The 42,514-nt window shown below is 71.3% G+C and carries 41 protein-coding genes and 4 pseudogenes (1 of these 45 running past the window's edge); 22 read left to right on the plus strand and 23 right to left on the minus strand.

Annotated elements, in window-relative coordinates:
• From CFP66_RS41425 to CFP66_RS47620, 3 genes are all read left to right on the plus strand, one after another.
• A protein-coding gene (locus CFP66_RS41425) for a DUF3105 domain-containing protein (protein ID WP_094930838.1) crosses the window boundary here: on the plus strand, positions 1 to 492 show its 3' portion. The gene continues 315 nt to the left of window position 1, outside the view; 492 of the gene's 807 nt are visible here — the last part of the coding sequence; its start codon lies off the left edge, out of view; it ends in the stop codon at positions 490 to 492.
• Positions 489 to 1,250 carry a DUF305 domain-containing protein gene (locus tag CFP66_RS41430; RefSeq protein ID WP_094930839.1) on the plus strand — a complete coding sequence of 254 codons (762 nt, stop codon included), beginning with the start codon at positions 489 to 491 and terminating at the stop codon, positions 1,248 to 1,250. The genes CFP66_RS41425 and CFP66_RS41430 overlap by 4 nt, the downstream gene beginning before the upstream one ends.
• A 365-nt stretch (positions 1,251 to 1,615) precedes the next feature.
• Positions 1,616 to 1,993, plus strand: a complete 378-nt coding sequence (locus CFP66_RS47620) for a hypothetical protein (protein WP_143517570.1) — start codon at positions 1,616 to 1,618, stop codon at positions 1,991 to 1,993.
• Positions 1,994 to 2,247: 254 nt separating this feature from the next.
• On the opposite strand, the gene CFP66_RS41435 is transcribed toward CFP66_RS47620, so the two are convergent.
• From CFP66_RS41435 to CFP66_RS41455, 5 genes are all read right to left on the minus strand, one after another.
• Positions 2,248 to 3,234 carry a cytochrome c oxidase assembly protein gene (locus CFP66_RS41435; protein ID WP_094930840.1) on the minus strand — a complete coding sequence of 329 codons (987 nt, stop codon included), beginning with the start codon at positions 3,232 to 3,234 and terminating at the stop codon, positions 2,248 to 2,250.
• Positions 3,221 to 5,548: a cation-translocating P-type ATPase gene (locus tag CFP66_RS41440; RefSeq protein WP_094930841.1), complete on the minus strand. Its 2,328-nt coding sequence runs from the start codon at positions 5,546 to 5,548 to the stop codon at positions 3,221 to 3,223. Before CFP66_RS41440 ends, CFP66_RS41435 begins: the two co-directional genes overlap by 14 nt.
• Positions 5,549 to 5,624: 76 nt before the next feature.
• Positions 5,625 to 6,923 (minus strand): MFS transporter, encoded by a 1,299-nt coding sequence (locus tag CFP66_RS41445; protein WP_094930882.1) that lies wholly within the window; start codon positions 6,921 to 6,923, stop codon positions 5,625 to 5,627.
• Complete coding sequence (locus tag CFP66_RS41450; protein WP_094930842.1) at positions 6,920 to 8,023, minus strand: PLP-dependent cysteine synthase family protein; 1,104 nt, start codon at positions 8,021 to 8,023, stop codon at positions 6,920 to 6,922. Before CFP66_RS41450 ends, CFP66_RS41445 begins: the two co-directional genes overlap by 4 nt.
• A 96-nt stretch (positions 8,024 to 8,119) precedes the next feature.
• Positions 8,120 to 8,500: a hypothetical protein gene (locus CFP66_RS41455; protein ID WP_094930843.1), complete on the minus strand. Its 381-nt coding sequence runs from the start codon at positions 8,498 to 8,500 to the stop codon at positions 8,120 to 8,122.
• Between the two features lie 400 nt (positions 8,501 to 8,900).
• Between CFP66_RS41455 and CFP66_RS49640 the strand changes: the two genes are divergently transcribed.
• Entirely contained in the window at positions 8,901 to 9,512 is a 612-nt protein-coding gene (locus tag CFP66_RS49640; RefSeq protein WP_233160143.1) for a hypothetical protein, read from the plus strand.
• 38 nt (positions 9,513 to 9,550) lie between these two features.
• On the opposite strand, the gene CFP66_RS41465 is transcribed toward CFP66_RS49640, so the two are convergent.
• Positions 9,551 to 10,453, minus strand: a complete 903-nt coding sequence (locus tag CFP66_RS41465) for a LysR family transcriptional regulator (protein WP_094930844.1) — start codon at positions 10,451 to 10,453, stop codon at positions 9,551 to 9,553.
• A 102-nt stretch (positions 10,454 to 10,555) separates the two neighbouring features.
• On the opposite strand from CFP66_RS41465, the gene CFP66_RS41470 reads away from it, so the two are divergent.
• The 4 genes and pseudogenes from CFP66_RS41470 (at position 10,556) to CFP66_RS41485 (ending at position 14,084) form a co-directional block, all read left to right on the plus strand.
• On the plus strand, positions 10,556 to 11,734 hold the full coding sequence (locus CFP66_RS41470) for an aminotransferase class I/II-fold pyridoxal phosphate-dependent enzyme (protein ID WP_094930845.1): 1,179 nt from the start codon (positions 10,556 to 10,558) through the stop codon (positions 11,732 to 11,734).
• Between the two features lie 13 nt (positions 11,735 to 11,747).
• Positions 11,748 to 12,581 (plus strand): transporter substrate-binding domain-containing protein, encoded by an 834-nt coding sequence (locus tag CFP66_RS41475; RefSeq protein ID WP_233160145.1) that lies wholly within the window; start codon positions 11,748 to 11,750, stop codon positions 12,579 to 12,581.
• Between the two features lie 30 nt (positions 12,582 to 12,611).
• Entirely contained in the window at positions 12,612 to 13,256 is a 645-nt protein-coding gene (locus CFP66_RS41480) for an amino acid ABC transporter permease (protein WP_094930846.1), read from the plus strand.
• Positions 13,256 to 14,084: pseudogene (locus CFP66_RS41485) on the plus strand (amino acid ABC transporter ATP-binding protein). The gene CFP66_RS41480 and the pseudogene CFP66_RS41485 overlap by 1 nt, the downstream one beginning before the upstream one ends.
• Before the next feature lie 18 nt (positions 14,085 to 14,102).
• Here the strand turns inward: CFP66_RS41485 and CFP66_RS41490 are convergent.
• Positions 14,103 to 14,745 (minus strand): annotated as a pseudogene (locus CFP66_RS41490) (CPBP family intramembrane glutamic endopeptidase); the annotation flags it as partial.
• 115 nt (positions 14,746 to 14,860) lie between these two features.
• Between CFP66_RS41490 and CFP66_RS41495 the strand changes: the two are divergent.
• Complete coding sequence (locus CFP66_RS41495) at positions 14,861 to 15,379, plus strand: L,D-transpeptidase (RefSeq protein WP_094930847.1); 519 nt, start codon at positions 14,861 to 14,863, stop codon at positions 15,377 to 15,379.
• Positions 15,380 to 15,514: 135 nt separating this feature from the next.
• Here the strand turns inward: CFP66_RS41495 and CFP66_RS47625 are convergent, their stop codons facing one another.
• A complete protein-coding gene (locus CFP66_RS47625) occupies positions 15,515 to 15,931 on the minus strand; it encodes a hypothetical protein (RefSeq protein ID WP_143517571.1) in 417 nt (138 codons plus the stop codon).
• On the opposite strand from CFP66_RS47625, the gene CFP66_RS41505 reads away from it, so the two are divergent.
• Positions 15,930 to 16,706, plus strand: a complete 777-nt coding sequence (locus CFP66_RS41505) for a L,D-transpeptidase (RefSeq protein WP_143517572.1) — start codon at positions 15,930 to 15,932, stop codon at positions 16,704 to 16,706. The genes CFP66_RS47625 and CFP66_RS41505 overlap by 2 nt on opposite strands.
• Positions 16,707 to 16,728: 22 nt before the next feature.
• Here the strand turns inward: CFP66_RS41505 and CFP66_RS41510 are convergent, their stop codons facing one another.
• The 7 genes from CFP66_RS41510 to CFP66_RS41540 all read right to left on the minus strand — a co-directional run bounded on the left by CFP66_RS41510 (position 16,729) and on the right by CFP66_RS41540 (position 22,735).
• Entirely contained in the window at positions 16,729 to 18,030 is a 1,302-nt protein-coding gene (locus CFP66_RS41510; RefSeq protein ID WP_094930850.1) for an Nramp family divalent metal transporter, read from the minus strand.
• Positions 18,031 to 18,097: 67 nt separating this feature from the next.
• Complete coding sequence (locus tag CFP66_RS41515; RefSeq protein WP_233160147.1) at positions 18,098 to 18,607, minus strand: M23 family metallopeptidase; 510 nt, start codon at positions 18,605 to 18,607, stop codon at positions 18,098 to 18,100.
• A 605-nt stretch (positions 18,608 to 19,212) separates the two neighbouring features.
• Complete coding sequence (locus tag CFP66_RS41520) at positions 19,213 to 19,911, minus strand: vitamin K epoxide reductase family protein (protein ID WP_233160149.1); 699 nt, start codon at positions 19,909 to 19,911, stop codon at positions 19,213 to 19,215.
• Positions 19,912 to 19,928: 17 nt separating this feature from the next.
• Positions 19,929 to 20,609, minus strand: coding sequence for a thioredoxin domain-containing protein (locus CFP66_RS41525; RefSeq protein WP_094930852.1), 681 nt, complete (start codon positions 20,607 to 20,609; stop codon positions 19,929 to 19,931).
• Between the two features lie 110 nt (positions 20,610 to 20,719).
• Positions 20,720 to 21,142 (minus strand): hypothetical protein, encoded by a 423-nt coding sequence (locus CFP66_RS41530; protein WP_143517573.1) that lies wholly within the window; start codon positions 21,140 to 21,142, stop codon positions 20,720 to 20,722.
• Positions 21,143 to 21,224: 82 nt separating this feature from the next.
• The gene (locus tag CFP66_RS41535) at positions 21,225 to 22,091 is read right to left on the minus strand and encodes an alpha/beta fold hydrolase (protein ID WP_094930854.1); all 867 of its coding nucleotides are present in this window, start codon (positions 22,089 to 22,091) and stop codon (positions 21,225 to 21,227) included.
• Positions 22,091 to 22,735 (minus strand): TetR/AcrR family transcriptional regulator, encoded by a 645-nt coding sequence (locus CFP66_RS41540; protein ID WP_094930855.1) that lies wholly within the window; start codon positions 22,733 to 22,735, stop codon positions 22,091 to 22,093. Before CFP66_RS41540 ends, CFP66_RS41535 begins: the two co-directional genes overlap by 1 nt.
• Before the next feature lie 754 nt (positions 22,736 to 23,489).
• Between CFP66_RS41540 and CFP66_RS50545 the strand changes: the two are divergent.
• Positions 23,490 to 23,807, plus strand: a pseudogene (locus CFP66_RS50545) (molybdopterin-dependent oxidoreductase); the annotation flags it as partial.
• Positions 23,808 to 24,057: 250 nt separating this feature from the next.
• Here CFP66_RS50545 and CFP66_RS49645 read toward each other — a convergent pair.
• On the minus strand, positions 24,058 to 24,288 hold the full coding sequence (locus CFP66_RS49645; RefSeq protein ID WP_233160150.1) for a hypothetical protein: 231 nt from the start codon (positions 24,286 to 24,288) through the stop codon (positions 24,058 to 24,060).
• A 173-nt stretch (positions 24,289 to 24,461) separates the two neighbouring features.
• Between CFP66_RS49645 and CFP66_RS41555 the strand changes: the two genes are divergently transcribed.
• Both CFP66_RS41555 and CFP66_RS41560 read left to right on the plus strand, forming a co-directional pair.
• Positions 24,462 to 25,319 carry a cation diffusion facilitator family transporter gene (locus tag CFP66_RS41555; protein WP_233160151.1) on the plus strand — a complete coding sequence of 286 codons (858 nt, stop codon included), beginning with the start codon at positions 24,462 to 24,464 and terminating at the stop codon, positions 25,317 to 25,319.
• Between the two features lie 163 nt (positions 25,320 to 25,482).
• Positions 25,483 to 26,211: a ZIP family metal transporter gene (locus CFP66_RS41560; RefSeq protein WP_094930858.1), complete on the plus strand. Its 729-nt coding sequence runs from the start codon at positions 25,483 to 25,485 to the stop codon at positions 26,209 to 26,211.
• Between the two features lie 49 nt (positions 26,212 to 26,260).
• Here the strand turns inward: CFP66_RS41560 and CFP66_RS41565 are convergent, their stop codons facing one another.
• Positions 26,261 to 28,255 (minus strand): cytochrome c oxidase assembly protein, encoded by a 1,995-nt coding sequence (locus CFP66_RS41565; RefSeq protein ID WP_233160152.1) that lies wholly within the window; start codon positions 28,253 to 28,255, stop codon positions 26,261 to 26,263.
• 254 nt (positions 28,256 to 28,509) lie between these two features.
• Here CFP66_RS41565 and CFP66_RS41570 point away from each other — a divergent pair, with 254 nt between their 5' ends.
• The 3 genes from CFP66_RS41570 (at position 28,510) to CFP66_RS41585 (ending at position 31,190) form a co-directional block, all read left to right on the plus strand.
• A complete protein-coding gene (locus tag CFP66_RS41570) occupies positions 28,510 to 29,130 on the plus strand; it encodes a DUF5134 domain-containing protein (protein WP_094930859.1) in 621 nt (206 codons plus the stop codon).
• A gap of 259 nt (positions 29,131 to 29,389) precedes the next feature.
• A complete protein-coding gene (locus CFP66_RS41575; protein WP_143517574.1) occupies positions 29,390 to 29,977 on the plus strand; it encodes a hypothetical protein in 588 nt (195 codons plus the stop codon).
• Between the two features lie 409 nt (positions 29,978 to 30,386).
• Entirely contained in the window at positions 30,387 to 31,190 is an 804-nt protein-coding gene (locus CFP66_RS41585; RefSeq protein WP_143517575.1) for a cyclopropane-fatty-acyl-phospholipid synthase family protein, read from the plus strand.
• Positions 31,191 to 31,378: 188 nt separating this feature from the next.
• Here the strand turns inward: CFP66_RS41585 and CFP66_RS41590 are convergent, their stop codons facing one another.
• The 3 genes from CFP66_RS41590 to CFP66_RS41600 form a co-directional block, all read right to left on the minus strand.
• Positions 31,379 to 32,347 carry a hypothetical protein gene (locus CFP66_RS41590; protein WP_094930863.1) on the minus strand — a complete coding sequence of 323 codons (969 nt, stop codon included), beginning with the start codon at positions 32,345 to 32,347 and terminating at the stop codon, positions 31,379 to 31,381.
• A 195-nt stretch (positions 32,348 to 32,542) separates the two neighbouring features.
• A complete protein-coding gene (locus tag CFP66_RS41595) occupies positions 32,543 to 32,731 on the minus strand; it encodes a hypothetical protein (RefSeq protein ID WP_094930864.1) in 189 nt (62 codons plus the stop codon).
• Positions 32,728 to 33,375, minus strand: a complete 648-nt coding sequence (locus tag CFP66_RS41600) for an alpha/beta fold hydrolase (protein ID WP_158228427.1) — start codon at positions 33,373 to 33,375, stop codon at positions 32,728 to 32,730. Before CFP66_RS41600 ends, CFP66_RS41595 begins: the two co-directional genes overlap by 4 nt.
• 399 nt (positions 33,376 to 33,774) lie before the next feature.
• Between CFP66_RS41600 and CFP66_RS41605 the strand changes: the two genes are divergently transcribed.
• Positions 33,775 to 34,413 carry a cadmium resistance transporter gene (locus CFP66_RS41605; protein ID WP_369805274.1) on the plus strand — a complete coding sequence of 213 codons (639 nt, stop codon included), beginning with the start codon at positions 33,775 to 33,777 and terminating at the stop codon, positions 34,411 to 34,413.
• 219 nt (positions 34,414 to 34,632) lie between these two features.
• Here the strand turns inward: CFP66_RS41605 and CFP66_RS41610 are convergent, their stop codons facing one another.
• Positions 34,633 to 35,922 (minus strand): phenylacetate--CoA ligase family protein, encoded by a 1,290-nt coding sequence (locus CFP66_RS41610; protein WP_233160153.1) that lies wholly within the window; start codon positions 35,920 to 35,922, stop codon positions 34,633 to 34,635.
• A gap of 151 nt (positions 35,923 to 36,073) precedes the next feature.
• On the minus strand, positions 36,074 to 36,709 hold the full coding sequence (locus tag CFP66_RS41615; protein ID WP_094930866.1) for a class I SAM-dependent methyltransferase: 636 nt from the start codon (positions 36,707 to 36,709) through the stop codon (positions 36,074 to 36,076).
• A 219-nt stretch (positions 36,710 to 36,928) separates the two neighbouring features.
• On the opposite strand from CFP66_RS41615, the gene CFP66_RS41620 reads away from it, so the two are divergent.
• The 5 genes from CFP66_RS41620 to CFP66_RS41640 all read left to right on the plus strand — a co-directional run bounded on the left by CFP66_RS41620 (position 36,929) and on the right by CFP66_RS41640 (position 41,931).
• A complete protein-coding gene (locus tag CFP66_RS41620) occupies positions 36,929 to 37,321 on the plus strand; it encodes a metalloregulator ArsR/SmtB family transcription factor (RefSeq protein ID WP_094930867.1) in 393 nt (130 codons plus the stop codon).
• Entirely contained in the window at positions 37,318 to 39,300 is a 1,983-nt protein-coding gene (locus tag CFP66_RS41625; protein WP_094930868.1) for a cation-translocating P-type ATPase, read from the plus strand. The genes CFP66_RS41620 and CFP66_RS41625 overlap by 4 nt, the downstream gene beginning before the upstream one ends.
• Positions 39,297 to 39,824, plus strand: a complete 528-nt coding sequence (gene lspA, locus CFP66_RS41630; RefSeq protein ID WP_198962027.1) for a signal peptidase II — start codon at positions 39,297 to 39,299, stop codon at positions 39,822 to 39,824. Before CFP66_RS41625 ends, lspA begins: the two co-directional genes overlap by 4 nt.
• 560 nt (positions 39,825 to 40,384) lie before the next feature.
• Positions 40,385 to 40,903, plus strand: coding sequence for a hypothetical protein (locus CFP66_RS41635; protein WP_094930869.1), 519 nt, complete (start codon positions 40,385 to 40,387; stop codon positions 40,901 to 40,903).
• 242 nt (positions 40,904 to 41,145) lie between these two features.
• Complete coding sequence (locus tag CFP66_RS41640) at positions 41,146 to 41,931, plus strand: bifunctional 2-polyprenyl-6-hydroxyphenol methylase/3-demethylubiquinol 3-O-methyltransferase UbiG (protein ID WP_094930870.1); 786 nt, start codon at positions 41,146 to 41,148, stop codon at positions 41,929 to 41,931.
• 362 nt (positions 41,932 to 42,293) lie between these two features.
• Here CFP66_RS41640 and CFP66_RS49650 read toward each other — a convergent pair.
• Positions 42,294 to 42,514: pseudogene (locus CFP66_RS49650) on the minus strand (hypothetical protein); the annotation flags it as partial.

Here is a 42,514-nt window from a genome sequence, read left to right on the forward strand (position 1 = left end):
ACGCACGACCAGTACTGGGCGGCTTGCTCCGGCGTGGTCTACGAACAGCCGGTCCGCAGCGAGAACCTCGTGCACTCGATGGAACACGGCGCCGTCTGGATCGCCTACAACCCCGACCAGGTCGACGGTGATGCACTCGCTCAACTCGCCGCCCGTGTGCAGGATCGGCCGTACTCGGTGCTGTCTCCGTACCCGGGGCTCGACCAGCCCATCGCGCTGCAGTCCTGGGGCCACCAACTCAAGCTCGCCGACGCCGGCGACCCCCGCATCGACCAGTTCCTGACCGCGTTGCGCGCCAACCAGTACACACACCCCGAGGTGGGGGCGAGTTGCCAGGCGCTGGGGCCCGGCCAGTTCGACCAGGACGACCCGCCGCCGTACCGACCTGCACCTCCGCCCTCCTCGGTCGGGCAGCCCGGTGTCCGTGGAGAGACCGAGGCGTCGCCGGCTGCTCCCGGCATGGACGGCTCGTCCCCCGGAGGAGGGTCATGACCGATCGGCCGACCAGCAGCTATGCCGCGCTGACCGGCGGCGCCGACGGTTCCCACCCGGATGAGCGTCCGGTTGGCGCGGCGACGCCCGACGAAAGTGCGACCGGCGCGACCGGGCAGCCACGGTGGCCGCGGGTCGTGATCGTGACCGGCACGCTGCTGGCGCTGCTGCTGTTGGCCGCCGCCGGCGGCGTGGTGCTCGGGCGCTCCGGCTCCGACGGCCTAGCGGTGCCGCCTGCCGACTCGGTCGACGTCGGGTTCCTCCAGGACATGAGCGTGCACCACGAGAACGCCGTGCAGATGGCGGCCTGGGCGCGCGACAACAGCGCCGACCCCGCCGTTCGTCAGCTCGCTTACGACATCGAGTCCGGGCAGACCGCCCAGGTCGGGCAGATGCGGGGTTGGCTGGTCCTGTGGGGAGCGCCCGCACAGTCCCTGAGTGGCTACATGCGCTGGATGACCGACGCGGAGATGGGCATGGGGCATACGGCGGACGGTGTGGCCAGAATGCCCGGTATGGCTTCGTCGGACGACCTCGCCCGGCTCCGGGGCAGCGTCGGGCCCGCCGCCGACGTGATGTTCCTGCAGCTGATGCTGCGCCACCACGAAGGAGGCGTTCCGATGCTGGGCTACGCCATGGAGCGAGCCGCTCGGGCCGAGGTGCGCAACCTCGCCCGCCAGATGCTGACCGCTCAGACGGCCGAGAGCCAGGTGATGCGTCAGATGCTCACCGAACGCGGGGCAGCGCCGCTCTCGTGATGCCGTCACCGCTGTCGGCCACTGAGCCATCCGCCCGGGAACCGCACTGGCGCAACGACGGCGTCCTTGACCTTCGAACTCATGCCCAAGCTCCATCGCGCCGGCTGTAGTCAGCCTGAGCGCCCGCTTCTCGAGGCAGTCGGTGACCACATGACTCCACCGACACGCCGGTCCGGTCCTGGATCCGGCGCAGCGCGGAGGGCATTCGGCGTCGCGCTCGCGATCGTCGTCGTCGTCGCTGCGATCCTCCTGCTGCAGAGCGGGTTCCGCACGCCCGTCCCCGAGTTCCCCGAAGTATCCGGTGATCGACTGCAGTCGGACCGTCACATGTGTGAAGTGCAGAACGGCGTCGGCAGGTGCACGTCGTGAGCACGGGTGTGGGGCTGCTGGTGTTCCTCGGCGGCCCGGTCCTGATCACGGGGCTGATCACCGCGGTGGTCTTCGCCGTTTCGAAGCCTCGCGAGCAGGGTGCGCCTGCGGGGCCGCCCGTGGGGATCACCGCGGAGCTCCTTCCATGTCGGCTTTCCGCCGATGCCGAAGGTCGTGCAGTGCACGAGCCTGATCCCGACGTTGCCGATCGGCGGCGGTGTTGGCGTCTCGCCTGTGCGGAGTGCGGCAGCCGGTATCGCGAAGGCGCTGCTGACGAGGTGCATTTCTCGGAACCGGCGCCGGTCATCGCTGTCGCTCGGAGTCGTGGTTGGGCGCTCGCCGGCCACCGGATGCGGTGCCGCAGGTGCCGCTGACCCGAGCGGCGTGTCTCGGCTTGCGCAGGCGTCGTGCGAGCCGATCAGGCGCGTTCCCGATACCGGTCCGACCGGTTCGTGCTGTCATTCTGAGGCTGATGCGCCCGAACGAAGTCGAATCGTTGGGACTGAGGTTCCAGATCGGAAGAGGGGGGCTCCCGCTGGAACCTCAGTCATAGGTCACGATAGCGAAACTCCCTGAATTCTCGCTGAGAGTGATAACGCCCGATGTTGGCGAGTGGCGAAGTTGCCCGTCAGCTCGATTCACGTTGTGGCCCTCGGACGTCGGGCCCCTTCTCGGCGGGCTGGGTGTCGGGGAGCCACCATGGTCGTATCGTCGTTGCGTTGCCGTAGGCGCGATCCAGTTGGCGATCGGTCCGGCGGGCCAGGCGCTCGTCCGAGCGGTTCCACTGCTTGGCGAATGCGCCGATCAGGGCGGCGGCGGAGACGTCACCGAAGCCCCAGAGGATCGCGCCGCCCATCTGCTGGTCGTCGACCGGGTCGGGGCCCCAGGTCCGGCCGAGCTCGAGGTAGAAGTCCGGGGCGAACAGGTTGTCCATCATCATGATGGGAATGCCGAGCACGATGTGGACGGGGGCCATGCCGACGACGAGCAGGAACCGGAACACGAACGGCAATCGGTGTGGCAACGGGTCGATTCCCAGCAGCGACCAGTAGAAGAGGAAGCCGATGAGGACGAAGTGCACGTGGGTCAGGTCGTGGACCCACACGTTGCGCAGTGATGCCTCGTAGACCGGGGTGTAGTAGTAGACGAACTGGGTGATGGCGAACAGGGCGAACGCCACGGCCGGGTGAGCGATGAACCGCACCGGCCGGCTGTGCACCACGACGAGCAGCCGCTTGCGCCACGGCACGGGCAGGGTGCGCAGGGCGAGGCTCAGCGGGGCGCCGAGCACGAGCCCGACGGGCGCGATCATCTGCAGCAGCATGTGCTGCACGGCCGGCACCGTGAACAGCACGCGGTCGTACACGCCCAGCGAGGACGAGACGCCGACGAACACGACACCCAGCCCGGCGAAGAAGTACAGCACGCGCTGCGTCTTCCAGGGGTCACCGCGGCGGCGCAGTACCCGCACACCCCACAGGTAGGCGATCGCCACGGCGGCCAGCGGGACCAGCATCGCCGGGTCGAACGTCCAGCTGCTCAGGAGGCGCCACGGGGTGAGGGGCGGTGGGTCCGTCGGCGGCAGCCAACCGGGCGCCAGCTCAGGCAGACGCATGCCGGTCCTCGGGGCCGCCGGCGGCGAGGGCCGCCGGGGCCGGGGGCGGGGCTGTGTCCGGCGTGGTGGCGGGGGAGAAGCGGCGCAACCGCAGGCTGTTGGACACCACGAACAACGACGAGACCGCCATCGCCGCGCCGGCGATCAGCGGGTTGAGCAGCCCGAGCGCGGCGAGCGGGATGGCGGCCACGTTGTAGCCGAAGGCCCAGAACAGGTTGCCGCGGATGGTGCGCAGCGTGGCCCGCGCGAGGGTGAGCGCGTCGGGGACGACGGTCAGGTCGTCGCGGACCAGGATGAGGTCCGCGGCGTCGATCGCGACGTCGGTGCCTGTCCCCACCGCCATCCCGAGGTCCGCGGTCGCGAGCGCGGGGGCGTCGTTGATGCCGTCGCCGACCATGGCGACGACGCGGCCCTGCGCCTGCAGCCTGCGGATCGCCTCGGCCTTGTCCCCGGGCAGCACCTCGGCGATGCACTCCCCGACGCCGATCTCAACCGCCACCGCCTCCGCGGTGGTCGTGTTGTCGCCGGTGAGCAGGACGGTGCGCAGCCCGAGCCCGTGCAGCAGCGCGACGGCCTCCCGCGCGGACGGCTTGACCAGGTCTGCGAGCGCCAGCAAGCCGATCACCTGGCGGTCCTGGGCGACCACCACCGTGGTGCGGCCCTGCTCCTCCCAGTCACGGCGACGGCGCTCGAGGTCGGTGGGCAGCTCGATCCCACGGTCGACGAGCAGCTTCGCCCGGCCGGCGATCACCTCGGCACCGTCGACGACGCCGGTGGCGCCCAGACCCGCCTCGTTCCGGAACGCGGTCACCCGTGGCAGCGCGCCCAGCTCGTTGCGGGCCGCCGTGCTGATCGCCGCGGCGACGGGGTGCTCGGACGCCTCCTCGAGCGCGCCGGCCGTGCGCAGCAGCTCGCGGCGTTCCACCCCGTTCGCGCAGGCGAGTTCCACCAGTGACATCCGCCCGAACGTGACCGTGCCGGTCTTGTCCAGCACGACGGTGTCGATCGTGCGCGTCGACTCCAGCGCCTGGTAGCCCTTGATGAAGATCCCCAGGCGCGCTCCGCGGCCGGAGGCGACCATGAGGGCGGTCGGAGTGGCCAGCCCCAGCGCGCAGGGGCAGGCGATCACCAGCACCGCCAGTGCGGCGCCGAACGCCGGCTCGACGGCACCTCCCAGCAGCAGCCAGGCGACGAAGGTGAGCAGCGAGAGCGCGATGACCGCCGGGACGAAGTAGCCGCAGATGCGATCGGCCAGGCGCTGGACCGCGGCCTCGCCGGTCTGTGCGTCCGCGACGAGGCGCACCATCGCCGCCAGCTGGGTGTCCCGCCCGACGCTCGTCGCCTCGACCACGATCGAACCGTTGAGCAGCACGGTGCCACCGATGACGACATCGTCCGGGCCCACCTCCGCCGGCACCGACTCGCCGGTCATGGCGCTCGTGTCGACCGTCGCCGCACCGTCGGCGACGCGGCCGTCGGTGGCGATCGTCTCGCCGGGACGGACGAGGAACCGCTGGCCGACCCGCAACTCCTCGGCCGGTATCGACTGCACCGTGCCGTCGTCCAGGACGACCGTCACGTCCTTCGCGCGCAACGCCGCCAGCTCCCGCAGGGCCGCGCCCGCCGCCCGCGCCGCCTTGGCCTCGAAGTAGCGACCGGCGAGCACGAACGTGGCCAATCCCGCCGCGACCTCGAGGTAGAGCGCCCCCTCGGAGCGCAGGAGCAGCGCAAGACCCGACGCCTCGGTCGCGCGCTCGGACTGCACGAACATCGCGTAGACCGACCAACCGGTCGCGGCCAGGATGCCGAGCGACACGAGGGTGTCCATCGAGGCGGCCCGGTGCCGGGCGCGTGCGGCCGCCGCGCGGTGGAACGGCCATGCCGCCCACCCGATCACGGGTGCCGCGAGGGCCAGGAGCACCCACTGCCACCCCGGGAACCGCCATTCGGGCAGCACCGTGAAGGTGATCGACAGGTCGGCCAGCGGGACGAACAGCACGACCGCGACGACGAGACGCCACCACAGCGCGCGAGCTCGGTCCGTGCCGTCCTCGGCCTGCGCTCCCACCCGCTCCGGCCGAGCGAGTTCGGCCCCGTAGCCGGCGTGCACAACCGCATCGATCAGCGCCTGGTCATCGACCTGCAGTTCCGCGACGACCCGTGCCTGACCCGTCGCGTAGTTCACGCTGGCCTGCACCCCGTCGAGCTTGTTCAGCTTCCGCTCGACCCGCGCGGAGCATGCGGCACAGGTCATCCCGGCCACCGCGAGCTCGACCTCGCGGGCGGTCGACGCCCGCCCCATGGTCGACGTCATGCGCGACCACCTCTCTGCCGCCAGCGGGGGACACGCAGACTACGACCACTTGCGCACCATCTACGTAGGGTAGAAGTTACCGGAGGCGCCGAGAGGACCGAGCCGCCGGGGTTCGTTCGGCATCCAGCGGGAGCAGGTTCCGCATGCGCAGGCGGTGCACCGCCAGTGCGCACATCGCGCCGATGCCGATCAGCACGAGCCACGGCAGCGGAGCGAGGCCGCGGGCGCCGGCGACGTCGAGGGCCCAGCCGGTGCCGAGGTTCCCGAGGAGGATCCCGACCCCGCAGACGGTGTTGTAGAGGCCGTAGTGCGTGGCGACCAGGCGGTCGTCGGCAAGGGCGACGATGGTGCTCATCTCGAACGGGAACACGATCGCGGTCCCGAGGGCCAGGATGGCAGCGGTCAGGAGAAGCGCGCCGATCCCGACGACGGCGCTCCCCGTGCTTCCCGGCTCGAGGGGAACCACCTCGACGGCCAGGAGGGGGACGAATGCCCCGCCGAGGGTCAGCAGCCCCACGCTCATGGACCGGCTGGCTCCCCACCGGTGCCGGCACCAGGCTGTCACTCGAAGCTGTCCGGCGATGGTGACCAGTCCCGAGACCGCGAACACGGCCGCAACGGCGCCCGTGGCCACGAGATCGGATGTGGCGACCGCGTGTGCCTGCAGCGGCAGGGCCAGGTACACCTGGAACGAGAGCACGTAGGACCCGATCATCGCCAGCGCGAACAGCACGAAGGGCCGGTTGGTCGCCACCACCCGCCACTGCGTCAGCAACGAACCACGGTCCGCCTCGTGCGGTGCGGACCGCTGGGGGAGCGCCCTGATCTGCATCACGGTCAGCACGGCGAACACGCCTGCTGCGACCGCGCACGTCAGGGAGAAGTTCACGCCGGTCAACACCAGCCCGATCAACGGCCCGAGCAGGATGCCGGCCTGGTAGAACACGTTGAACAGGGCGAACGCCTCGACCCGGCGTTCGCCGGAGTCCTGCGCGAGGTAGGCGCGTACAGCCGGGTTGAACAAGGCTCCGGCGAATCCGGTCGCCGCGGACGCGACCACGAGCGCCGGCACCGAGTCCACGAACCCCAGCAGCGCGAAGCCCACCGTGCGCAGGGTGCAGCCGGCGACGATGAGCGGCTTGAAGCCGTAGCGGTCGGCGAGGCTGCCGCCGAGGAGGAACATCCCCTGCTGGGCGAAGTTCCGGACGCCCAGGACGAGGCCGACCATCCAGGTGGCGAGTCCCAGACCGACCGACAGGTGCGCAGCGAGGTACGGGATCAGCATGTAGAACCCGATGTTGATGGTGAGCTGGTTGAGCAGCAACAGCTGGACGGACCGGGGGAAGGAGCGGTACTGCGCCAGGGTGTGCCTCACGACCGCGCACCGGTGTGCGCCCGTGCGGCGGTCGGTTCGACCACGGTCGTGCAGCGGGTCCACCGGTGCACGTCGCGTTCGTCCGGGTGGTCGATCCTGTCCGGGTCGGTGGCGGGCGGGTGGCCGAGCAGGTCGTGCGTGTGGCAGAACTCGTCGTTGTAGACCGTGTCGAAGTAGCGCTGCGGGCCGTCGGGGAAGACGGCTGCGACGCGGGTGCCCGGTGGGCGGGTACGAGCCACCCAGCCGGCGACGAGCGCGACTGCGCCCACGCTCCATCCGCCGCTGGTGTAGCTGGACGCGGCGAGTGCGCGGCACGCCCACACGGCCTCGGCCGGGGCGACCCAGTGCACTTCGCTGAACGAGTCATAGGCGACGTTGCGGGGATAGATGCTCGAACCGAGGCCCCGCATCAACCGGGACCGCGCCGGCTGGCCGAAGATCGTCGATCCGACGGTGTCGACCCCCACCAGCTGCGCGTCGGGCTGGTGGCGTCGCAGCTCCGAGAAGACGCCGGCCGAATGTCCGCCGGTCCCGACCGAGCAGACGAGCACGTCCACCCGGTCCAGCTGGGCGAGCAGCTCCCTGGCCAACGGTGCGTACGCCTCGACGTTGTCGGGGTTGTGGTACTGGTCGGGGCAATAGGAGTTCTGCTCGGCAGCCTGCAGCTCCTGGACGCGGCGGCGTCGCGCTTCCTGCCAGCCCCCCACCGTGCTCGGCCGGTCCACGATCTCGATGCGGGCACCGTGCGCCCGCAGCAGCCGAGACATCATCGGTTCCATACCTGGATCGGTCACCAGCGTGACCGGGTGTCCGCAGGCGATGCCCGCGAGGACGAGCCCGAGACCGAGGGTCCCGCTCGTCGACTCGATGATCCGGCCACCGGGGCGCAGGTCGCCACGGTCGCGAGCCCGGCGGATCATGTGCAGCGCGGCCCGGTCCTTCATCCCACCGGGGTTCGCGCCTTCGAGCTTCGCCCAGAAGCCACGGCCGGCCGGGCTGAAGGGCTCGTCGACGAAGACGACCGGCGTATCGCCGACCGCCTGGGTCAGGCGGCCGGGGAACTCGGCCGAGGACAGGGGGGATTGGAGCACAGAGGGCATGGAAGTTCTTCCTCCGGGAGCGCCGCGAACGGCGAACGGAACCGGCAGACACCGGAGCGCCCGGGCGCGCTGGATGCGCCCCGCCGCCGGGTCGGCTCAGTTCCGGGCCACGCCCAGCAGGACGATTAGCTCCCACCCGTGCGGGGCGACAGCGGCCGCGGCAGGTGCACAGCGGATGGATCCAGATCTCGGGCGGGCCGTCGCGCTGCCGCTCTCAGCCGTGTCGGTGTCGACGTCGCCGGGCAGGGTGCGCTGTGCGGATACGGCGTCGGCCGTGCGCGGGGTGACGCACGTGGCGGAGTGACCGGACTGCGTGGACACGGGCGTGGCGCCGGCTGCCGACATCGGCGCGATGGTCGACCCGCTGTGCCCCTGGCACAGCCCGAGAAGGGCCAGCACGACGACCGTGACGAGGAGCAGACCGGCCGTCCGGCCGGGCCACCGCCGGTCGTCGACGATCGGGTCACCGCTGCTCACGAGAACCAGAACGTAGCGATGCGCGGGCGGTGACGATCAACGGCTGGTGATCACCCGAGCGGATGTCACCTACCTGGACGGTGGCGCCGCTCGTCGCGTCGATCGGACATTCCGCCTCAAATCCGGCACCCCCGCCGGGGTGCAGCGGCGCAAGTACCGATAGCTTGCATCTCGGCAAGACGACGGGACAGTAACGAGATGGACACGGCACGACGACGCCGCCGGTTCCCCGACCGGAGTCCACGGCCCGTCGACTGAGAAAGCTGGAAGGCAGATCGTGGCGCGGCACCGCTCCCCAGGCCGCCGCTCCGATGTCGGTCGCTCCACACCGGTGCCCTCGGCGTCGGCCGCGACCGGCCGTAGGCGGCGTCCGGTACGTTCCTGGTCAAGTCGTGCCCTCGTGGGCTTCACCGCTGCCGGTGGCGCGCTCAGCCTCGCCGCCCACGGCGGCTCGGTGGGCGCGGATCAGACGGCTGACAGGATCGCAGCAGAGGCGTCGGTCGACGGCGTTCGGGCGGCATCGGTCGTCGCCGCGTTCGTGCCTGTGCAGCCGGAGCGGGCGCCGCTCGACGCGTCCGTCGACGCTCCCGTCACCGGGCTTCTGAAGTCGGTCGGTCTGGCAGAGGAACGCGCAGCGGAGGCCGAGGCCCAGCGATCCGCGTACGAACGATGCGTCAGCCGCGGCTCGACGTTCGGCGGTGTCCAGGGAGTGGTCGCCGCGGCCGGCAACGAGCTGCGCTGCCGCTTCGACGTCGATGAGGTCTCCGGGGTCGCAGGGCGGGCGAACGCCTCCGATCACCCCGACGGTCTGGCGCTGGACCTCATGGTCGACAGGGTCACCGGCGAGGACCTGGCCGAGTACGCCCTGGCGAACCGCGACCGGCTCGGGATCGAGTACGTGATCTACCGCCAGCGCATCGACAGCGGCGACGGCTGGGAGCGCATGGAGGACCGGGGCGGAGCCACCGCGAACCACATGGACCACGTGCACATCTCGTTCGAGGACCGTTGATCGCCCAAGTGTCTGAACGGCCGCTCCATGCGTCGCGGTCAAGCTGAGGGCTGGAGCCGGGCGGCGATCTCCGGCACGACGGCCTGCAGCAGCCGGATGCCGAGCCGCCGCGATCCTTCGTCGCGGTGAACGAGCTGGACCTGGATGTCGACCCGCGGTTCGGTCAGGTCCAGCAGGTGGAGCTCGTCGCGTCCCAGGGCTGCTGATGCCGCGAACAGTGGGACGACGGCGACGTAGCCGGACGTGATCGCAAGCTCTACGGCGACGTCCGGGGTGCCCACGAGCCGTACCGGGTGGGCGAGCGCGCGCTGCGCACTCGCGAACGTCTCGTAGACCTGCCGGGCCGCCTCGCTCCAGTTGTGGACGACGACGGGATGGTTCTCCAGGTCGTGGGGCCGCGCTTGCCGCAATCCGCCGGCCGGGTGCCCGGGTGTCACGACGGCGACGATCGGCGATGTCGCGACGACCGATGCGGACAGTCCCGGTGGGAGGACGCGCTGGAGGACGAAGCCGGCGTGGACGCTGCCGTCGAGGAGCGCGGCGACCGCCTCGTCGCTGTGGGCGACGCGGCAGGCGACGTCCACCGGGTGGCCCGACATGGCCTTGAGCACCGTTGGGAAGACCGCGCTGCCGAGACTCGCCGGAGCGGCCACGACCAGCCGGTCGAGGCGCTCGGCCCGGACCGCCGCGGTCGTTTCGGAGAGCAGATCCAGGCACCGGCGGGCGTAGTCCGCGAGCCGCTCACCGGCAGCGGTCAAGGTCGCGCCCCGATGGCTCCGGTCGAACAGCTGCACGCCGAGCCGACGTTCCAGGTGGGCCATGCGGGCGCTGACCGAGGGCTGTGCCATCTGCATCTCGACGGCCGCCCGGCCGAAGCTACCGGCCCGGACCACAGCCAGGAACATGGCCAGATCCACGGCCTCGAGGTCCGGGCGGGTCATAGACAGAGGCTAGGGCCCCTGCCAGCGAGCTGCCCCCTACTGCAGGCGTTTTGCATCAGCCACCCTAGGCCGATCGCGGTCACCCGAAAGAGTGGAGCACGGATGGTCACGTCGTCTGGCATCGCCGAGGCGCCGGTCTGGGATCTCGAGCGAGCGATCGGCAGGCGCTGCAAGCGGTGGTCGACCTACCCGCGGGACGTCCTGGATCTCGGGGTGGCGGAGATGGACGTGTCGGCCTGCCCGCCGGTCCTCGAAGCGGTACGCGACGCCGTGGCCGCCGAGGCGTTCGGCTACCCCGTGCCCGATGCCGTCAGCCCTGTTCCCCGAGCCACCACCGGATGGCTCCGGGGCCAGGGCCTCGAGGTCGACGAGTCGGCCATCCGCATCGTCCCCGACGTAATGCGCGGAATCGGGGTGGCGATCCGCTACCTCACCCGGCCGGGGTCACCGGTGCTGGTTCCCACCCCCACCTACTCCCGTTTCCTCGAGGTCGTTCCCGCAGCCGGACGCGAGTGCCGGGAGATCCCGCTCCTCATCGGGCCGAACGGCTGTCAGTTGGACCTCGACGCGATCGAGGACGGCCTGAGGAACGGCGCCGGCAGCGTCCTGCTGTGCAACCCGGTCAATCCGCTCGGTGCGGTCCTCGAGCGCGGACAGCTGTCCGCGCTCGCCGGCCTGGCCGATCGCTTCGGCGCTCGGGTGATCGCCGATGAGGTGCACGCACCGATCCGCTACGGCGTGCCGTTCGTGCCCTACGCCGCGGTCAGCGAGCAGAGCCGGGCGCACGCGGTGACCGTCACGAGCGCGACCAAGGCCTGGAACGTGCCGGGTCTGCGCACTGCGATGGTCGCACTCACCGCGGCCGGGGACGTGGAGGCGTGGGGTGGCGTTCGCCATGTCGAGACCAGCGGCGCGACCCCGCTCGGGATGGTCGCCACCGTGGCCGCGCTGGAGCACGGTGGACCCTGGCTCGTGGACGTGGTCTCCACGCTCCGGTCGCGCCGGCAGATGGTGTACGACCGCCTGTCGGACGCCGGCCTGGACGGCATCTCCCAGCCGCCCGATGCCACCTACTTCGCATGGCTCGATCTGCGGGCGTGGGACTCCCGCACCCCGGCAGCCCGGCTGCTGGAGACGGTCGGGGTGGCGCTGGGGGAGGGCGCGCAGTACGGGGCGGCCGGGGCAGGGTTCGTCAGGCTCAACTTCGCAACGGGCACCGCGCAGCTCGCGCGGGCGCTCGACCTGGTGGTCGAGGCGGTTCGTCGAGAGAACGCAGCATGAGGAGATGGTGGCGATGAGGATGCGCAACGTCATGGGCCGAGTCGGTGCGGTGGGTGCGGCTCTCGTCGCTCTCGCCGCGTGCAGTACGGGAGGGGGCGCCCGATCGGCCGACGGGGACCTACTGGAACAGGTGCGGGAGTCGGGAACGTTGCGGGTGGCCCTCACGCAGGCGAACCCGCCGTGGAACTTCCTCGACGAGTCGAACTCGCCGGCCGGCTACGACGTCGACGTGGCCAGGGAGCTGGCGAGCCGGCTCGGTATCGAGAACGTCGAGTTCATCCCGTCGACGTACCAGAACTTCATTGAAGGCGTGCGCGCGAACCGGTTCGACATCGTGATCTCCGGCCAGGCGATCACCGAGGAGCGCAAGCAGCAGGTCGACTTCTCCATCCCCTACCAGGTCAACGGGATCGCGATCTTCGTTCAGGCCGACGACGACACGATCCAGGGCATCGCCGACCTGAGCGGCAGGTCGGTGGCGACCTCGGCCGGCACCACCCAGGAGGCCTTCGCACGGGAGAGCATCCCGGGCGCTGAGGTCAAGACCAACCAGAACGCCACGCTCGGTCTGACCGACCTCTCGCGTGGCGGCGCCGATGCCGCGCTGGTGTCCCGCTTCCAGGGCACCTACCTCGCCGAGCAGAACGAGCTGCAGGTGAAACCGGTCGGTCCGCTGCTGGAATCGGAGATCAACGCGATGACCTTCCGCAAGGACGCGGGTTCCCTCGGTCCGGAGGTGAACCGCGTGATCAACGAGATGATCGAGGACGGCACGATCACCCGCTTCTCGCAGCGCTGGCTCGCCGGGCAGGACGTGGCCGTCGAACTCAGGAAGCTGCCTGCCTGACCCCCACGCCTCGCTCCAGGAGGGAAGCTCATGGATCTGCTCGCTCGCTCGGGCCCGTTGCTGCTGCAGGGAGTCGTCATCACACTCCTGCTGGGTGTGGTGTCGTTCGTCCTGGGATCGGCGCTGGGAGGGCTCCTCGCGTTGGCGCGGATCTCCCGGTTCCGTGCCCTGCGGGGGATCGCGATCGCCTACGTCTCGGTGTTCCGCGGCACCCCGCTGCTCATCCAGATCATGATCATTTACTTCGGTCTTCCGCAGGTCGGGATCCAGCTCAAACCGATTCCTTCGGCGATCCTGGCGCTCACGCTGTTCGCCGCCGCGTACCTCAGCGAGAACTTCCGGGGCGGCATCATCGGGGTGGACAAGGGACAGTGGGAGGCCGCTTATTCGATGGGTATGCCCTACTGGCGGGTGATGCGTCGGATCGTGTTCCCGCAGGCTCTGCGCATCGCCACGCCTGCGGTAGGTAGCCGTTTCATCGCGCTCATGAAGGACACGTCGCTGGCCTCGGTCGTGACCGTCGTGGAGCTCACCCGGGTGGCCGAGAGCGTCGGCACCTCCACGTTCCGGTACATGGAGGCGTTCTTCCTGGTGGGCGCGATCTACTGGTTGATCAACACGCTGTTGTCCATCGGCCAGGGCGGCCTCGAACGTCGACTCGGAAGGGCCTACTGATGACCGGTGACGCACCCGTCGTGGCACGCGGCCTGCACAAGTCCTTCGGTTCGCTCGACGTCCTCAAGGGGGTCGATCTCGCGGTCGGACGCGGCGAGGTGGTCGTGGTGATGGGGCCGTCGGGGTCCGGCAAGACGACCCTGATCCGCTGTCTCAACCTGCTGGAGGAGCCCGACGCGGGCGAGCTGCGGATCTGCGGTTGCACTATCACCTGTGATCCGGCCGCGCGTGGCCGCAAGCGGTCCCGGGCCATCCAGCAGATGCGATGCCGGACGGCGATGGTGTTCCAGCAGTTCAACCTGTTCCCGCACATGACAGCTTTGGGCAACGTCATCGAGGGGGGCCCGGTATGTCCGCAACCTCCCCAAGGCCGAGGCCGTCGCGCTCGGAGATCGGCTGCTGGCGCGCGTCGGGCTCGCCGAGAAGCGTGACGAGTACCCGTCGCGGCTGTCCGGAGGGCAGAAGCAGCGCGTGGCCATCGCCCGCGCGCTGGCGATGGAGCCCGAGGTGATCCTGTTCGACGAGCCGACCTCGGCCCTCGACCCCGAACTGCACGGGGAGGTCCTCGAAGTGATGAAGGACCTCGCCCGCGACGGGATGACGATGGTGGTCGTCACGCACGAGACCCATTTCGCGCGCCAGGTCGCCGATCGGATCGTCTTCATGGACGGCGGCGTGATCGCGGAGGAGGCGACACCGGCGGAGTTCTTCGTCCGGCCGGTCCACCCTCGGGCCAGGTCCTTCCTCCGCCTGGTCGATCAACGGGTCGTGTCCGAGGACACGGGCCGGGTCGACGCGGTGGAGCCGACCCCACCTGGCGCCGCCTGATCGGCGCGGCCTGGGGCAGGGTAGCCAGGAGTGGCTGTCCGCGAGGAGGGCGTAGCCGACGAACGCGACGATGTTGATGAGGGCGTGCGCGCCGATCAGGATCCAGAGCCGGTTGGTCCGCTGCCAGACCCGGCCGAACACGAGTCCCATGACCAGGTTCCCGACGAAGCCGCCGAGGCCTTGGTAGAGGTGGTAGCCGGCGCGCAGCAGGGCCGAGGCCAGTACGGAGCGGTTCTCCGACCAGCCCAGCTGTCGCAGCCGGGTGAGCAGGTAGCCGACCTCGACGACCTCCTCGGCCCACCCGTTGGCCACGGCCGAGGCGACCAGTACGGGGAGTTGCCACCAGGTCTGGTCGAGGGTGGTCGGAGTGACCACCGCGCTGACCCCGGCCACTCGCGCGAGGGCGTACAGGCCGAGCCCGGGGATCCCGATCAGCGCGGCGAGCCCGGCGGCGGCGAGCAGGTCGCGGCCGGGGCGGGCACGGTCGAGCCCTACCTCGTGGAGCGCGAATCCGGCTCGCAGGAGCAGGTAGGCGCCCAGCGCGCCCCATCCGACCAGTTGCAGGATCCCGGTCAGTTGCAAACGCCAGATCGACGAGGTCGACTCGCGCGGCGGGGGCGTCGAGTGCGACCTGCTGCTCGGCCAAGGGGACCGGTGCCAGCTCGCCTCGGCCGGTCAGGGTGCGGTGCCACCGTCTTAAGACCTGGTCGTCGTGCTGGCCGTTTCCTTGTCCGTCGCGCTGCGTTACACCAGATGAGCAGTCGGTGAGGAGTCGGATGGGTACGCACGGGGGCCGGTTCGGTCCTGGATCGGGTCGGAAGCGGCGAGTGGGGCTCGTGCTCGCGACGACGGTGGCCGCCGTCGTGTCGGGCGGCTCGTTCGCAGGCGCCGACGAAGTCCGCACGCCGGTGCCGGAATCGCGGGTGGAGGGAACGCCCTGCACGGCTGAGGCGCGCGCCTGCGTCGACCTACCTGGTCTCAACGCCTGGTTGCTGCGCGACGGCGAGATCGTGCGGGGGCCGGTCAAGATCAGCACCGGGGGCGAGGGCAAGGCGACTCCGCCCGGGAACTTCCAGGTGGAGTGGAAGAACAAGGAGCACGTCAGCGCCGAATACGACTCGCCGATGCCCTACGCGGTGTTCTTCGCCCCCGGTGGGATCGCCTTCCACGAGGGCAATCTGAAGTCCACGTCGGCCGGATGTGTCCGGCTGGCCCAGGAGGACGCTGCGGCCTTCTACGACTACTTGCAGGTCGGCGACCCTGTCGAAGTCCACTCCGAGGTGCCGGACTCGTAGTACGACGCCCGTCGGTGCGGTCGGCCGGATGAGCCTCGGAGCGAGCACGATCTCACAGGAACAGGAAGCCTGATCGCTGGTGCCGCGATGCCGAACCGCGATTCGGTTCCGGCGGGCCAGAGGTGGTCTGGGACGTCAGGGTGCGGACGGGGACAGGACGTCCAAGACCAGGAGATCGTCACCTTGCTGGTCTCTCTCGAGCACGAACTGCCCCGCGGAGTCCGCCACGAAGGAGATGCTAGCTTCGCCGCCCGCGAGAACCGTCGCGTAGCGCTCGTACCCGGTGAGGTGCAGTTGGTCCGCCTCGTCACCGCGCACCAGCAACTGAACCCCCGCGCCCAGGGGCACGGACTGCCGACTCGGGCTGCGGCTCTCCTCGGTGTAGCGCAGTTCGATCCGCACTGCAAGCGACTGCCGTGGCGAGGACTCCGCGGTGGGTGGCGTGCCGTTCCCGGCCGGAGGCGGTCCGCCTGCGCTGCAGGCCATCAATGCGGGAATCAGGATCGCGAGGATCAACAGCGGTGCGCCGGCCGCCTCGGGTCGGGCTCTCATGTCGCTGCAACTCCTGCAGGTTCGGCTCGACAGCTGCTCCGTTCGCCGCCGCGCGAAACGGACATTTCGCTTCGCCGACTCTACCCTGTCGAGGCCGAAGATCGGCGCGTCGCGTCATCGACGTGTTGCCTCGACAGAGCGAACCGTGCCGCGTGGTGTGCACAGCATGCGATGGCGTCGTCACTGTGAGTCCGAGGGCTCGTTGGTGTTGCGAGTCGAGACGAACGAGGAGTGCGGTGAGCGTGGCGGTGCAGGAAGTGTTCGGATGATCAGGGGCGAACTTGCTCTGCGGGCCGCAGTGGTCGCCGCGGTGGTTCTGGTGACCGGCTCGATCTTCCTCGGACGGTCGGTGGCCGACGTTCCCGAGCGGGACACGTCCTACCGGAGCGAGGTGACCACGACACCTGACGGAACGCCGCTGGTCCCGGGCACGCCGTGCACGGCGACCGCCCGGGCCTGCGTCGATCTGGCGAGCCACAACGCGTGGCTACTGCGCGACGGGGCCGTGATCCGGGGACCGGTCAAGTTCGTCGACGGGGACGCAGCGGACCCGACGCCGCGCGGCACGTACGCCGTCGAGTGGAAGGCCGAGCAGTACACCAGTCGTGAGTACCTGGTGCAGATGCCCTACTCGGTGTTCTTCGCTCCGGGCGGCATCGCCTTCCACGAGGGAGGCCAGAGCACACCGTCGGCCGGCTGTGTGAAGCTCGTGCGCGCGGATGCGGTCGCCTTCTTCAACGAGCTGCAGGTCGGCGACGAGGTGCAGGTCAAATGATCGTTGGAGCTCGGGACGACATCTAACCCGTGCCGCCCGTCAGTACCTGAACGAGGAGGAACCCGTTCAGGGCGATGATCACGGTCGCGGCGAGGGCTGCGACCACCGTGGTCGTGCGGCGGTTGACCAGGTCGCCCATGAGGTCCACCCGTCGGGTGAACATGACGAGCGGGACGAGGGCGAACGGGATCCCGAACGAGAGGACGACCTGCGACAGGACGAGTGCCTGCGTCGGGTCGACGCCGAGGGCGAGGACGGTCAGGGCGGGTGCGAGCGTGAGAGCGCGGCGCAGTACGAGCGGAACTCGGCGGCGCAGGTAGCCCTGCAGGACGACCTGCCCGGAGAGGGTTCCCACGCCCGAGGACGCGAGCCCCGATGCAAGGAGCGCGAGCGCGAACGCCAGTGCGGCGAACCCGTCGATCCCCACCAGGCCGCTGTGCACCGACTCCAGACTCTCCCTCGTGCCGGCGCCGTCGCCGTCCGGCACGTGGAACAGCGCCGCCGCGATCACGAGCATGGAGATGTTCACGAAGCCGGCGAGGCCCATCGCCACGACCACGTCCACGCGCTGGTACCGAAGCCGCAGGCGAACCGGCGTCGAGCGTCCCCCGCTCCTGCTCTGCGTCAACGCGGAGTGCAGGTAGATGACGTGCGGCATCACCGTGGCCCCGAGGATCCCGGTCGCGAGCAGCACGCTCTCCGTTCCCGCGAACCCGGGCACGAGGCCGGACGCGAGCGCCGGAGCGTCCACGTCGACCCGCGCGAGGTCGACGAGGAAGCCGATCACGATCACCGCGAAGAGGCCCCCGACCGCGACCTCGAAGCGGCGCTGACCGCGGGTGTGCAGGCCGAGGAGCGCGAACGCGACGACGCCCGTGATGATCCCGCCGTGCAGGAGCGGTAGCCCGAAGAGCAGGTTGAGCGCGATGGCTCCGCCGATCACCTCGGCGATGTCGGTGGCCATCGCCACCACCTCCGCCTGCGCCCACAGGCCCCACACCACCGGCCTGCGGAACTCCTGCCGCGACAGCTCGCACAGGTTCTGGCCCGTGGCCAGCCCGAGCTTGGCGGAGAGCGACTGGATCAGCATCGCCATGAGGTTCGCGGCGACGATCACCCAAAGCAGCAGGTATCCATACGTCGACCCGGCGGAGAAGTTCGTCGCGAAGTTGCCTGGATCGACGTAGGCGATCGCGGCCACGAAGGCCGGCCCGAGGAGCATCAGCCGGCGGAGCACCGGCGGACGGCTCGGGCGACCGCCGTCGATGGCGAGCGCGGCGGAGCGGCGTTCGGAGCTGCTCGCGCGTCGGTCGTCCCCCGCCATGCCGGAAGATTAGACGAGGCTAACGCATTCTGGAAGCCTAGGCTAATCAGTAGCGGGAGCCGCTGGGTCAGACGTCCAGGCCGCGGCGTCTGAGCCAGGAGGCGGGGTCCACTTTGCTCCCGGAGCGGTCCCAGATCTCGAGGTGCAGGTGCGGCCCCGTCGAGATGCCCCGGTTGCCGACCTCGGCGATGAGTTCTCCGGCGTCGACGCGCTCCCCGACGCGGACGAAGGTCTGGTTGATGTGGCCGTAGACCGACTTCGTCCCGTCGTCGTGGCGGATCACGACCCACAGCCCGAAGCCCGATGCCGGTCCGGACTCCACCACGACGCCGTCGGTGACGGCGAAGACCGGCGTGCCGATCCTGTTGGCGATGTCCAGGCCGTTGTGGCTCCTGCCCCAGCGCGGTCCGACGGCCGACGTCAGCCGGCCCGCCACCGGGCGCACTACAGCGGCGTCGCCGACGAGCGCGGCTTGCGGAGCTCCGTCGGCGAGCGCGGCGTTGATAATCGCTGCGCGTCGGGCGATTCGTTCTCCGATCTCGACCGCTTTGACGAGGTTCTGGACGTCGACCTGCATCCCGGCGTCCAGCTCGGCTCGGGCGAAGGCCGACGGAGAGCGATCTCCGCCGGCGCTCGCCGGGGCTCCTGACGTCGTCGGTTGCGCGGTTGCCACTGGCAGCAGGGCACTCGTCAGAACCGGAGCCACGGGCGCGTCCGGGCCGGGGAGAAGGGACTCGCCCGCCGCGATCGCGGCTCCGAGCGCCACAGCCGCCACGGTCGCGCGGTTGCGAGCCATCGCATTCGGGGAGGGCAGCGGCGGCGTGGCGGGCCCGGAAGATCGTACGGGTTCCGGTCGTGCTGCTCCGCGTCCTGGGTGTGCCGATCGGGATGTCGCGCCCCCGGCTGCGGTGGGGCGCCACAGCTCGGGGCGGGGTGCACCGCGGGGATGGGCGACGCGCGGGCTCTGCTCCTGGGGAAGCACGCGGCCCGGACGAGCTGGAGGTGCCGGCCGCGGGGGCAGGTGGACGTGCGGGCGGTGTCCGCGGTGCGCCGGTGGAGTCGTCGGCTGCCGCGGCGGGCGGAAGCTCGTGCGGTGGGTCTCGACGGTGGCGGCGCGGCGGGTGCCGCTCCCACCTCGGTGGTGCACGCCGCCGACGGCTGCCGTGGAGTGCCCCCCGCGGCTCACCCGATGAGCCCCGTCCAGTAGGGCCAGAAGCGGGCGGCGATCAGCGCGACGACCACGAGGAGCCACGACGTCATGAGCAGGCCGTGGTACGTGGCGAGCCCGGACGTGGCGCGCCGCCACGCGGGGGGCCCCGGCAGCCGGCCCGACCGCAGGTTGTGCAGGGTCGTGTAGCAGAACACCGCGATCGTGACCACCCAGACCGCCATGCAGTACGGGCACAAGGTGCCGATCACGTACAGGCTCTGGGCGATGAGCCAGTGCACGAACACGAGCCCGCCGAGGGCGCCGGCCTGCAGGCCCAGCCACACCCATCGGGGCACGGCGCCACCGGCGAGCGTGATCACGCCGATCGTCGTCACGACCGGGAACGCGACGAGCCCGATCAGCGGGTTGGGGAAGCCGAACGCCTCGGCCTGGGGTGAGGTCATCACCGACCCGCACGACAGGAGCGGGCTGATGTTGCAGCTCGGGATGAAGGCGGGGTCCTCGAGCAGCGCGATGCGGTCGAGGATGAGCGCGAAGGCGGCTGCGGTGCCGACGACGCCGCCGACCGTCAGCACCCAGCCGGTGAGGCGCGTCAGGAACGTGGCGAACAGGTCGACCGTCTCGCGCGGGCCGGGTGCAGCAGGGGCGACCGTGGTGCGGGCGCCTGCACCGCGTCGGATGTCGCGGGTGCGGATGCGGGTCCGGGACAAGGCTGCTCCTCGTCGTTCTACTGGGCGAGGGCCGTGTCCAGCGCTGCCCGCAGGTCGTCCACGGAGCGGGGCTCGAGGCGCTCGCCGTTCAGGAAGAATGTCGGCGTGCCCTGGACACCGGCGGCCTGGCCGTCACGCTGGTCGGAGCGGACCCGCTCGAGCGTGGCCGGGTCGGCGACCGCACGGTCGTAGGCGGCCATGTCGAGGCCGAGGTCACCCGCGAACTGCCGGAACAGCGGTGCCTGAGACACCTGCTGCTCGCCCCAGCTGGTCTGGGTCTCGAACATGCGCTGGTACATCTGCTCGAACTGACCCTGCTGAGCGGCGGCCTCCACCGCCACGGCGGCGTTCTCCGCGTTGAAGTGGCTGGCGATCGGGAAGTAGCGCGCGACGAACGTGACCCGGTCCGCGTACTCGCTGCGCAGCTGCTCCACGGCGGGATAAGCCGCTCGGCACGCCTCGCATTCGAAGTCGAGGAACTCGACGAACGTCACCCGGCCGTCGGGGGCGGTCGACAGGCGGTGGCTGTCGTCGCGGACGAGCAGGTCGGGCGGAACGCTCGTGTCGACAGCTCCGTCGGCGGGTGCGGCGCGGTCGACCGGTGCGGGCGAGTCCGGTCGGCCGAGGAACAGCAGGAGGGCAAGCGTGGCGGCGGCGACGAGCACGGCGGTGATCGTGGCCTTGAGATTCTTGGTCATGATGCCTCTCGGAGGTTCTCGGGCAGCGGCAGCGCCGGGGCGCAGCGCGTCCTGGGTGTAGCGAACAGGACGGAGCCGGGCCGCAGCGCGGCCCGGGTGCCGGAGGACGATCAGATGCGGCTGATGCCGATGGCGACGAGGTGATGGCGCCCGGTGAGGAGACGACGAGGGGCCCACGACGGAGGTCCGGTCCGCTGGGCGAACGTCGCGGCGAACCGCAGCGCCGTGGGGCTCGCCGCGATGAGGGCTGTGACGGCGATCGGGGTGAGGACGTTGTGCAGGTTGTCGTACCGCCCGGCGCGCGAGCTCTGCGGAGCGGCCGTGGCGACACCTTGATCGCAGAACACGTCGTGGCCCGGCTGGCCGTGGCAGGACGCCGCGAGGGCGGGAGCCGAACCGTGGTGAGCGGCGGCCGGTGCGGCCGCGATCTGGCACGCGATGGTCGGCAGCGCGACGAGCAGTGCGAGAACGGCCCACAGGCTCCCGCGCTGCGCCGTGGAGCGCATGCGGTGAGCAGCTCGGGGAAGCCTCACAGTGCGGGACGATACCGCCAGGGGTCCGCTCCTCTTCCACCATGCCTCGGACCCGTGGTTTCCGACTGCAGCTGAGGAGCGGTCAGCGGCGCGGTATCGAGGCGAGGAACTCGTTCATGAGGGTGACGACCTGGTCGGGCCGGTCCTCGGTGACGAACGGGCCGGAGTCCTCGATGATGCGCAGTCGCGCTGCGGGCAGCAGGCCGGCGAGCCGTTCGCCGTGGCCGAGGGGGAAGAAACCCTGACGGGCCCATGCGACCAGTGCGGGACGGTCGAACCCCGGCAGCCCGACTGCGACGTCTTCGGTGTAGCGGGTGGAGATTGCACGGACGAGGCGGGCGAAGTCGCGCCGGACCTCGGCGTGCTCGCGCAGCGGGCCGGTGTAGCTGGCCATGATGTCGGCGGGGATCGGGCGGCGGGTGAGCAGCCCGAACGCGATCGGCAGTCGCTGGACCGGGCGGTAGCGGAGAGTCTGGGCGAGCATTTTGAGCCCGGTCGGGGTGCGGCCGAGCAGCTGCAGGTGCTTGATCGGCGCTGGGAGGAAGTTGTCGAACGCGTCGCAGGGGGTGAGCACCAGCCCGGCGAGCCGCGTCGGATGCCGGGCCGCGACGGCTTGGCAGATGGCGCCGCCTGTGTCGTTACCGACCAGGACGACGTCGTCGAGGTCGAGCGCGGCCAGCGTGCGGTCGACCAGATCGGCGAGCCCGAAGAGGGAGAAGTCGGTGCCCTCGGTCATCGGCAGCTCGTGGCCCCCCAGGGGCCAGTCCGGAGTGATGCACCGGTTCCGGTCGGCCAGCCCCGGGACGACGTTCCGCCAGATGTCGGCGTTGGTGACGATTCCGTGCACGAACACGATGGGCTGTCCGTCGCCGCGCTCGTGATACCTGATGCGGCCCTCGGGGAGTTCGATCTCCCGCGTGGGGCCGAGTGCGCTGGTGCTGGTCGCCATCACTGGTTCCTCTCGGTCGCGCCGTGGGGGTGGTGGTCGGCCGGCGCGCCGGTCGTGTCGCGCAGGCCGGCGAGGAGCAGGTCGAGCAGGCTGTCGGCGGTGCGTCCGGCCGGCCAGCCGTGCGCGCTGCGCAGGTGCAGGTACGTGCGGGGAACGACGTTGAACAGCAGGACCGCGGTCTCCGCGGGGTCGAGGCCCGCGCGCAGCCCGCCCTCCGCGATGCCGTCGCGCACCAGCCGCTCGAACGGCGCGACGAAGACCTCCCGGGTGTCGCGACCACCGCCGGCGCTCGGCTCGTCGAGGTGGAAAACCGGATCCGGTGCCGTGCTCAGGCCGGCGAGCAGCGCGAGGTGTTCCTCGACGACAGTGCAGCACGCGCGCAGGGCCGCTTCGAGGCGTTCCGTCGCTGTTCCCGGGTCGGCCAGCGCCGGCCACAGAGCGGCCTGCCAGGCCTGTGCGGCTCCGACCACGAGCGCGTCGACGAGCTGCTCCCTGGTCGTGCCGCGTCGGTAGAGCGTGACGCGCGAGACCCCCGCGGCCTGCGCCACCCGCTCCAGTGTGAAGTCGTGCCACCCGTGCTCGGCGATCACCCGTGCCGCCGCGGCCAGCACCGCGTCGTCGAGCAGAGGACGTGCCTCGGCCATCAGATCCTTGCCCCCTCTCGCTGCAACATCTATGTTGCACGAGTGCAACGTGTACGCACAAGGGAGGTCGGCGTGACCGGCTGGCGGCGGGGTGTCCTGGCAGCGCTGGTGGGCGTCGGTGTGGTGGAGGGAACGGCGGCGCTGCTGCGCTCCCGTTCGTTCCTCGACGCGGCGGGACAGGTAGTGATCGACAGCGGTCCGATCCCGCTCGTCGAGCGGACCGTGCAGGTGCTGCGTACGGCGGACAAGCCGGTGATCCGCGCGGCCGCCGGGGCGACGCTGATGGCAGGAGGAGCGTTCCTTGGGCAGCTGCGTCGTCGTCCCGCCCGGGACGCCGTCGCCGTAGCGGCGGCGGCAGCGGCAGCGGCAGGAGTGGCCGCGGCGCGGCGGCGGGCCTCGAGTGCCGCCGGCACTGTGCAGCCGCGGTGGCGTGCCACCGCTATCGCCGGCGCGGGGGTGGTCGCGACGATGGCGGTGCTCCGTGGTGCGCCGGCCGCGGCGGCAGGAGCGGTGGGAGTCGCTTCGCTCGTCGTGGCGGCGCAGACCCAGGCTCGACGCCGGATCCGCCAGGATGCCGCGTACGGGGAGGCGCTCGCGCCGACCCCGGTGGGGCGAGCGCTGCCGCCGGCCGTCGACGGGGCCGAGACGTGGCCCGGCGCGGTGCCGCTGCTCACGCCCGTCGAAGAGTTCTACGTCACCGACGTGAACATGCGCCCGCCCCTCGTCGACGTCGCGCGATGGCGCCTCGCTGTCGATGGGCGGGTGGGCGTCGCCCCTGAGCCTCAGCTACGCGCAGCTGCTGGAGCTCGGGCCGGTCGAGTTCGACGCCGCGATGGTGTGCATCCACAACCGGCTCGGATGGAGCCGCGTCGGCAACGCGCGTTGGACCGGCGTTCCGCTGCGCCGGATCCTCGACGCCGCCCGCCCCCACGGGGGTGCGGCGGTGTTGGTCAGCCGCGCCGTCGACGGCTGGGAGTGCGGCATCCCGCTGGAGCTACTCGATGAGCTCGACGGCTACGTGGTCGTCGGCATGGGCGGACGGGCGCTGACCGCTGCGCACGAATTCCCGGCGCGGGGGGTTCTAGGGGCAGTACTCCGGCGCGAAGTGGCTCACCGGGCTGCGGTTGCAAGCGGCACCCAACCGGGACTACTGGCTCCCGCGGGGGTGGCCGCACGGACCGAACCGGCGTCGTGCAACTGGCTGTGGCGAGTGCCGTCGCGGCGAGTGCCATCGCGGTGGCGGACCGTCGACGCACCATGGACCCTCCTTGCCGATCTTCGCTGTGCCCACGTCGGGAAGGCGCCTGCTTCCACGCCGGGACCTACTCAAACGCCCTGTCCCGTGAGCGGGTGCGCCCGGCGGGGCGTCTTCGCTGCGCGGCCTCGACGCCGATCCGCCACGAGGCCCCCATGCTCCGCTGGGCCAGCAGCACCAGTACGAGCCCCGCGACGCCGAGCACCAGCCCGCAGCCGGCGACCACCGCGTGCGAGAGCGGTGCGAAGTGTGGCGTGATGCCGGTGAGCGCGAGGACCGGACCGGCGAGCCCGAGCACGAGAGCGACGGGAACAGGACCCCGCCCAACCACGCCATCGAGCCGGGACGTTCGGAGACGCCCCGGTACCCGCTCGTGCCGGTCGTGCGGATCTGCACCCACGCCCGGAGCCCGAAGGCGAGCGTCACCCCGAACACGTAGACCGCGAGCGCCACCCGGTCCACCGGAAGCGGTTGGGCATCGCCCTCGCCGTCACGCTCGGGTCGGCCGTGCTGGGAGCGTTCGGGGCAGCGCTCACCGGATCGCTGGCCCTGCTCGCCGATCTCGGTCACCTGCTGACGGACGCGGGTGCGCTGGCCGCGGCGCTCGTGGCGTCCGTTCTGGCCGCTCGTCCGGCGAGCGTTCGCAGGACGTACGGACTGGGGCGGGTCGAGGTGCTGGTCGCCGGGTTGAACGCGATCGCGCTGATCCTCGTCGTGGCCTGGGTCGCTTACGAGGGCGTCAACCGGCTGGTCGCGCCCGAGGAGGTGCCGGGGCTGCCCATGCTGGTCATCGGTGTGCTGGGCCTCGTGGGGAACGTCGTGTCGCTGCTCGTGCTCGCCGGCGGAGATCGGCGGAACATGAACATGCGCGGGGCCGCACTGCACGTGCTGGGGGACGCCCTCGGCTCCGTCGGCGTGCTCGTCGCGGCGGTCGTGCTGCTCACGACCGGCTGGCCCTATGCCGACACGGTCGCGTCGCTGTTCATCGTCGCGCTCATCCTCCCGCGCACGGTCGGCCTGTTGCGCGAGGTCACGCACGTCCTGCTGGAAGGCGCCCCGCGTCACATCGACGTGGGTGAGGTACAGGAGGCGTTGCACGGCGTGCCCGGTGTGCTGGAGGTTCACGATCTGCACGTGTGGGCCATCAACGACCGCAAGCCGACGCTGTCGGCGCACCTCGTCGTCGAGGGCGATGGGTCCGGGCCGTGCGGGGACGCCTCGGTGCTGGATCGAGCCGCGGAGGTACTGCGGGACCGGTTCGGGGTGTCCCACAGCACGTTGCAGGTCGAGCACGGTGCCCACGCCGGGCACGAGGAGCGCTGCGACTGACCGCTCGCCCGTCGCGCTCGCAACCGCGGCGTCGGCGGGTGGTGCACCTCCGCAGGCGTCGTGCGGGCCTCCTGCGGTTGGGCGGGTCAGGTGAATGCTCCGCCGCGGGGCGGGTAGGCGGCGTTTCGACCCCGCGACGGCAGAGACAGGGAGCGTGCAGAGGGTGCCGCAACCACTGATCGTCGTACTGCTCGCTCTGATCCCGGCGGCCGCGAACTTCCTAGGCGGGCTGCTCGCCGAGATCCGGGAGGTATCGCCCGCGGTGCTGAGCGCGGCGCTGCACGTCGCCGTTGGCCTCGTCGTCGCGGTGGTGGGACTGGAGGTGATGCCACGGGCGTTGGATATCGAGGGTGCCTGGGTGCCGATGGTCGCCTTCGTCGCCGGCGCCGGCCTGTTCCTGGCCATCGATGCGGCAGCCGAACGGCTGCAGCAGCGTGGGGGTGGAGGCGGCCGGGGATGGGCGGTCTACGCCGGCGTCGGGCTGGATCTGCTCAGCGACGGGGTACTGATCGGAACGGGCAGCGTCGTCGATCCCGCGCTCGGCGTCCTGCTGGCCATCGGACAGGCACCGGCCGACCTGCCCGAGGGGTTCGCCGCCTCGGCGACGCTGCGGCGGGCCGGGCTCACGCGGCGGATGCGGCTTCTCGCCGGAGCAGGCTTCGCGGTGCCGATCCTCCTCGGTGCTGTCCTCGGGTACTTCGCCCTGCGCGGGGCCCCCGACCTCGTCACGTTCTCGGTGCTTGCCTTCACCGGTGGCGCGCTGCTCAGCGTGGCGCTGGAGGAGATGCTGCCGCAGGCGCACGACGAGGCCAGCGGCCGCCGCGACGCCTTCTACATCGTCGCGGGGTTCATCGTCTTCGCTGCCGTGTCGACCTACCTGCCGGCGGGCTGAGCGGTTCCGGCGGGCACCCGTGCTGCACGAGGAGTGGTGCGCGACCGACTCATCGGGGCGACCGGCTTCGCTTCCACGTCTCCAGCATTTCGCGGTGCGCGGCCGATTCCTCATCGTCTCCGTCGAGCGGGTCGCGGCGGAACGCGCCGAGCTGGTCGTATTGGTACCACTGGACCAGCAGGACCACCTGGGCCACGACGAGCGCGATCTCACCCATCACGAGCGAGACGACGCCACCGACACGCTGGTCGGCGAGCAGGTCGGTCGCCCACTGCAGCCCGAGCAGCCGGTAGTAGGACTCCGCGAGCACCGTGGGGATGCTGATGACGATCACGGCGAACACGGCGTGGAAGGGCATCACCGCGAAGGCCATCCCGAGCCGGCCGAGATGGGGCAGGGTGCGCGGGCCTGCGTCGACCCCGATGACGATCCAGTAGAACTGGTAGCCGATCGCCAGCGTCACCAGGTTCAGCGCCATCCGGGACCAGTGCTCGCTCGTCGCCGCCTCGAACAAGCCGGTGAAGTAGAGCAGGTAGTAGGAGCAGACGAACAGCAGCGCAGCGGCCCCGGGATGGCTCAGCCGCCGTGCGGTGCGCGAGGTCGTCAGGGCGAACAGCCACTCGCGCGGGCCGGCTGCCGTGCCGGGAGCGGCCGCGGGGAGTGCGCGCAGCGCGAGCGTGACGGGCCCGCCCAGGACCAACAGCAGGGGCGCGAGCATGTTGAGCGTCATGTGCATCGTCATGTGGATGCCGAACGTGGCCGGAGCGTAGGCCCCGATGCCGGACGACGTCGCCACCACGACGAGTGTCCACCCCGCGAGCCAGGCGGCACTCCGGCCCAACGGCCAGCGCTCGCCGCGCCGTCGCAGCCGACGGACCCCCAGCAGGTAGAGCAGCGCGGCGGTCACCGCGAGGGTCGTGAGCAGGAGGTCGACCCGCCACGTGGTCAACAGGTTCGCCACCGTCGGGGGCTCGGGAAGGGCGTAGCCGAAGGCGACCTCGTCGGTTCCGAGCTCCCGGACGAACCACGCAGGAGGGGGAGCCTGCGTCAACCCCATCGTCACCGCCGTGCTGAGCCCCAGGACTACGGTCTCGACCGCGAGGAGCCTCGCCAGGCCCCGGCGCCCGCCGGTACCGAGCGCCTTCCTTCGGGCGGCGATGGCCATCCCGCCCACGGCCGCGAGCCCCAGCGCCTTGCCGACGACGATGATCCCGTACTCCGTGGAGAGCAGCTGCGGGACGGGCACGAGCAGCGGTGCGGCGACGACGCCGGAACCGGCCAGCACGAGCCAGCAACCGAGGGCGAAGCGCCGGTAGCGGCGCCCGACGGGCTCGGCGACGGAACCACCCGAGCGGGCGGCGTGGGTGACCACGGCGAGGAGCACACCCAGCCACGCCGCCGCCGCGACGACGTGGAAGATCATGGCGTTCATGGCGAGATCGTGATCTGGACCTGCAGCGGTGTGCCCGGCCGCGACCGGTGCGAGCAGCCCGAGGACCGCCACACCGAGCAGGCCCGCGGTCGCCCGCCAGCGCAGGATGACCTGCGATCCGATCGCGACGACGAGCGCGGCCACCGCCGAGGCCAGCCAGTACACCGGCTCGTACAGCGAGGTGAGCATGTCCAGCAACCGGCGGGGCGACAGCACCATCCCGACGGACACTCCGATCGAGTCGGCGCCGTCGAACGGGACGAGGACCAGCGCCAGGCCGGACCACGCCCACGCGGCCATCCCCGCCCACCGCAGCGACATCCAGGCCCAGGCCGAGAGCCGACCATCGGGCGGTGAGTCGAGGAAGCACAACGCGTACACGAGGAACCCGACGCAGGCGGCGGCCGCGACGTCGACGGCGAGCCGGAGCACGGAAGCGCCGGTCGCGGTGAGCGCGCCCGGGTCGGCGTAGCCGAGCAGCCGGTAGGGCTCGGCTCCGTTCGCGCGCACGACCAGGACGGTGGCCGCCAGTGCCGCCACCGCGAGCAGGGCGAACCAGATGCCCCGAGTGCGAGAGGAACGCCCGAGAGGCGCCGCCGCACCACCTGTCACGTTATTCTCCGCTTCCGCTCGTGGGTATCGCGCTGAGCGCTGGCGTATGTCGCGCTGTAGGTCCGAGCACACCGTCCTCGGTGCCTGTCGGGCGTCCCACGACGGTAGTGCTGTGCAGCGCCGCCCCGCTCGACTGCGGGGATTACGGCGACCACTTTCCGTACTACACGCGGTAGAAGTTACTCTCTGCGGATGCCAGTCGGGAGCCGGGGGATCTGGGAACGCTCGCGAGGCACTGGGGGTGCGACGTTGTGATGCCCAACCCGTGGCTCCCGACATGGGTGGTGGTCGTCTTCGCCGCTGTCTTTGTCGTGATCATGTTGCTGCATGTGCAGCACGTCGTCGAGATGGGGAGCCCGCGCAGGTGGTGGCACGGGGGGCACGTCCTCATGGCTGCGGCCATGCTCGTCATGCTCGTGCCGATCGGCGGCCTCCCAGCCGTTGGCCCGCTCGGGTCGAGCGTGTGCGCGGCTGCCGCTGCGGGCCTCGGTGGCTCGCGACTGGTGCTGCACCGGCCGGCGCCGCGGTCCCTGCTCTGGCCGCTGCTCGTGGTCGACCTCCTCGCGATGGCGTACATGTTCGCCATGGAGGCCGTCGGCACCGCGTGGCTCACGCTCCCGCTCGTGGCGTGGTTCGTCCTGCAGGCGTGGGGTTGGTTCGGCGGAGGGCTGTTCCCGATGGTGGCTGCCCTGGGCGCCGCCGACCCGCCTGCCGCCCGTGGTGCCTCGAATACCCCCGTGGGGCAGGTACCGGCGGTCGTCCGGGCACTGCCTGGCACGGGCGATCTCGCCCTCAGGATCTCGCTCGCCACGATGGCGACGGGCATGGCGTACATGCTGCTCGCGATGCAGTTCGGCATGAGCATGGGTGCATGACCAGCCGATCGGCAGGCGAGGGCGGGTCATGCACAGTAGTCCGGCTGGTGTTCGCGACCATGCCGTTCCACGCGCTCGTCGCGGGCCTGTTCGTGCAGGGGATACGTACGACGAGATGACCGCTCCCGCCTCATAGCCCTCCAACCCGCCGGAGCGCCGGCAGGCCCCTGCGCTGCGGCAGGTTCAGCTTTTTCACAGCGCTGCACGTGCACACTCGTCGGTCAACGAGACGCGGCGGGGGAGCGAGGAGGCGAGGTGCATGACTGTGTCGTTCCGCGCGTCGCGTCGCACCCGACCTCCTGCTGAGTCCGGAAGTCGGCTGTCGCTCGTGGTCGGCGCGACGGTCACGTTCGTCGCCGCGATCCTGTTCGACGTGCTTGCGGGTGAGCACCCGACGCACACCGTCGCGCTCGCGTTGGTGGCGCTCGCGGTGGCGGGCCTGCGACTGCGACTCGGCGGGCGTCGTGACGGCCTCCTGTCGGTCGTGTCAGGTGCCGTCGTGGCGCAGCCGGCGCTGCACGCGACGGCGAAGCTCGACTCGGCCGCGACGCATCACGTGTCGGGCGGGCTGCTGCACATCGTGGTCGCGGACGGCCCGGGCGTTGCGATGCAGCTCGCTGTATCCGCCGCCCTCGTCATCGCCGTCGCAACGAGCGGACGGATCGCGCAATTGCTGCTCACCGCGTTGCGCCGTCCTGTGAGGCTCCTCGTCTCCGGGCCGGCGCCGACTGGGCTCGTGCGTGCCCCCGCCCAGCTGTGCATCCGGCGTCACGGATCGATGCTGCGCTGGTGCGGTTGGAGCATCCACGCGGCGCGACGAGGTCCTCCGCACCCGTCGTTCCCCTGACACCTCCTCCCCGTCGATCGGCTGTGGAACGCGCCGTTCGCATGCGTTGAGGAGCCCTACCCGCTCCGCGCACCCCCACGGACAGCGTGCCCGCCACGCGTGCCCGCCCGGCGTGCGTCCTGTTCACAGGAATGACGACGATGACTCTCGCGAAGATGTCTCCCAGTACGAACCGCCGAGTTGACACCGCACAGGAGCCGGCTGCGCCTCCGCCGTACCGAGCTCGCGGTCTGGAGATCGGCGCCAGCGGCTTCATCGGCCGTCACTTGGTCGACCACGTCCTCGCCGAAGGCGCCTCGGACCACACGACCGAGACCGCGCAGACGGACCTGCGGGCCGGGATTGAGCGCAGGCGTGTTCCGGCCGCTGGCGCCCACTCCACCTCGTCGTTCTCACCGAGGTGGTCCGCGTGACGCGGCAGATGCCGTCGGTGGAAGCGCTGCGGAGGACCGCTCAGGGAGGGCTGCTCCGGGTTCTGCAAGCGTTGGGTGTCCGAAGGTCGGACGCGGCGCTCGAGGCGGACGCGCAGCGCTTCTGGACCGAGCCGCACCAGGGGCGCGGCTCGCACTGGCAGAGCACCGCCAGGTTCGCCGAAGGCGGGCTGTGGGCGCGGATCGGGCTGCGTCATCTCGGCATGCTGCGCCGGGCAGCCAGGACGCTTGACGCGGAACCGGCCATGGCGCGGATCGTCGAATGGGGCTGCGGCGGCGGCGCGAACGCCGTGCAGCTCGCGCCGCTCGCCCGGGAGTTCGTGGGCGTCGACGTGTCGCCCGACAGCCTCGAGGAATGTGCACGGCAGGTCGCCGCCCGTTGCGAGACACCGTTCCGGCCGGTGCTCGTGGACGTGCGGGACCCGGAGGCAGCGCTCCGCCACGTCACAGAACCCTGCGATGTGTTCCTGTGTGTCTACGTCTTCGAGCTCATCCCGAGCCCCGCCTACGGCGAGCGCATCCTGCGCATCGCGCACGAGATGCTCGCCCCGGGCGGGCTGGCGCTCGTCCAGATCAAGTACGACACGGGGTCGTGGCGGACCGGGTCGCGCCGGCTGTCCTACCGCTTCAGCCCGGGCAACACGACCACGTACCCCATACACGCCTTCTGGGAGCTGGCCAGGCGCTGCGGGTTCGAACCGCGGTACGTCGAGCTGCTGCCTGAGGACGAGCTGGACGAGCGATACGCCTACTTCGTCATGGTCAAGCTGGGAGTCGGCTGAGGGGCACCAGAGCTACCGCCCGATGCAGGACCACAGCACAGATTGTTCGTGTCTTTCCGCTGGTGCTGACCGGGATGAGCGCCGCGGACTACCACGCCGTCGTCGTCCTGCACTCGACGCCTTCCCGCGGTCGTCGAGTCCGTTCGGGGCGCCGGCGACCGTGCCGGTCCCCAGGGGCGCTGAGGCGATCACGGGCCGGCGAGCCCGGTGGTGTGCAAGCTTCGGATCGCGGTGGTGGCGTCGAGGGGTGTCCAGGGGCGGTGGGCGGGTGGGAGGTCGGCGAGGGCGCGGCCGTAGCGGCCGAGCGTGGCGATGTCGTGCGGGAATCGGCGGGGATCGAGGGCGACCAGGCGGGCTGCGGCGCCGTGGCGGCGGGCGACGGCGAGCCACTCGTCGGGCTCGGCGATGCCCGCGGAACGCACGCCGTGCTGGAAGGCGAGGATGTCCACGGCCCGGTAGCGGGCGCTGACGGCGAGGTGGGCGTCGAGGGCGCCCAACGCCGACTGCACGCAGAACACCGTCCAGAACGGCACGGCGGCGGCGTTGATGGTGCGCCAGGGGTCGCCCAGCACGAACGAGGGCACCAGCAGCCGGGCGCCGTGCTCGCCGCGGGCGGTGAGCCAGTCGCGCATGACGGTGGCGACGGCGTGGGCGGGCGCCTGCGGGCCGGGGTAGGTGAGCCGGATGAGCGGGTGGCCGTGCGCGGCGCACCACGCGGCCAATGCCGCATCCAGGCCGGGGTCGGCGCCCCACTCAGCTTCCGGCGCCTCGCCGTCGGGCTGCGGGGTGTGTGGGCGGCGCAGGTAGTCCGATGGCTGCTGGCCGCCCTGGGCGCCGGTCTGGAAGACGTGCCGGTCACCGACCCGCACGACGGGCCAGCGGGACTGGTCGTCGGCGAGGATGACCGGGGCGCCCGGGGCGAGGTGACCGGTCAGGAAGCGGGCGTAGGCGTCGGGGAGTGCGCACCACTTGACCCGGAAGTAGGTCATGCGAGCGACCATGAGCTCGTCCTGGACCTGGTCGTGCATGTGGTGCAGGACGATGTCGGGGTTGGCCTCGAGCAGCGGCGGCGCGGCTCGTTCCCCGAAGCGCAGCGCATCGATCGGTCGTTGCGGGTCGCCGGTGCGGGCGACGGGGACCAGGACGGTGCCGGGCAACCAGGGAATCTGCAGCGCGGCCGCGAGGTGGGTCAGCGCCCCGTTGCTGGCGCCGATCAGCGCGGCGGGGTAGCGCCGCGTCGGGTAGCCGTCGGCGAGTGCGGCGGCGACGGCGGCCAGGTCGACGTCGGCGAGCCGGCTCGGATCGATGCCTTCGGAGGCGCCGACGCGGGTGTAGAGATGGCGCAGGATCGGCTAGGGGAGCCGGCCTGCGGCGCGGATCCCGGCCGCGGCGAAGGCGCTGTTCCCCAGGTGCGGGAACGGTTGGCCGCGCAGCGCCGCGGCCAGGCCGGCGTGCAGCACGGTGGCCGAGTCGAAAGACGCGACCACCTTCCGGGGAGCGAGCTGCCGGTTCTGATCGCCGCGGCGGGTGCGGCGGCTCATCGGATCACGTCCTGGACGGTGTCGGCGAACCGGTCGGCGTCGGCGTGGGGCCAGGAGTGCGTGGCCCGGGGCAGGACCAGCAGCGTGCCGCCGCGGTCGGCGGCCAGCTGGGCGGCGTAGGCGTGCGAGGTGATGAGGTCGTTCTCGCCGTGCACGACGCTCAGCGCGGCGGCCACGTCGGGCAGGACGTCCTCGATGCGCACGATCAGCGCGGAGCGGACGAGCGCGGCCAACCGCCGGGGACCAGCGCGCCGCCAGTCCGGGGCCTGCTCGCGCAGCAGAGCAGGCTGCTCCACCCGGCCGCCGCCCAGCCATCGGGCGAGCAGTCGCGGCGCGGTCCGCGCCTGCGGGTCCACGGTGGGGCTGACCAGCATCAGCTGCCGCAACTGCTCCGGCGGCGTGGCGGCTGCGGCAATGGCTGCTGCTTGTGCGCCGACCGACAGGCCGATGAGCAGATCGACCGGCGGCCCGCCGCCGAGCCGTTGACCCAGCTGCTCGCCGTAGGCTCGTAGATCGGCGAAGGTGCCGGGTTCACCGGGCGCGGCCAGCAGTTGCGTGTCCACGCCGCGCGCCTGCAGGGTCTGCGCGGCCGGCTGGACGTAGCGGCGCACCGCGGCGCCCGGCACGATCAACACCAGAGTCACGACGTTCTCCCGTAGTATCACGCCCGGCTTGTGCTGTCATCGCGGTTCTCCTTTATCATCGTTGCACGGCGATTCGCTCGCCGCGATCGGAACCGCCTCGGCCAGGTGCCCCGGATCCTTCCGGCGCCACGTCCGGCGCTACCTTCTCGTCGTCGAGCTCGTCGGCCACGGCGTCAGTTGCGCAGCAGATGGCGGGTGTGCCGTTCGACGTGCGCGCCCCGCCGGGCGGTTTCCCTGCAAGGACGAAGCCGGTCCGTCATGCCCTGAACCGAGCCGGCTCAGCCTGGGGCCATGGGGCGTCTGTCGCATGAACGGCCGCCACCACCGTTCGATCGGTAGGCAATGATATAATCGTCGCATGACGATGAGATCTACTTCGGGGGCCTGCGCGGCCCGGACATGCCCGCCCCGCGGCGTGGGACGGCCGTCGTGGTAGCGGCCTTCGTCCTGCAGGCCGTCGGCCTGTTCATCGTCACCAACATCGATGACATCATCGTGCTGTCGTTGTTCTTCGCCCGCGGCGCCGGTCGGTCGGGCACGACCGCCAAGATCACTCTCGGTCAGTACCTCGGCTTCGGCGGCATCCTCGCCGCCGCCGTCGTGGTCGCCTTGGGCGCCCGCAGTTTCCTGCCGGAGACTGCCGTTCCGTACTTCGGTCTCATCCCGCTGGCCCTCGGCCTGCGCGCCGCCTGGCAGGCCTGGCGCGGCGCCGACGACGACGATGACGATGACGATGACGAGCGGGCCGCGGGCAAGCCGATCAGCGTGCTGACCGTCGCCGCGGTCACCTTCGCCAACGGGGGCGACAACATCGGCGTCTACGTGCCGGTCTTCGCCACCGTCGGCACCGTCGGCATCGTCGCCTACTGCGTCGTCTTCCTGACGCTCATCGCCGGCCTCGTCATGGCTGCCAAGTTCGTCGCCACCCGCCGGCCGATCGCCCACCGGCTGGAGCGTTGGGAACACGTCCTCTTCCCGCTCGTGCTCATCGGCCTCGGCCTGGTCATCCTCGTCGAAGGCGGCGCCTTCGGGTTGTAGTCCGACCCGCCGACCGTCGCCGGTCCAACGCGGAGGTAGCTCGTTCGGCGGCTGCTGCCGGAGGTCGAGGGGCGAGATCTCGCGCGTCTACGGTGGCCGGTGGCTCACGCCGGCCGAGTTCCCTCGCCCGCCGCGTGCAGCCCGCATCTCGTCGGCGCCCGCACGGGCGCCACAGGTAAGGTCGCGCATGCTGACCCGCAGATCCCGTGCGTCGGCACCTCAGGACTGTTGGCCGTAGGGGTGGACGAGCCGGTACTTCCCACCGGTCGCCGGTCGGGGAGGCTCAGCGGCGCGGTGCACGGTGACGTGACCGACCCCGTGGTCGGCGAGCAGATCGGTGAGCTCCCGGTGCACCCGGGTCCAGGTCCGATCCGGGTCGACGCCGACAGCAGGCTGCAGCCGCACCGTCAACTCGGTCGGCACGATCTGCACGATCTGGAACAACGCGACCCCCGGAAGCTTGTCCAGGCGGGTGGTGAGGGACAGCGGAGTGAGCGTCACCGTGCCGCCGCTTGGAGTGGGGAAGGTGAGCAGGTCGGCGGCACGGCCCTGGACCCGGATCGCGGGAAGCGGGTTCCCGCACGGGCACGGGTCCGACCGCTGCAGGACGCTGTCGCCGAGGTCGTAGCGCAGGATCGGCTGGACGCGGTTGGCGAGGTTGGTGATCAGCACGGTGTGCGACTGCTCGCCGGGCGGAGTGGGCCGGTGCTGTGCGTCGACGGGCTCGAGGATGACCCAGTCCGCGTTGACGTGCAGCCACCCTTCCCGGCAGCCGTAGGACAGGAACGGGCATTCGGTGGCCGCATACGAGTTGCCCACAGGGGCGCCGAACGCGGCGGCGATCCGCGCGGGTTCCCCCTCGGGCAGGCCCTCGGCGGCCAACGCCACCAGGGCCGGCGAGATGCGCAGCCGCCCGGCCTGTTGCTCGGTGGCCAGCAGCGCGGCGGTGGTGGCGTAGGGGGCGAGGACCGCGGGCTGGAACGCGTTGAGCTGGGCGACCAGCTCGGGCAGCGGGGTGGCCACCGGGAACGACCGGGTCCGCCCGCCGCTGTCGGCGCCGACCCGGGCGGCCGCGGTGGCGGAGGCGAAATGCCCGCCCGTGGCCACCACCAGCGCGACCCGCCCCCGGTGGGCGATCACCCGGGGCAGCACCCGGGGCAGTGTGGCCGGGCGGAGCAAGCTGGACAGCCAGCGGGCCATCGCGACACCGGCCACCTCGAGGGCGCGGGTATCGAGCAGGAACACCCCGCGGGTGCCGGTGGTGCCGGAGGTGGTGGACACCGCGTAGTCGGTCTGCGCCCCTCGGAACGACTTACCGATCAGGGCGGGGTCGGCCACGAACGCCTGCACCCGCTGCACGGTCACGACCGGGTCGGTGACCCAGTCGTCGAACCGGTCCATCAACGCCGCCTTCCGGGTGACCGGCAGCAGCCGCGGGTCCTCGATCCGCTCAGGCAGGCCCGCGTAGAGCTGCCGGTAGAGCGGTGAGCGGATGCGGGCGTAGTCCACCTGGGCGGCCAGCGGGCCCGCTGCCGGGCGGCGACGGCGGTCGGCCCGCCGCGGTAGGCGCGGCGGGCATCGAGCAGCAGCCCCACTGTTGCGAACCGGTCCCGGACGGGCTGGTCGATGGTGGCGCCGGGGATCCGGACCGGTGTCCCCATCACCGGGACTCCCCGTCGCCGCCCGGCCGCTCGGCCACCCCGAGCAGATAGTGCCCGCGCAGGTAGGTGCGCCAGCCGCCAATCCGCAGGCCCTGGCGTTGCAGCTCGGCGACGAACTCCTCGCCGGTGAACCGGTCCTCGGTGGGGTGGTCGAACAGCCACCGGTACCCGCGCGTGGCCAGTGCGGCAGCGGTGACCTCGTCGAAGTAGAACCGGCCCCCCGGGCGAAGCACCCGCACGACCTCGGCGATCGCAGATCGCCAGTCCGGCACGTGGTGCACGATCGCGAAGTCGAACACCGCGTCGTACCCGCCGTCCTCCCCGCCGTCCGGGGCGAGCGCGGTGCGCAGGTCGGTCGCCGAGCCCACCGCCACCCGCACTCGATCCTCGAACCTCGCCAGCCGGCGCCGGGCCCGGGCGACCATCGCCGGATCCAGGTCCAGCGCGTCCACCCGGTCGGCGCCGAACGTGTCAAGGATCAGCCGGGTCCCGTTACCGGATCCGCAGCCCAGCTCCAGCGCACGTCCACCCGGCACCCGCCCGCCCAGCCGGCGCAGCAGGTGCGCCTCGCCGCGTTGCAGCCACCGCCGAGCCGGCGAGTTCACCAGCGCGGTCTCGGCCCGGTTCATCAACATTTCCAAGTCCATCCTCATCGGTGAAAGACGTTGCCATCGGCGTATAGCGATGAATAGCACCTGTCGCCGGTGGCTGTCCACTGCGGTCGCCTGATCGGCGTCGCGCGGATCTCCCGGGCGGCTGCGTGCGGCTGTCCGCTGCCCCGTGGAGGCATCGAGTGCTGCGTACCACCTGCCGCCTGCTGGCCGTCCATCTGAGTCTCTGGTTATCATCGCTCTATGACGATGCATGGTGAGGTGTTGGTCTGTCCACGAGACGGGCTGCGCCCGGCGGTGGCGCTGTTCCACGGCCTGTCGGATGCCACCCGGCTGGCGATCGTGCAGCGCCTGTCCCGGGGGGAGGCGCGGGTGGTGGACCTGACCGGGGCGCTGGGCCTGGCCCAGTCGACGGTCTCGGCGCACCTGGCCTGCCTGCGGGACTGCGGGCTGGTGGTGGGCCGGCCGGAGGGCAGGCAGATGTTCTACTCGCTGACCCGCCCGGAGCTGATGGACCTGCTCGCGGCGGCCGAGACGCTGCTGGCCGCGACCGGGTCGGCGGTGGCGCTGTGCCCGAACTACGGCACCGGCGACGGTATGACCACGACCGATGAGACGAAGGAGGCCCGGGCATGAGCGACGCCTGCGGGTGTGGCGACGACGAGCCCCGCGCCGGCGGTGAGGAGGCCGAGGAGCACGAGCCGGAGCGGTTGTGGGAGGTGCGGGAGCTGCAGTTCGCCGCAGTCTCGGGCGTGCTGCTGCTCGCGGCCTGGATCACCGGCTGGGCAGTCGACGGCGGGGCCGCCGGGACAGCCGCGACCGTGCTGGAATGGCTGGCGCTGCTCGCGGGCGCCTACACGTTCGTCCCGTCGACGGTGAAGCGGCTCGCCAAGGGCAAGATCGGCGTCGGCACGCTGATGACCATCGCCGCGGTCGGCGCGGTACTGCTGGGTGAGGTCGGCGAGGCCGCGATGCTGGCCTTCCTGTTCTCCATCAGTGAGGGCCTGGAGGAGTACTCGCTCGCCCGCACCCGCCGCGGCCTGCGCGCCCTGCTGTCCCTCGTCCCCGATGAGGCCACCGTGCTGCGTGACGGCACGGAGCTCGTCGTGGCGCCCGCCGCGTTGCGGGTCGGGGACCGGATGCTGGTCCGGCCGGGTGAGCGGGTCGCCACCGACGGGATCGTCCGCGACGGCCGCACTGCGCTGGACGTCTCGGCGATCACCGGCGAGTCGGTGCCGGTCGAGGCCGGGCCGGGTGACGAGGTGTTCGCCGGGTCGATCAACGGCACCGGGGTGCTCACCGTCGAGGTCACCACGACTGCGGAGGACAACTCGCTGGCCCGGATCGTGCGGATCGTGGAGGCCGAGCAGTCCCGCAAGGGTGCCGCTCAGCGCCTCGCGGACCGGATCGCCAGGCCCCTGGTGCCCGGCGTGATGATCGCGGCCGTGCTGATCGCGGCAATCGGCAGCCTGCTGGGCGATCCGCTGGTGTGGATCGAGCGCGCGCTGGTCGTGCTGGTGGCCGCGTCGCCGTGCGCGCTGGCCATCTCGGTGCCGGTCACCGTGGTCGCCGCGGTCGGTGCGGCGAGCAAGCTCGGGGTGCTGGTCAAGGGTGGAGCCGCGCTGGAAGCCCTCGGCAGGATCCGCGGAGTGGCGCTGGACAAGACCGGCACCCTCACCGCGAACCGACCCGCCGTCATCGACGTCGCCACGGCGAACGGGGCGAGCCGGGAGCGGGTCCTGGACGTGGCCGCCGCCCTGGAGGCGCGCAGCGAACACCCCCTCGCGAAGGCGATCCTGGCCGCTGTCGAGCACGTCGACCCGGCATCCGACGTGGAGGCGGTGACCGGGGCCGGGCTCACCGGCCGCCGCGACGGGCACACCATCCGGCTGGGGCGGCCCGGCTGGCTGGACGCCGGCCCGCTAGCCGCCGACGTGTCGCGCATGCAGGACGCCGGGGCCACGGCCGTGCTCGTCGAGCAGGACGGGCAGGTCATCGGTGCGGTCGCGGTGCGCGACGAACTGCGTCCCGAGGCCGGGGAGGTCGTCGCCCAACTGCGCCGCGACAGCTACCACGTCGCGATGCTCACCGGCGACAACCACGCGACCGCCGCGGCACTGGCGAAGGACGTCGGTATCGACGCGGTGCACGCCGAGCTGCGTCCCGAGGACAAGGCCCGCCTGGTCGAGCAGCTGCGTGGCGAACGGCCCACCGCGATGGTCGGCGACGGCGTCAACGACGCGCCTGCCCTGGCCACCGCCGACCTTGGCATCGCCATGGGCGCGATGGGCACCGACGTGGCCATCGAAACCGCCGACGTCGCGCTCATGGGCGAAGACCTGCGCCACCTGCCGCAGGCGTTCACCCACGCCCGCCAGGCCCGCCGCATCATGCTGCAGAACGTCGGCCTGTCATTGGCCATCGTCATCGTGCTGATGCCGCTCGCCCTGTTCGGGGTGCTCGGCCTGGCCGCGGTGGTGCTGGTGCACGAGCTCGCCGAGGTCGTCGTGATCGCCAACGGCGTCCGCGCGGGTCGCGCGAAGCCGTTGGCGACCACCCGAGGTGCCCGGCAGGCGCCGCTCGCCCCCACCGCGGCGGTCGGGGCGTCCTCGTGACCGCACCCACCCGCACCGGCGTGGGGCGTGCCCGGCTCGTCCTGGTCAGCCTCGCCGGCGTGCTGGCCGCGCTGGATCTGGGCCTGAAGGCCTGGGCCGAGCGTGGCCTGGCCGGCGGGCAGACGGTCGATCTCGGGGTGATCCAGCTGCGGCTGCTGTTCAACCCGGGCGTGGCGTTCAGCCTCGGCGACACCCTGCCCGCGTGGGTCGTGCTCAGCGTCACCGGGCTGATCACCATCGGGCTGGCCGTCTTCGCCTGGCGGAGCACCCGCACCGCCCCGCTGCCGGTGCGGGTGGCGCTGGCCGCGGTCCTGGCCGGCGCGATCTCCAACTTCATCGACCGCGCCCCCGACGGCGTCGTCACCGACTACCTGCACACCGGTTGGTTCCCCACCTTCAACGGCGCCGACGTCCTCATCACGCTCGGCGCCGCCGCCCTCGTCCTCAACGGTCTGCTCGCCGAACGACCGGGCGGCAGCCGCGACGTCGGCGGCGAGGCGGAGCACGGACGCGTCGCGCGATAAGCTCGTCATGACGGGCGGCCACGACCGTCGTGCGCCCCTGGGCCTCCCGTTCCCGCCGCAGCCGCTGCCAGGGACGCCGGGATGGTCACCGCGCTCGGTGAGCGGCCGGTCCGCCAGGACCCCGTCGACCGACGACAGTGCCGCCTGAGCCAGGCCGGGCTCGTCGTGGAAGTCCGTGACCTGCGCGAGCTCGCCGCACTCGGCGCGGGCCGCAGTGGCGACCGCGGCGGCGACCCGATGCATTCTCCACCACCTGCGGTAGAAGTTGCTCCCCGGATGCCAGCCGGGAGCCGGGCGATGCGGGGAACCCACGCGAGGCATCAGGAATGCGACGCTGTGACCCGCTCCCGCCTCATAGCCGTCCAACCCACCGGAGCGCCGGCAGCCCCCTCCGCTCCCGGCCCGTTCAGCATCCTCACAGCGCTGCACGTGCACGCTCGTCGCTCAAGGGAGACGTGGTGCCCGCTGCACGTAGCGAGGAGGCGAGGTGCATGACTGTGTCGCCCCGCGCGTCGCATTGCCCCCGACCTCCTGCTGAGCCCGGTAGCCGGCTGCCCCTCGTGGTCGGCGCGACGGTCACGTTCGTCGCGGCGGTCCTGTTCGACGTGCTTGCGGGTGAGCACCCGACGCACACCGTCGCGCTCGCGTTGGTGGCACTCGCGGTGGCGGGTCTGCGACTGCGACTCGGCGGGCGTCGTGAAGGCCTCCTGTCGGTCGTATCAGGCGCCGTTGTGGCACAGCCGGCGCTGCACGCAACGGCGAAGCTCGACTTGGACGCAACGCACCACGTGTCGGGCGGGCTGCTGCACATGGTGGTCGCGGACGGCCCGGGCGCCGCGATGCAGCCCGCTGTATCCGCCGCCGTCGTCATCGCGGTCGCGACCAGCGGACGCATCGCTCAGCTTCTGCTGACTGCGTTGCGCCGGCCAGGCTTGCTGCTCGTCTCCGGGTCACCGCCGCCAGCGCTGGTGCGTTCACCGGCTCGCTCGTGCGCTCGGCCTCAAGGATCGATGCTGCACTGGTGCGGTTGGAGCATCCAGGCGGCGCGACGAGGCCCGCCCCGCCGGTCGCTCGCCTGACACCTCCTTCCCGCTGAGCGGCCGCCGAGCGCGGCGTCCGGGCGTGCGTGGGGGAGTTCCACCCGCTTGGCGCACGCCACCTGCACGGCGTGCTCGCGTTGTCGTGCCGTTGCGTGCGTCCTGTTCTCAGAGACGACGACTATGAATTTCGATAATGCGTCATTCAGCAAGACATGTAGCGGAGGACCCGGCCGTTCGTCGGGAGTATCAACCGGTCAAGCGCTGGACCGGAGGTGGTCCGCATGACGAAGCGGCTTCCACTGGTGCCCGCTGTGCGGACGGCGGTTCACGGATGCGTCCTCCGAGTGCTGCAGGGTGTCGGTTTCCGGCGATCGGACGCGGCGATCGAAGAGGAGGCGCAGCGTTACTGGAGCGAGGCGCACCAGGGACGCGGTTCGCACTGGCAGAGCACCAGCAGGTTCACCGAGGGCGAGTTGTGGACGCAGATCGGTCTGCGTCATCTCGGCATGCTGCGGCAGGCGGCCAGGACGCTGGATGCGGGCTCGGATCTCGGAAGGGTCGTGGAGTGGGGCTGCGGCGGCGGCGCGAACGCCGTGCAGATCGCGCCGCTCGCACGCGAGTTCGTGGGCGTCGACGTGTCGCCCGACAGCCTCCAGGAATGTACGCGGCAGGTCCTCGCTCGCTGCGGTACGCCGTTCCAACCGGTGCTCGTGGACGTGCGAGACCCCGAAGCGGCGCTCCAGCACATCGCGGCTCCGTGCGACGTGTTCCTGTGCGTCTACGTCTTCGAGCTCATCCCGAGCCCCGCCTACGGCGAACGCCTCCTGCGCATCGCACACGAGATCCTCGCTCCGGGGGCCTGGCCCTCGTCCAGATCAAGTACGACACCGGGGCGTGGCGGACCCGCCCCCGCCGGCTGTCTTACCGATTCAGCCCGGGCAACACAACCACCTATCCCATCCACGCCTTCTGGGAGTTGGCCGCGCGGTGCGGCTTCGAGCCCCGGTACGTCGAACTGGTACCCCAGGACGAGCTGGACGAGCGCTACGCCTACTTCGTCCTGGTGAAGCCGGGCGCCCCAGATCTCGCATCGTGACCACGGCAAACGCGTTTCTTCGTACTGGTCAGTGGCACGTTGAGCTGTGGTGTCCTCCGTCGAGAGCTTCGGCTGCCCCTGCGGGCCGCCGGTCCACCTTCTCCAGTTGAACGTGCACTCTCTGCCGCCTTCGCTCGGACGGGGTCGCTGGCTGGTAGGCGTCGTCGGTGCGGAACGGGGGCGTTCCTTGGCTGCGTCTGGGCAGCGAGGGGCAGTTGTGCCAGCAGGCAGTTGATCGTGACCACACAATTTGATCAAGAGCTGTGGGTCGTTGACCACGGCCCGGCAACGCTGGCGCGATGCCCTCGCGGTGTCCCCGTCCGGCTGCCGCCATCAACTCAGCCTGGCGGCCCCCGCAGAGCTGCTCGTCAGGCGCGCCGACTGACTCCGGATCTGGCGGGAGAAGCGGCTGTTCCGGAGAGCCCTGAGGGGTAGCCCAGCCACGGACGGGTGGTCATACGGCAGGGCGCCGGTCTTCGCGGCGCCGCCGGGGGATCCCAGGTCGGTGAAGAACTCTGCGTTGATGGTCGTGTAGTCGACCCACTGGGCGGGCA

Source organism: Pseudonocardia sp. MH-G8 (assembly GCF_002262885.1).
Taxonomy (GTDB): Bacteria; Actinomycetota; Actinomycetes; order Mycobacteriales; family Pseudonocardiaceae; genus Pseudonocardia.

What these genes read in the sequence shown, in the direction of transcription:
- CFP66_RS41430 (WP_094930839.1), top strand. Translation starts at nt 489, where the DNA reads ATGACCGATCGGCCGACCAGCAGCTATGCCGCGCTGACCGGCGGCGCC.
- CFP66_RS41435 (WP_094930840.1), bottom strand. Translation starts at nt 3,234, where the DNA reads ATGCGTCTGCCTGAGCTGGCGCCCGGTTGGCTGCCGCCGACGGACCCA.
- CFP66_RS41440 (WP_094930841.1), bottom strand. Translation starts at nt 5,548, where the DNA reads ATGACGTCGACCATGGGGCGGGCGTCGACCGCCCGCGAGGTCGAGCTC.
- CFP66_RS41450 (WP_094930842.1), bottom strand. Translation starts at nt 8,023, where the DNA reads ATGCCCTCTGTGCTCCAATCCCCCCTGTCCTCGGCCGAGTTCCCCGGC.
- CFP66_RS41465 (WP_094930844.1), bottom strand. Translation starts at nt 10,453, where the DNA reads ATGACCCGCCCGGACCTCGAGGCCGTGGATCTGGCCATGTTCCTGGCT.
- CFP66_RS41470 (WP_094930845.1), top strand. Translation starts at nt 10,556, where the DNA reads ATGGTCACGTCGTCTGGCATCGCCGAGGCGCCGGTCTGGGATCTCGAG.
- CFP66_RS41475 (WP_233160145.1), top strand. Translation starts at nt 11,748, where the DNA reads ATGAGGATGCGCAACGTCATGGGCCGAGTCGGTGCGGTGGGTGCGGCT.
- CFP66_RS41480 (WP_094930846.1), top strand. Translation starts at nt 12,612, where the DNA reads ATGGATCTGCTCGCTCGCTCGGGCCCGTTGCTGCTGCAGGGAGTCGTC.
- CFP66_RS41495 (WP_094930847.1), top strand. Translation starts at nt 14,861, where the DNA reads ATGGGTACGCACGGGGGCCGGTTCGGTCCTGGATCGGGTCGGAAGCGG.
- CFP66_RS41505 (WP_143517572.1), top strand. Translation starts at nt 15,930, where the DNA reads ATGTCGCTGCAACTCCTGCAGGTTCGGCTCGACAGCTGCTCCGTTCGC.
- CFP66_RS47625 (WP_143517571.1), bottom strand. Translation starts at nt 15,931, where the DNA reads ATGAGAGCCCGACCCGAGGCGGCCGGCGCACCGCTGTTGATCCTCGCG.
- CFP66_RS41510 (WP_094930850.1), bottom strand. Translation starts at nt 18,030, where the DNA reads ATGGCGGGGGACGACCGACGCGCGAGCAGCTCCGAACGCCGCTCCGCC.
- CFP66_RS41515 (WP_233160147.1), bottom strand. Translation starts at nt 18,607, where the DNA reads ATGCAGGTCGACGTCCAGAACCTCGTCAAAGCGGTCGAGATCGGAGAA.
- CFP66_RS41525 (WP_094930852.1), bottom strand. Translation starts at nt 20,609, where the DNA reads ATGACCAAGAATCTCAAGGCCACGATCACCGCCGTGCTCGTCGCCGCC.
- CFP66_RS41535 (WP_094930854.1), bottom strand. Translation starts at nt 22,091, where the DNA reads ATGGCGACCAGCACCAGCGCACTCGGCCCCACGCGGGAGATCGAACTC.
- CFP66_RS41540 (WP_094930855.1), bottom strand. Translation starts at nt 22,735, where the DNA reads ATGGCCGAGGCACGTCCTCTGCTCGACGACGCGGTGCTGGCCGCGGCG.
- CFP66_RS41570 (WP_094930859.1), top strand. Translation starts at nt 28,510, where the DNA reads ATGCCCAACCCGTGGCTCCCGACATGGGTGGTGGTCGTCTTCGCCGCT.
- CFP66_RS41575 (WP_143517574.1), top strand. Translation starts at nt 29,390, where the DNA reads ATGACTGTGTCGTTCCGCGCGTCGCGTCGCACCCGACCTCCTGCTGAG.
- CFP66_RS41595 (WP_094930864.1), bottom strand. Translation starts at nt 32,731, where the DNA reads ATGAGCCGCCGCACCCGCCGCGGCGATCAGAACCGGCAGCTCGCTCCC.
- CFP66_RS41605 (WP_369805274.1), top strand. Translation starts at nt 33,775, where the DNA reads ATGCCCGCCCCGCGGCGTGGGACGGCCGTCGTGGTAGCGGCCTTCGTC.
- CFP66_RS41615 (WP_094930866.1), bottom strand. Translation starts at nt 36,709, where the DNA reads ATGTTGATGAACCGGGCCGAGACCGCGCTGGTGAACTCGCCGGCTCGG.
- CFP66_RS41620 (WP_094930867.1), top strand. Translation starts at nt 36,929, where the DNA reads ATGACGATGCATGGTGAGGTGTTGGTCTGTCCACGAGACGGGCTGCGC.
- CFP66_RS41625 (WP_094930868.1), top strand. Translation starts at nt 37,318, where the DNA reads ATGAGCGACGCCTGCGGGTGTGGCGACGACGAGCCCCGCGCCGGCGGT.
- CFP66_RS41640 (WP_094930870.1), top strand. Translation starts at nt 41,146, where the DNA reads ATGACGAAGCGGCTTCCACTGGTGCCCGCTGTGCGGACGGCGGTTCAC.